General features: G+C 56.0%; 53 protein-coding genes and 2 pseudogenes (2 of these 55 running past the window's edge). 28 read left to right on the forward strand and 27 right to left on the reverse strand.

Translation table 11 applies throughout. The features are described from left to right. The 3 genes from lpxP to CAP48_RS03230 form a co-directional block, all read left to right on the forward strand. On the forward strand, positions 1-116 hold the 3' portion of the coding sequence (lpxP, locus tag CAP48_RS03220; RefSeq protein ID WP_100694546.1) for a kdo(2)-lipid IV(A) palmitoleoyltransferase. Its footprint begins 805 nt before the window's first position; only the last 116 of its 921 coding nucleotides appear in the window; its start codon lies off the left edge, out of view; it ends in the stop codon at positions 114-116. A 167-nt stretch (positions 117-283) separates the two neighbouring features. Continuing rightward, entirely contained in the window at positions 284-517 is a 234-nt protein-coding gene (locus tag CAP48_RS03225) for a zinc-binding dehydrogenase (protein WP_100694547.1), read from the forward strand. Positions 518-737: 220 nt separating this feature from the next. After that, positions 738-1,166, forward strand: a complete 429-nt coding sequence (locus CAP48_RS03230; RefSeq protein WP_100694548.1) for a secondary thiamine-phosphate synthase enzyme YjbQ — start codon at positions 738-740, stop codon at positions 1,164-1,166. 207 nt (positions 1,167-1,373) lie between these two features. Here the strand turns inward: CAP48_RS03230 and CAP48_RS03240 are convergent, their stop codons facing one another. Further along, positions 1,374-2,390: a Bug family tripartite tricarboxylate transporter substrate binding protein gene (locus CAP48_RS03240; RefSeq protein ID WP_369806316.1), complete on the reverse strand. Its 1,017-nt coding sequence runs from the start codon at positions 2,388-2,390 to the stop codon at positions 1,374-1,376. 20 nt (positions 2,391-2,410) lie between these two features. Beyond that, positions 2,411-3,502 (reverse strand): tartrate dehydrogenase, encoded by a 1,092-nt coding sequence (locus tag CAP48_RS03245; protein ID WP_100694550.1) that lies wholly within the window; start codon positions 3,500-3,502, stop codon positions 2,411-2,413. A gap of 155 nt (positions 3,503-3,657) precedes the next feature. Here CAP48_RS03245 and CAP48_RS03250 point away from each other — a divergent pair. The 3 genes and pseudogenes from CAP48_RS03250 (at position 3,658) to CAP48_RS03260 (ending at position 5,793) form a co-directional block, all read left to right on the forward strand. Then, positions 3,658-4,544: pseudogene (locus CAP48_RS03250) on the forward strand (LysR family transcriptional regulator). Positions 4,545-4,813: 269 nt separating this feature from the next. Continuing rightward, entirely contained in the window at positions 4,814-5,266 is a 453-nt protein-coding gene (locus tag CAP48_RS03255) for a DUF2214 family protein (protein WP_100694551.1), read from the forward strand. Between the two features lie 11 nt (positions 5,267-5,277). Next, positions 5,278-5,793, forward strand: a complete 516-nt coding sequence (locus tag CAP48_RS03260) for a gamma-glutamylcyclotransferase (protein WP_161495186.1) — start codon at positions 5,278-5,280, stop codon at positions 5,791-5,793. Here the strand turns inward: CAP48_RS03260 and CAP48_RS03265 are convergent. Beyond that, positions 5,783-6,385, reverse strand: coding sequence for a bifunctional 2-polyprenyl-6-hydroxyphenol methylase/3-demethylubiquinol 3-O-methyltransferase UbiG (locus CAP48_RS03265; RefSeq protein ID WP_100694553.1), 603 nt, complete (start codon positions 6,383-6,385; stop codon positions 5,783-5,785). The two genes, CAP48_RS03260 and CAP48_RS03265, sit on opposite strands and share 11 nt — an antisense overlap. A 194-nt stretch (positions 6,386-6,579) precedes the next feature. Between CAP48_RS03265 and CAP48_RS03270 the strand changes: the two genes are divergently transcribed. Continuing rightward, positions 6,580-7,545 (forward strand): ABC transporter ATP-binding protein, encoded by a 966-nt coding sequence (locus CAP48_RS03270; RefSeq protein ID WP_242444305.1) that lies wholly within the window; start codon positions 6,580-6,582, stop codon positions 7,543-7,545. Beyond that, entirely contained in the window at positions 7,542-8,303 is a 762-nt protein-coding gene (locus CAP48_RS03275) for an ABC transporter permease (RefSeq protein WP_100694554.1), read from the forward strand. Before CAP48_RS03270 ends, CAP48_RS03275 begins: the two co-directional genes overlap by 4 nt. 127 nt (positions 8,304-8,430) lie before the next feature. On the opposite strand, the gene CAP48_RS03280 is transcribed toward CAP48_RS03275, so the two are convergent. Further along, on the reverse strand, positions 8,431-9,393 hold the full coding sequence (locus CAP48_RS03280) for a UDP-2,3-diacylglucosamine diphosphatase (protein ID WP_369806320.1): 963 nt from the start codon (positions 9,391-9,393) through the stop codon (positions 8,431-8,433). A gap of 134 nt (positions 9,394-9,527) precedes the next feature. On the opposite strand from CAP48_RS03280, the gene CAP48_RS03285 reads away from it, so the two are divergent. Further along, positions 9,528-10,139, forward strand: a complete 612-nt coding sequence (locus CAP48_RS03285) for a LysE/ArgO family amino acid transporter (protein ID WP_100694555.1) — start codon at positions 9,528-9,530, stop codon at positions 10,137-10,139. Positions 10,140-10,241: 102 nt separating this feature from the next. On the opposite strand, the gene CAP48_RS03290 is transcribed toward CAP48_RS03285, so the two are convergent. The 4 genes from CAP48_RS03290 to CAP48_RS03305 all read right to left on the reverse strand — a co-directional run bounded on the left by CAP48_RS03290 (position 10,242) and on the right by CAP48_RS03305 (position 14,697). After that, positions 10,242-11,630 (reverse strand): glycine betaine/L-proline ABC transporter ATP-binding protein, encoded by a 1,389-nt coding sequence (locus CAP48_RS03290; protein ID WP_100694556.1) that lies wholly within the window; start codon positions 11,628-11,630, stop codon positions 10,242-10,244. Continuing rightward, positions 11,627-12,484, reverse strand: a complete 858-nt coding sequence (locus CAP48_RS03295) for a proline/glycine betaine ABC transporter permease (RefSeq protein ID WP_100694557.1) — start codon at positions 12,482-12,484, stop codon at positions 11,627-11,629. The genes CAP48_RS03290 and CAP48_RS03295 overlap by 4 nt, the downstream gene beginning before the upstream one ends. A gap of 110 nt (positions 12,485-12,594) precedes the next feature. Next, complete coding sequence (locus CAP48_RS03300; RefSeq protein ID WP_100694558.1) at positions 12,595-13,599, reverse strand: ABC transporter substrate-binding protein; 1,005 nt, start codon at positions 13,597-13,599, stop codon at positions 12,595-12,597. 93 nt (positions 13,600-13,692) lie between these two features. Continuing rightward, on the reverse strand, positions 13,693-14,697 hold the full coding sequence (locus CAP48_RS03305) for an ABC transporter substrate-binding protein (RefSeq protein WP_100694559.1): 1,005 nt from the start codon (positions 14,695-14,697) through the stop codon (positions 13,693-13,695). Between the two features lie 358 nt (positions 14,698-15,055). On the opposite strand from CAP48_RS03305, the gene CAP48_RS03310 reads away from it, so the two are divergent. The 4 genes from CAP48_RS03310 to CAP48_RS03325 all read left to right on the forward strand — a co-directional run bounded on the left by CAP48_RS03310 (position 15,056) and on the right by CAP48_RS03325 (position 19,160). Beyond that, positions 15,056-15,487: a cupin domain-containing protein gene (locus CAP48_RS03310; RefSeq protein WP_100694560.1), complete on the forward strand. Its 432-nt coding sequence runs from the start codon at positions 15,056-15,058 to the stop codon at positions 15,485-15,487. Positions 15,488-15,748: 261 nt separating this feature from the next. Then, positions 15,749-16,711: a tripartite tricarboxylate transporter substrate binding protein gene (locus CAP48_RS03315; protein ID WP_100694561.1), complete on the forward strand. Its 963-nt coding sequence runs from the start codon at positions 15,749-15,751 to the stop codon at positions 16,709-16,711. 2 nt (positions 16,712-16,713) lie between these two features. Continuing rightward, the gene (locus tag CAP48_RS03320) at positions 16,714-17,952 is read left to right on the forward strand and encodes a CaiB/BaiF CoA-transferase family protein (RefSeq protein WP_100694562.1); all 1,239 of its coding nucleotides are present in this window, start codon (positions 16,714-16,716) and stop codon (positions 17,950-17,952) included. Positions 17,953-17,993: 41 nt separating this feature from the next. Continuing rightward, positions 17,994-19,160 (forward strand): acyl-CoA dehydrogenase family protein, encoded by a 1,167-nt coding sequence (locus CAP48_RS03325; RefSeq protein ID WP_100694563.1) that lies wholly within the window; start codon positions 17,994-17,996, stop codon positions 19,158-19,160. Between the two features lie 73 nt (positions 19,161-19,233). Here the strand turns inward: CAP48_RS03325 and CAP48_RS03330 are convergent, their stop codons facing one another. Then, entirely contained in the window at positions 19,234-19,998 is a 765-nt protein-coding gene (locus tag CAP48_RS03330; protein ID WP_100694564.1) for an IclR family transcriptional regulator, read from the reverse strand. Between the two features lie 184 nt (positions 19,999-20,182). Here CAP48_RS03330 and CAP48_RS03335 point away from each other — a divergent pair, with 184 nt between their 5' ends. The 3 genes from CAP48_RS03335 (at position 20,183) to CAP48_RS03345 (ending at position 23,904) form a co-directional block, all read left to right on the forward strand. Beyond that, positions 20,183-22,681, forward strand: coding sequence for a penicillin acylase family protein (locus CAP48_RS03335; RefSeq protein ID WP_192871270.1), 2,499 nt, complete (start codon positions 20,183-20,185; stop codon positions 22,679-22,681). Positions 22,682-22,869: 188 nt separating this feature from the next. Then, the gene (locus CAP48_RS03340) at positions 22,870-23,634 is read left to right on the forward strand and encodes a metallophosphoesterase (protein WP_100694565.1); all 765 of its coding nucleotides are present in this window, start codon (positions 22,870-22,872) and stop codon (positions 23,632-23,634) included. Positions 23,635-23,691: 57 nt separating this feature from the next. After that, positions 23,692-23,904: a cation transporter gene (locus CAP48_RS03345; RefSeq protein ID WP_100694566.1), complete on the forward strand. Its 213-nt coding sequence runs from the start codon at positions 23,692-23,694 to the stop codon at positions 23,902-23,904. A 131-nt stretch (positions 23,905-24,035) separates the two neighbouring features. On the opposite strand, the gene CAP48_RS03350 is transcribed toward CAP48_RS03345, so the two are convergent. Further along, the gene (locus tag CAP48_RS03350) at positions 24,036-24,347 is read right to left on the reverse strand and encodes a glycine zipper 2TM domain-containing protein (RefSeq protein WP_100694567.1); all 312 of its coding nucleotides are present in this window, start codon (positions 24,345-24,347) and stop codon (positions 24,036-24,038) included. A gap of 248 nt (positions 24,348-24,595) precedes the next feature. Here CAP48_RS03350 and CAP48_RS03355 point away from each other — a divergent pair, with 248 nt between their 5' ends. Next, complete coding sequence (locus CAP48_RS03355) at positions 24,596-25,306, forward strand: glutathione S-transferase family protein (protein WP_100694568.1); 711 nt, start codon at positions 24,596-24,598, stop codon at positions 25,304-25,306. Between the two features lie 32 nt (positions 25,307-25,338). Here CAP48_RS03355 and CAP48_RS03360 read toward each other — a convergent pair whose 3' ends face one another. From CAP48_RS03360 to CAP48_RS03385, 6 genes are all read right to left on the reverse strand, one after another. Next, positions 25,339-25,827: a GNAT family N-acetyltransferase gene (locus CAP48_RS03360; protein WP_100694569.1), complete on the reverse strand. Its 489-nt coding sequence runs from the start codon at positions 25,825-25,827 to the stop codon at positions 25,339-25,341. A 20-nt stretch (positions 25,828-25,847) separates the two neighbouring features. Further along, positions 25,848-27,431, reverse strand: a complete 1,584-nt coding sequence (locus CAP48_RS03365; RefSeq protein ID WP_192871271.1) for a peptide ABC transporter substrate-binding protein — start codon at positions 27,429-27,431, stop codon at positions 25,848-25,850. 120 nt (positions 27,432-27,551) lie between these two features. Then, entirely contained in the window at positions 27,552-28,631 is a 1,080-nt protein-coding gene (locus CAP48_RS03370) for an ABC transporter ATP-binding protein (protein WP_100694571.1), read from the reverse strand. Next, positions 28,628-29,581: an ABC transporter permease gene (locus CAP48_RS03375; RefSeq protein WP_100694572.1), complete on the reverse strand. Its 954-nt coding sequence runs from the start codon at positions 29,579-29,581 to the stop codon at positions 28,628-28,630. The genes CAP48_RS03370 and CAP48_RS03375 overlap by 4 nt, the downstream gene beginning before the upstream one ends. Then, positions 29,578-30,510, reverse strand: coding sequence for an ABC transporter permease (locus CAP48_RS03380; RefSeq protein WP_100694573.1), 933 nt, complete (start codon positions 30,508-30,510; stop codon positions 29,578-29,580). The genes CAP48_RS03375 and CAP48_RS03380 overlap by 4 nt, the downstream gene beginning before the upstream one ends. Further along, the gene (locus tag CAP48_RS03385) at positions 30,507-31,523 is read right to left on the reverse strand and encodes an ABC transporter ATP-binding protein (protein ID WP_100694574.1); all 1,017 of its coding nucleotides are present in this window, start codon (positions 31,521-31,523) and stop codon (positions 30,507-30,509) included. The genes CAP48_RS03380 and CAP48_RS03385 overlap by 4 nt, the downstream gene beginning before the upstream one ends. Positions 31,524-31,673: 150 nt before the next feature. Here CAP48_RS03385 and CAP48_RS03390 point away from each other — a divergent pair, with 150 nt between their 5' ends. Next, entirely contained in the window at positions 31,674-32,453 is a 780-nt protein-coding gene (locus tag CAP48_RS03390; protein ID WP_161495187.1) for a TlpA disulfide reductase family protein, read from the forward strand. A 59-nt stretch (positions 32,454-32,512) separates the two neighbouring features. On the opposite strand, the gene CAP48_RS03395 is transcribed toward CAP48_RS03390, so the two are convergent. Continuing rightward, positions 32,513-33,769 (reverse strand): MdfA family multidrug efflux MFS transporter, encoded by a 1,257-nt coding sequence (locus CAP48_RS03395; RefSeq protein ID WP_100694576.1) that lies wholly within the window; start codon positions 33,767-33,769, stop codon positions 32,513-32,515. Positions 33,770-33,937: 168 nt separating this feature from the next. On the opposite strand from CAP48_RS03395, the gene CAP48_RS03400 reads away from it, so the two are divergent. Continuing rightward, a complete protein-coding gene (locus CAP48_RS03400) occupies positions 33,938-34,711 on the forward strand; it encodes a ferredoxin--NADP reductase (RefSeq protein WP_100694577.1) in 774 nt (257 codons plus the stop codon). Positions 34,712-34,769: 58 nt separating this feature from the next. Here the strand turns inward: CAP48_RS03400 and CAP48_RS03405 are convergent, their stop codons facing one another. Next, positions 34,770-36,617 carry a UvrD-helicase domain-containing protein gene (locus CAP48_RS03405; protein ID WP_100694578.1) on the reverse strand — a complete coding sequence of 616 codons (1,848 nt, stop codon included), beginning with the start codon at positions 36,615-36,617 and terminating at the stop codon, positions 34,770-34,772. A gap of 181 nt (positions 36,618-36,798) precedes the next feature. Between CAP48_RS03405 and CAP48_RS03410 the strand changes: the two genes are divergently transcribed. Both CAP48_RS03410 and CAP48_RS03415 read left to right on the forward strand, forming a co-directional pair. Further along, positions 36,799-38,973, forward strand: a complete 2,175-nt coding sequence (locus tag CAP48_RS03410) for a malate synthase G (protein WP_100694579.1) — start codon at positions 36,799-36,801, stop codon at positions 38,971-38,973. Between the two features lie 417 nt (positions 38,974-39,390). Continuing rightward, the gene (locus tag CAP48_RS03415) at positions 39,391-40,242 is read left to right on the forward strand and encodes a sulfurtransferase (RefSeq protein WP_100694727.1); all 852 of its coding nucleotides are present in this window, start codon (positions 39,391-39,393) and stop codon (positions 40,240-40,242) included. A 19-nt stretch (positions 40,243-40,261) separates the two neighbouring features. Here the strand turns inward: CAP48_RS03415 and CAP48_RS03420 are convergent, their stop codons facing one another. The 5 genes from CAP48_RS03420 to CAP48_RS03440 form a co-directional block, all read right to left on the reverse strand. Next, on the reverse strand, positions 40,262-40,684 hold the full coding sequence (locus CAP48_RS03420) for a VOC family protein (protein ID WP_100694580.1): 423 nt from the start codon (positions 40,682-40,684) through the stop codon (positions 40,262-40,264). Positions 40,685-40,851: 167 nt separating this feature from the next. After that, on the reverse strand, positions 40,852-41,613 hold the full coding sequence (locus tag CAP48_RS03425; RefSeq protein WP_100694581.1) for an SDR family NAD(P)-dependent oxidoreductase: 762 nt from the start codon (positions 41,611-41,613) through the stop codon (positions 40,852-40,854). A 17-nt stretch (positions 41,614-41,630) separates the two neighbouring features. Continuing rightward, on the reverse strand, positions 41,631-42,356 hold the full coding sequence (locus tag CAP48_RS03430) for an SDR family oxidoreductase (RefSeq protein ID WP_100694728.1): 726 nt from the start codon (positions 42,354-42,356) through the stop codon (positions 41,631-41,633). Positions 42,357-42,361: 5 nt separating this feature from the next. Then, entirely contained in the window at positions 42,362-43,357 is a 996-nt protein-coding gene (locus tag CAP48_RS03435; RefSeq protein WP_100694582.1) for a tripartite tricarboxylate transporter substrate binding protein, read from the reverse strand. Between the two features lie 222 nt (positions 43,358-43,579). Then, positions 43,580-44,488, reverse strand: a complete 909-nt coding sequence (locus CAP48_RS03440; protein WP_100694583.1) for a LysR family transcriptional regulator — start codon at positions 44,486-44,488, stop codon at positions 43,580-43,582. A gap of 112 nt (positions 44,489-44,600) precedes the next feature. Between CAP48_RS03440 and CAP48_RS03445 the strand changes: the two genes are divergently transcribed. From CAP48_RS03445 to CAP48_RS03460, 4 genes are all read left to right on the forward strand, one after another. Next, positions 44,601-45,425, forward strand: a complete 825-nt coding sequence (locus CAP48_RS03445; RefSeq protein ID WP_100694584.1) for a TauD/TfdA family dioxygenase — start codon at positions 44,601-44,603, stop codon at positions 45,423-45,425. Positions 45,426-45,642: 217 nt separating this feature from the next. Next, positions 45,643-46,086: a DUF2946 domain-containing protein gene (locus tag CAP48_RS03450; protein ID WP_100694585.1), complete on the forward strand. Its 444-nt coding sequence runs from the start codon at positions 45,643-45,645 to the stop codon at positions 46,084-46,086. Between the two features lie 86 nt (positions 46,087-46,172). Continuing rightward, on the forward strand, positions 46,173-47,816 hold the full coding sequence (locus CAP48_RS03455) for a PepSY domain-containing protein (protein WP_161495188.1): 1,644 nt from the start codon (positions 46,173-46,175) through the stop codon (positions 47,814-47,816). Between the two features lie 88 nt (positions 47,817-47,904). Further along, on the forward strand, positions 47,905-48,687 hold the full coding sequence (locus CAP48_RS03460) for a phosphodiester glycosidase family protein (RefSeq protein ID WP_161495189.1): 783 nt from the start codon (positions 47,905-47,907) through the stop codon (positions 48,685-48,687). A gap of 68 nt (positions 48,688-48,755) precedes the next feature. On the opposite strand, the gene CAP48_RS03465 is transcribed toward CAP48_RS03460, so the two are convergent. From CAP48_RS03465 to CAP48_RS20605, 4 genes and pseudogenes are all read right to left on the reverse strand, one after another. Further along, positions 48,756-49,673, reverse strand: coding sequence for a pseudouridine synthase (locus CAP48_RS03465; RefSeq protein ID WP_100694588.1), 918 nt, complete (start codon positions 49,671-49,673; stop codon positions 48,756-48,758). Between the two features lie 213 nt (positions 49,674-49,886). Beyond that, entirely contained in the window at positions 49,887-51,278 is a 1,392-nt protein-coding gene (gene pntB, locus CAP48_RS03470) for a Re/Si-specific NAD(P)(+) transhydrogenase subunit beta (protein WP_100694589.1), read from the reverse strand. A gap of 1 nt (position 51,279) precedes the next feature. Next, positions 51,280-52,824, reverse strand: coding sequence for a Re/Si-specific NAD(P)(+) transhydrogenase subunit alpha (locus tag CAP48_RS03475; RefSeq protein WP_100694590.1), 1,545 nt, complete (start codon positions 52,822-52,824; stop codon positions 51,280-51,282). 707 nt (positions 52,825-53,531) lie between these two features. Further along, positions 53,532-53,705 (reverse strand): annotated as a pseudogene (locus tag CAP48_RS20605) (helix-turn-helix domain-containing protein); the annotation flags it as partial. Between the two features lie 110 nt (positions 53,706-53,815). On the opposite strand from CAP48_RS20605, the gene CAP48_RS03485 reads away from it, so the two are divergent. From CAP48_RS03485 to CAP48_RS03495, 3 genes are all read left to right on the forward strand, one after another. After that, the gene (locus tag CAP48_RS03485) at positions 53,816-54,619 is read left to right on the forward strand and encodes an enoyl-CoA hydratase (RefSeq protein ID WP_100694592.1); all 804 of its coding nucleotides are present in this window, start codon (positions 53,816-53,818) and stop codon (positions 54,617-54,619) included. After that, complete coding sequence (locus CAP48_RS03490) at positions 54,616-56,805, forward strand: acetate--CoA ligase family protein (RefSeq protein ID WP_100694593.1); 2,190 nt, start codon at positions 54,616-54,618, stop codon at positions 56,803-56,805. The genes CAP48_RS03485 and CAP48_RS03490 overlap by 4 nt, the downstream gene beginning before the upstream one ends. A 140-nt stretch (positions 56,806-56,945) precedes the next feature. Then, positions 56,946-57,158, forward strand: partial view of a tripartite tricarboxylate transporter substrate binding protein gene (locus CAP48_RS03495; protein WP_100694594.1) — the beginning only. The gene runs 774 nt beyond the window's last position; only the first 213 of its 987 coding nucleotides appear in the window; it begins with the start codon at positions 56,946-56,948; its stop codon lies beyond the right edge, outside the window.

The raw sequence follows: 57,158 nt of genomic DNA on the forward strand, positions 1-57,158 counted from the left end.
CCGCCGCTTATATGAACAAAGTCGTGGAAAAAGAGATTATGCGCGCGCCGGACCAATACATGTGGCTGCACCGTCGCTTCAAAACCCGCCCGGTTGACGCTCCGTCTCTGTATTGACTGCCGGCATCGGTTCTGCTTAAGGGTCTGACAGTCAAAATGCGGTTGTGGCACGTTCATCAAGTTCAGCCGGGTGACACCATGCTTGTACACGCTGCCATCGGCGGCGGGCAGGGCAGTTTCTTTGCCACTGGCCAGTAAGCTGGGCGCTACCGTGATAGAAACGATTGGTTGCGAAAAAAGTCGAGCAGGCGCGCGCCTTAGGGTGCGCGCATACCATTTTGTCTCGCGAGGAAAATTTCATGGAGTGGGTGCGCCAGCTCACCAACGACAGGGGGGCCAATATTGTTTACGACTCGGTTGGCTCGGACACATGCCTGGCCGCGCGGGTCCGACGGGGCCATCTGGTTGCTGCTCAAGCCCTGATGGGACGTGAGAAATCTGCCAGCAGGGCGAGTTGATATGCGGCATTATTCGTAGGTCGGGACGCCACTGCCCTGCGTGTGTTCCCTGAGCAGTAATGACCCGGCGCATAAAGCGCGTTTGACATATACGGCTTAGATTGATGCGATAACTAATGTAGAATGGCATCAAAATGGATGTCGCAAGGGCCTTTGTTTCATTTCGCATTTGCAATCAAGGCATCCTTTTTTTGAATATTGCATCTATAAAGAATAGCGCATGTGGATCCAGAAAGAATTTCACTTGAAAGCGCGTCCCAGAGGGTTTCATCTGGTGACCGATGAGATTGTGCACCAGGTCCCGGGCTTATCCGGCCTGCGCGTGGGCATCATGCATGTGTTTCTCAAACATACTTCGGCATCGCTCACGATCAATGAAAATGCTGACTCCTCCGTGCGGGACGACTTTGAAAATTATTTCAATCGTTTGGTTCCGGAAGACGAACCTTATTACACGCATACCTATGAAGGCAGTGATGATCTGCCGGCGCATTTTAAAAACAGTATCCTCGGATGTGCACTGACCATTCCGATCACGGATGGTTCACTCAATCTTGGTACCTGGCAGGGCATTTACTTATGCGAGCATCGCAACCATGGCGGCCCTCGCACTATTGTCGTAACGGTGCAAGGCGAGGCGGGCGATTAATTTATTGAGGGCTAACGTGCGCCGGTTTGCTGTCTGAAGGCGCCGATTTTTGTGAGCGAATCGCAATGCCAATTGCAGTCGTAGTTGCAATTGCACACGCGATCACATCGGCATCGGCAATAACATAAAGGCTTGCGCGTGTTGTGCCCCGCAAAAAGGCTGCGTCATTTACATGCAGCCTTCTTGCTTGAGCCGACATAGCAGCGTTTAGTTCGCTTTTAGTTTCAAGTTATTGACCAGCTCTGCATAGTGCCCGGTATCATCGGCAATCCGCGTGCCCATTTGTGCAGGGGTATCGCCTATAGTTTCGGCGCCAATCTTGGCCATGTCTTTTTTGAAGTCATCCGACTGAATAATGTGCACCAGACTTTTGTTCAAGTACGACACCGTCTGTTCAGGCGTTTCTTTGGGAGCGAGGATGCCGAACCAGGTGCCGGCGTCAAACCCATTAAGGCCTGACTCATCAAGCGTGGGTACGTTGGGCAATGCCGGGGAACGGTTGCCAGTAGTCACGGCAAGCGCTGTGAGCTTTTTTTCGTTAATGTAGGGCAGCACTGTTGTGATTGTATCGAACGACATATCCACTTGGCCTCCCAGTAAATCTGTCGTCAGCGGGCCGCTGCCTTTGTAGGGAACGTGCAGCAATTTGATGTTTGACATCAGCTGTACGCGCTCACCAATCAAATGCTGGCCGGTGCCTACGCCGTTTGAGCCGAAACTCAGTTTTCCCGGCTCACGCTTGGCCAGCGCAATCAGGTCTGCTACTGATGTTGTGCCGACCTTATTGTTCACAACCAGTACATTAGGCACCATGGCAACCGTTGTGATAGGCGCAAAGTCTTTTTGAAAATCGTACCGCAGTGAAGAATAGAACGTTGTGGCAATGGTGTGATGAACTGCGCCCATCAGCAAGGTGTAGCCGTCCGGCTTGGCTCGGGCCACATATTCCGCACCAATGGTGGCACCGGCACCGGGTTTGTTTTCGATAATCACGGGCTGGCCGATTTTTTCGGCAAGTTTCTGGCCCAGTGCGCGCGCCAGCACATCTGTTGTGCCACCAGCAGGGAACGGGACTACGAGTTTGACCGGCTGCGTCGGATAGGTCTGGGCCGCGGCCGGGGTACGCATGGTCATCAGCGTCGTGCAGGTCAATAGGGTCAACGCCAGCAAGCCGGTTTTGCGCAGCGATGTGCAAGGTTGTTTGATTGTTTGTGTAAATAGCATGTCTTCCTCCACCGTCGGCTTTATGCCGCTTTCTGTGCTTTGCCAAGTCTGCGGATGTGACTGCAAACCGCATCAGTAACCTGCGCCGTTGTCGCTGTTCCACCCAGGTCGCCGGTATGCAGCGAGGTGTCGGCCGTCACTTTTTCTATGCTCTGCATCAGCAGGCCAGCGGCGCGATCTTCGCCGAGATGAGATAACAACATCACTGCGCACCAGAACGTGCCAATCGGATTGGCCAGACCTGTTCCCATGATGTCAAAAGCGGATCCGTGAATCGGTTCGAACATCGACGGGTAGCGGCGTTCCGGGTCTATGTTGCCGGTAGGCGCAATGCCCAGGCTGCCGGCAAGCGCCGCCGCCAGATCGCTTAATATGTCTGCATGCAGATTGGTGGCCACGATGGTGTCCAGTGTGGCAGGTTTGTTTACCATCCGGGCAGTAGCCGCGTCCACCAGTTCCTTATCCCAGACGACATCGGGATACTCTCTTGAAATTTCAATTGCAATTTCATCCCACATGACCATGGCGTGGCGTTGGGCATTGGATTTGGTGATCACCGTCAGTAGCTTGCGGGGGCGCGATTGCGCAAGTGCAAAGGCAAAGCGCATGATGCGCTCGACGCCGGCACGGGTCATGACGGACACATCGGTTGCGGCTTCCAGCGGATGGCCCTGATGGACCCGGCCGCCAACACCCGAATATTCGCCTTCACTGTTTTCGCGCACGATAACCCAATCCAGATCCTTGGACTCGCAGCGTTTCAAGGGAGCGTCAATGCCTGGCAGTATACGGGTAGGGCGCACGTTGGCGTATTGGTCAAGCCCCTGGCATATTTTCAGCCGCAGACCCCATAAGGTAATGTGGTCGGCAATATCGGGGTCGCCGGCCGATCCGAACAGGATCGCGTCCTTGTCATGAAGGTCGCCAAGCCCATCTTCAGGCATCATGACGCCGTGCTGCCGATAATAATCACCACCCCAGTCAAATGCCGTAAATTCAAATGAAAACTGCTCAAGGACGTCAGCCAGTACCTGTAGCACGGTCTGGCCTGCGGGAATAACTTCTTTACCGATACCATCACCGGGTATACATGCAATTTTGTACGATCTCATCTTTCCTTATCCTGATCTGAAGAAACTGCATTTATTCTAGAAATATTTGTCGATGCTAAAATGCGACAATATTCATAGGATTTATGCCTGAAAGTTGAAAATGAATGAAAAAGGACCCTCGCCATTCCGCTGATTTGTATTTTTTTGATGCGCTTATGACTGCTGGAAGCCTTTCTGCCGTTGCGCTACGCCTGGGCGTTACGCCTTCGGCAGCGAGCAAGCGGTTGATTCAACTGGAAAAACGCCTGGGTATAACGCTTGTCAATCGCAGCACGCGACGCATGAGTCCGACCGCAGAGGGCCTGGTATATCTGGATCATGCGAGAAACATCCTGGCACAGATCGAATCACTGGATCGGGACATGTTCCGGCTCAAGTCTGAACCTGAGGGGCTGATTCGTCTTAATGCGACGCTCGGGTTCGGCAGAAGCTATATCCAGCCGCTGGTCTCCAGATTCATAAAGAAATATCCGGCCATCACGATCCAGCTGTTTCTGACCCCCTTTCCCCCTGCCTTGAGCGATGATGCGTTCGATGTGTCTATTCAATTTGGTAAGCCGCTGCATCAAATGCTCAAGACACGCCTGCTTGCGCAAAACCGGCGTTTGCTGGTGGCTTCAGCGGCCTATCTGGCGCGTGCCGGAACGCCGGCGATGCCGCAAGACTTGCTTAAGCACAACTGTATTGTCATCAAGCAGGACGAGCAGCCTTATTCAGAATGGATACTGAGCAGTGGCAAAAGCACAGAAAAATTCCAGTGTCCGGTAATTTAATGACCAATGACGGGTATGTCGGCGTGCAATGGGCGCTGGACGGACATGGTGTCCTGATGAGAGCGCAATGGGACGTCGCCCGGTACATGCGCAGCGGCCGCCTGATACAGGTGCTTCCCAATTTCAATACGCCAAATGCCGATATTTACGCTGTGTACAGGGAACAACCCCATACCACGGCTCGAATGACGTTGCTGCTGAACTTTCTGTCGCGAAGTTTCGATAATCTGAATCCCGGGTCCAATATCACTGTCAGCGCAGACTGGTAGTCGCTACAGTCACTTCGGCGAGCTAATGGCCGCCCCAGCTCAGGCAAGCCTCATGCTGGAATAACGTTTTGCGTGCTGCGCTGCGGCGATATTAGCAGTTGAATGAGAGTGGTATTTTCTATTACAGTAATGACGTACACTGGCAGATGATGGCGCACAGGCGGGCGGCGGCTATCCTGTGCCAGACAAGATCAGCGCCTGTGGGCAGTCGTTTACAGGGCAGAACCTATAGCGGTTACTCGTTATGTCCATTTACAAGGGTTCGGACCATGACTCTTCTTTTTGCCTTTTTGCATCACGTCCTGGCTTTCGCGCTGGTTGCGGCATTAGCCATTGAGCTGGTGCTGATCAAGGATCGTATCAGTATTGAACGCGCTCGCCGCATTTTGCGCGCAGATGCCATTTATGGCGCCTCGGCCATGTTGCTCGTGATCGTCGGGTTCTTGCGCGTGATTTATTTCGAAAAGGGCGCGCCTTACTATTTCCACAGCATTCCCTTTATTGTCAAATTGCTGTTGTTTATTACAGTGGGCATACTCTCTGTTTATCCGACCATGACGTTTCTTTCGTGGCGCAAGAGCGTGAATCGCGGGCGTGAGCCGGTGCTGGATCCTGCGGTGATCAAGCGGATTCGCAAGCTGATTCACTATGAACTGACCTGTGTGGTGTTAATTGTTTTAGCCGCCGCCATGATGGCGCGCGGCGTGGGTTACTGGGGTTAATGGAAATGACGATGGCCGCGCAGGTGCCCCGGGCGATGCAATTGTTTGTGTATGGAACCCTGAAATCGGGCTGTTGCAATTATGAACGCCACTGCTCCATGGCCGTACACCGGGAAAAAGCGTGGCTATGGGGGCGGATCTATCACCTGGACCGCGATGAAGGTTATCCGATGGTGGAGATCAATCGCGAGGCCATTTTGGCGCGTGGCAGCGACAGGCCCGAAATCGATGCCTTGTTCGAGTGTGAGCCCGGGTCGGATGATAAGCCCGACGGCGACTGGGATTTGATCGAAGGCGAGTTGATGCAGTTTGATCGTCCAGAGCGCGATGTGCCGCGGATTGATCTGCTGGAGGCGTTTCGCCCCGATGGGGCAGGGCTGTATTCGCGCGTACTGACCACGGTGAGTACTGAGTCAGGCCGACAGGTGGCGTGGACATATATCAGGGAGCGTGAGCACGATGGCCGCCGCCTGCATCCGGATCATTCCGGGACAGTCTGCTGGCGCCCGCCAAACGTTATTTCCTGAAGACGGCGTAGCTCCAGGAGATATCGTTGCGACCCAGTGTGTCGTTTTTATAGCTTTTCTGATAAAGCAGTTGCAGCCCGCAGGCACTTCCAAGCGCGATAGTTTCTTCGTGGGGTATGTCGAACATGTGGCGCTCTGCCGGAACGGGGCCATGACGCAAAGACATCGACATAATGCCGTTACGCGCCAGTAGCCCCGCGCAATGCTGCATCGCAGGCAGCCGTTCCTGCTCCTGCAGATGCATCCACACCGCCGTCAGCAGGATCAGGTCGTAGCGCTTGCCACTGGCGCGTACCAGGGTGAGCTCCGGCAGGCTGTCTGCAATCCAGTTAATGGTGGCCTCGGCATGATGCAAACGCGCCTGTTCCCGCATGGCTGCGGTCGGTTCGACGGCATCGACCTGGTAGCCCAGCGCCGAGAGCGCGGCGGCGTCTCTGCCGGTGCCGGCGCCGATATCCAGTACGGTCGCCGGAGGGCCCGGGTAAAAGCCGCGAACTGGATTATGCACTTTTTCAAATGTGACGCTTTCGTAGTCAGTAGCAAACCGTTGTGCCTTTTCTGCATAGCCCTTGCTGCCTGCGATTTCGACCATGATCTTATGTCCATTCATCTATTGTGGGTTAAGACAAGTGTATCGGATTGAGAAATTAAAATAGGGGTTTTGTTTCATTTATTCATATTTTTACTCTGACCGTCTTTGACCGCAATCGCTTGTCTTCGGTCGGAATTCTTTATACTTGTGTTTCTCCACATATTCAATTGTGCATATTTCAAATAGGTTATTGCGTGAATAACTCTCACACTAGTAGTGATGGTGGCGATATCGTCGTATCCATCCAGGGGGTGGGTAAAACCTACAAAAGCGGTTTTATAGCCCTCAAAAACGTCAGTCTGGACATCCGTCGTGGCGAAATCCTGGCCTTGCTGGGTCCCAACGGCGCAGGCAAAACAACCCTGATCGGGATTGTGACTGGCCTGGTCAATGCGTCCGAAGGCAAGATCCTGGTCGATGGCGACGACGTGCAGCGCGATTATCGTCGAGTTCGCCCGAAAATTGGTCTGGTTCCGCAGGAGCTGTTTACCGATTCGTTCGAGACGGTATGGGATACCGTCTCGTTCAGCCGCGGCTTGTTTGGCAAGCCGGCCAACCCGGAACATATTGAACGGGTGCTCAGGGCCCTGTCTTTGTGGAACAAGAAGGATAATAAGATACTTAGCCTGTCGGGCGGCATGAAGCGTCGTGTACTCATTGCCAAGGCTTTGTCGCACGAGCCCTCGATTTTGTTTCTGGACGAACCGACAGCCGGCGTCGATGTAGAACTTCGCCACGATATGTGGAATCTGGTGCGTAAACTGCGTGAGCAGGGCGTGACCGTGATTCTGACCACGCACTACATTGAAGAAGCCGAAGATATGGCCGACCGGATTGCGGTTATCAATAACGGCGAGATTATTCTGGTTCAGGACAAGGAACAATTGATGGGGCAGTTGGGCAAAAAGGAATTACATCTGCAATTGACCCAGCCGCTGGATACATTGCCACCGGCTATGTCGGCGCATCCGTTGACCCTGTCGGCAGACGGTCGCACGCTGGTGTACACCTATAACAAGGAAGCCGAAGATAACACCGGTAAAAGCCTGTCCGAGATGTTGCGCCAGCTGGGAGAGGTTGGCATCGAACTGAAGGACCTGCAATCGAGAGAGAGCTCACTGGAAGATATTTTCGTGAGTCTGGTAAGGAAAGATTCATGAATCTATATGGCGTAAAAGCAATTTACAAGTTCGAGATGGCGCGCGCGTTTCGCACGCTCATGCAAAGTATCGCATCGCCGGTGTTGTCTACGGCACTGTATTTCATTGTGTTTGGCGCGGCTATCGGTTCGCGCATGGGCGAAATTGACGGGGTATCTTACGGCGCATTTATTGTGCCAGGGCTGCTAATGATGGCCCTGCTGGGCCAAAGCGTCTCGAACGCCTCCTTTGGCATCTATATGCCCAAGTGGTCAGGCACCATCTATGAAATCATGTCGGCCCCGGTTTCCTATTTCGAGGTGATTCTGGGCTATGTCGGGGCGGCGGCAACCAAGACGCTGATTCTGTCAGTGCTGATCCTGATCACGGCCCGCTTCTTTGTGGAGTACCATATTCAGCATCCATTCTGGATGGTGCTGTTTCTGATTCTGACAGCGATCACATTCAGCATGTTCGGCTTCATTATCGGACTGTGGGCGGACGGCTTCGAGAAGCTGCAGATTATCCCGCTCATGGTGATTACGCCGCTGACCTTCCTGGGCGGCGCCTTCTATTCTATTAATATGCTGCCGGGCATCTGGTCAAAAGTGGCGCTGTTTAACCCTGTGGTGTATTTGATCAGCGGTTTTCGCTGGAGCTTTTATGGCATAGCCGATGTTGATCATTACGTCAGCCTGTTCACCATCCTGTTCATTCTGCTGTTGTGTGCGCTGGTGGTGTCTTGGATGTTCCGCACCGGTTATAAGCTGCGACCCTGATGGGTCAGGCCCCGCACGGATACTGCATTGACCCGGCGCGACGTCGCCCCGGTGACGGGATCGTGCGCATCTGCGGCGGGCATGCGAGCGCTTCGGAACCATTTGAGCTGGCTGATAATGGCCGTTTTCAGGCCTGAATGACGCTGCGCACGTCTTCCTTGTCGGCATCTTCCTCTTGAACCGGCAGATTGCTTTCCTGTTCGGTGGCTGACCGCGCGACCGGATCGGCTGCCGGCGTGTCCACGCGTGGCGCAGCCACGACAGCATCGCGCAGGCGGCTGCGTCTGGGCTTCCTTTCGCGTTCCACTGCCGGGGGCGTCCAGGTCACGATATGCAGTGATCCGTCGTCATGTTCGACGAGTGCGGTCATGCTTTCTACCCAGTCGCCATCGTTGCAATACAAAATGCCGTCCACTTCGCGGATTTCGGCCTTGTGGATGTGGCCACAGACCACGCCATCATAATTGTTTTTGCGCGCTTCCTGCATGACTGCGTCTTCGAACGCCGAGATGTAGCTGACCGCGTTCTTGACTTTCTGCTTCAGGTATTGCGACAGCGACCAGTATCCGAGCCCCATGCGTGCCCGCGCGCCATTGAGCCACATATTGAAGGTGAGTGCGACCGCATAGAGGTGGTCGCCCACATAGGCCAGCCACGGCGCAAATTGCACGACACCATCGAAGCGGTCACCATGCAGTATCCACAGGCGCTTGCCATCGGCGGTCACGTGCTCGGTTTCCTCGACCACTTCAATGCCGCCGAAGTTCTGCTGCACATAATGTCGGGCAAATGAGTCATGATTGCCGGGAACGAATACGACCCGGGTGCCTTGTCGACATTTGCGCAGTATTTTCTGGATAACATCGTTGTGCGACTGCGGCCAGAACCACTTGCCTTTGAGCTGCCAGCCGTCGATAATGTCACCGACCAGATACAGGGTATCGGATTCCGTGTGCTTCAGAAAATCCAGCAACGCGGTTGCCTGGCATCCCTTGGTGCCCAGATGGACATCGGAGATCCAGATTGTGCGGTAGCGAGTAGTAGGATGTTCAGACAAAGTAATGTCAGGCCATAAGTACAGGTCGGGAATGACTCTTATTACAACAACCAGTTGTGACGCATGTATGACAGTACCCAGTATATTATTCGTCACCTTTTTGTCATCATAGCGACTGATTCCTTTTTAACACATCGGCGGTCGTATTCCAATTGAGTTATTGCTGTATGAGTGCGTACCTGGCCGGGCTGTTTCTTAGTGGTTCCCTAATTCTTGCGATCGGATCGCAAAATGCGTTTGTCCTGAAACAAGGGTTGCGCAAAAGCCACGTCTTCTGGGTCTGTCTGGTGTGCAGTCTGTCTGATGCAGCCCTGATACTGACCGGGGTGTTGGGGTTCTCTGTGGTGGCGCGCCATGCGGCCGATATTGTGCCTATCATCAAATACGCCGGCGCGCTTTTTCTGTTTGTGTACGGTCTGCTCCATTTTCATGCCGCGTTAACCAAAAACGCCGCCATGAAGGACAGCAAGATTGACGCGCCGTCTCTGAAGCGAACGCTACTGGTGTGCCTGGCGCTCACCTGGTTGAATCCGCATGTTTACCTGGATACGCTATTGCTTATTGGATCGGTGTCAACGCGATTCCCCGGGCAGCACTGGCTCTTTGCGGCTGGCGGAATCACTGCCTCGCTTGCCTTTTTCTTTTCTCTTGGATATGGCGCGCGCCTGCTGCTGCCATTATTTAAAAAGCCTGCTGCCTGGAAAATTCTGGATGTGATAGTGGGTATCACCATGTGGACGATTGCCTGGCAGCTTGTCTGGGGTAAGTCCCTGGGATGAGCGGGCCTTTGAGTAAAACTGGCTCAGCGTGACCCCGCGCTCAGTGATTCAATCGCTTGCGGGGTCAGTGACTCAATAGGCCACGGGTCAGAAAGCTGTGGTTCAGCGAGTATGGCCAGGTGCTTTTTCCGGTTTGTTTTTCAATGACTCGTCCAGTTCGATGGCACCTTCCGGCGGCTCCGGTTCATCGTCCGGCACGGCTGTATGGGAGCCGACAGTGCCTTGCGAGGCCGCTTTATCGTTAGGTGTCGCTGTGTCAGTCTTAGTGGCATCTGCCGGGTTTTGGTCATCGTCACCGTTGTTGCCGTTGCCCCCTTCGATGGCGGGGCTGACGAGCTCGACCACCCTGGCGCGGGACATGACGCCAACGAACTCGTCGTTTTCATCTGTCACCACCACCGGCGCCGTAGACTGCAGCATATGGGTGAGCACTTCATCCAGATTGGTGTCGGCCGATACGGTGCGGGCTTCTTCCACTTTCGAGGAAATGTCACGCAAGCCGTCACGGGCCGCGTCTTCGGCCGCAGACAGGCGCAGCAGGCCGGCAAAGGCCTTGCCGTCCAGGACAGGCGCAAATTTGTAGTCGTACTGTTTCATGCGTTCGATGGCGTGGACTGGGCGCGCGCGCATGGTCAGCGTCAGCCGGGGCGCGTTGACGGCATGACTGGCATTCAGGGCCTTGCCGCGGTTCACGTCTTGCAGGAAGGCAGCGACGTATTCATTATCAGGCGACAGCAGAATGTCTTCGGGCGTGCCTTCCTGAATCAACTGGCCGTCCTTGAGAATGGCAATACGGTTACCCAGGCGCAGCGCTTCGTCCAGGTCGTGGGTAATGAACACAATAGTTTTGTTCAGTCTGGCCTGCAGTTCAAGTAACTGGTTTTGCATTTCACGGCGAATCAGCGGATCCAGGGCCGAAAATGCCTCGTCCATCAGCAGAATATCGGCGTCGGTAGCCAGTGCGCGCGCCAAACCGACGCGCTGCTGCATGCCTCCCGACAGTTGGTGAGGATATTGATTCTCAAAGCCGGCCAGACCCACTTGATCGAGCCAGTATCGGCCCTTGTCGTGGGCCTGGGCTTTGCTTATCCCCTGGATCGACAGGCCGTAGGCAGCATTGTCCAGCACGGTTTTATGCGGCAGCAGGCCAAAGCGCTGAAATACCATGCTCATGGTATTTTGCCGGAACTTTTCTAGCTCCTTGCGGCCCAGTGTGACGACATCGGTGTCGTTCACCAGTATGTGGCCTGCGGTGGGTTCGATCAGACGGTTGAAGTGTCGGATCAGCGTTGATTTGCCTGAACCCGACAGTCCCATGATGACATGGATGCTACCTTCCTCGATACTCAGGCTGATGTCTTTCAGGCCCAGTGTGTGGCCGCTTTTGGCAAGCAGTTCTTCCTTGGTAATGCCCTGCTTGACTGCGTCAATCCATTTTTCCGGCTCTTTGCCGAAGATTTTGTAGATATTTTTGACTTCAATTTTACTCATCGTGCACCGCCTGTATTTTTTCGTTTTCCATAAGACTGGGTGATGCGGTCAAAAAGTACCGCGAGGATGACGATACCCAGTCCTGCCAGCAGACCGCGGCCCACTTCAAGGCGGTTGATGCCAAGCAGTACTTCATAGCCCAGGCCGCGCGCACCGATCATGGAGGCGATAACGACCATGGAAAGGGCCATCATTGTGGTCTGGTTGATGCCGGCCATGATGTTCGGCAGCGCCAGTGGCAACTGGACGCCAAACAGTTGTTGGGATGAGGATGCGCCAAATGCTCGCGATGCTTCAAGCACTTCGCGGTCGACCAGTCGGATGCCCAGGTCGGTCAGCCGGATCAGAGGCGGGACCGCATAAATCACAGTTGCAATAATTGCCGGGATTTTGCCAAGGCCGAAAAGCATGACAACGGGAATAAGGTAAACAAAGCTGGGCAGGGTCTGCATTACGTCCAGAATGGGCAGCATGACCGATCGCACCGGATCGGACTTGGCCGTAATCACTCCCAGCGGGATCCCGATAATGATGGATATGGCAGTTGCCATAATCATTAGCGAAAGGGTTTGCATGCCTGCATCCCAGAGTCCGAGCACACCCAGCATGGCCAGCAGCGCGCCCATCAGCAGCGAGAAAACCACGCGACGGCTGGCCGCGAAGGCGATCAGGACGGCAACAATAAGTACGCTCCACCAGGGAGCGCCACGCAGGACTTTTTCGAGCCAGACCAGCGCATGCAGGAAAGGCTCTGACATGGCATTGAGGGCATCGGCGTAATTGGTGACCAGATGGTCCACGAACCCGTCGATGCTTTTGCGCACATCGCGCGCAGAGATAATTTCAGGAAACATAATTGTATTTGTTCATCAAAAAATAGAGAAAGGCAGGGCCGGGCCACGGCCGCAGGATACGGCTGCGCCCTGCAGGCTGCATGGCAGCCCGGCATTGACAGGTGCGAGCGTCAGAGTGAGGCTTTGACACGCTCGGCCACCTCGGCGGGGACCCATTTGGACCAGACGGCCTGTTGGTTATTCAGAAACCATAGCGCGACGTCGCTTGTGTCGTCGCCACTCTCTTCCATATGGGCCAGGGTTTTGTTCACGACATCAACCGGGAAGGACACCTTGCTGAAAAACGCAGTCAGCTGGGGCGCGTCCTGCATGAATTTCGCATTGAGGGCCGTAAAAACCGGATTGTCTGGATAAGCCGTAGCTTGCGGATCGGCGCAGTCTTCGCGCGTCAGGCATTGCTGCTTTTCTTCGTCGTAGGCCGGCATTTCCAGCTTGACCAGGTCCAGCATGCTAACTAGCGGAGTGGGTTCCCAATAATAAAAAACGATATCTTTCTTTCGTTTATAGGACGACATCAGCGTCGCTTTCTGGGCGGCGCCGGTTCCGGGTGCATAGACCTCGAATTGCTCGTCCAGCTTCAGGCCCTTGGCCAGGTTGGTGGCAACCAGCTGGCAGTTCCAGCCGGCAGGGCAGCCGTAGATCCGACCCTTGTCGGGAGTCTCGGGATCGGCGAATGCATCCTTGTGCTTGATCAGGTCGGCGGCCGACTTGAGGTCGGGAAATTTTTCAGCGGTATATTTAGGGATGTACCACGCTTCCCGGCCGATGTACAGTTCACCAACTCGCTTGACCTTGCCGCTTTTCTCGGCCCGGGCCCAGGCGTCGCTGATGCTGTTGAGCCAGATCTCTGTATTGACCTGCAGATCGCCGCGTTCAAGGGCGGCCAAAGCGGTCAGCGTTTCGGTAGGCACGACCTCGGTCTGGCAGCCATAGCCTTTTTCCAGAATATATCGTTCGACGTCGGCAAGAATCAGGTTCGATTCCCAGTTCATGCCGCCGAACCGGACCGTCTCTTGAACTTCGCAGGCAGGAACATCTGCCGCGGCAGCAGGGCGGGCAAGCCCGAACGTGGCCGAAGCAATGAATACAGCAGATAGAACTTTAGTCTTTATCATGGCAGTGTGCCTCTTATGGCTAAAAGTTAAGCTAAACGCCAGGGATTGACATCGGCCCGTTCGGAAACGGGCGTTCAAATGACGGACAAGTAATTAGAGCGATTCCTTCACTTTGGCTGCGACTTCGGGGGAAACCCATTTTTCCCAGACTTCGCCCTGGTTTTTCAGGAACCAATCGGCAACATCGCGCGAATCATCGCCTGTTTCTTCCATATGGGCAAGTGTTTTGTCCATGACGGGCAGGGGTACCGATACGTTGGAGAAGAACTCGGTCAGTTTCGGGGCCTTTTCGCTAAACTCTGTGTTCAGCGCGGTAAAGACCGGGTTGTCGGGGTAAGCGCTAGGTTGCGGATCGGCACAATCGGGATCGGTCAGGCATGCCTGTTTTTCCTTGTCATAGGCAGGCAGCTCCAGCTTGACCAGATCAAGCGAACCGACCAGCGGCGTTGGATACCAGTAATAGAAAACGATATTTTGCTTACGCTTGTACGCTGAAGTGAGGGCTGCTTTCTGGGCCGCACCCGTACCAGGTGAATACAGGGTGAAGTCCTTGTCCAGTTTCAGCGCCTTGTAAAGATTGGTGCTGACCACTTCGCAACCCCAGCCTGCCGGGCAACCGTAGAAACGCCCCTTGCTTGGGTCTTCGGGGTCGGCAAATTCTTCCTTGTACTTGGGCAGGTCGGCAGCAGACTTCAGGTCTGGGAATTTTTCGGCGACGTATTTCGGAATGAACCAGGCTTCACCGCCTGTGTACAGGTCGGCCACTCTTTTGACTTTGCCTGTTTTTTCCGCTTTGGCCCACGGCTCGCCTACGCTGTTGAGCCATATTTCGGTGTTGATATCCAGGTCGCCCCGTTCGAGCGCTGCTAGCGCGGGCAGGGTTTCGGTTGGGAGCGTCTCTGTTTTGCAGCCATAGCCTTTTTCAAGGATGGTGCGCTGAACGTCCACCAGAACGAGATTGGATTCCCAGTTCATGCCGCCGAAATTGACGGTGCGATCCACTTCACATTGGGCGTCCGCAGCGTGGGCTGTAGCAGATAGTCCCAGGCCGAACACGGCAAGAAGCGTCGTGCAAAGAATTTTGTGTTTTAAGAACATGGCCGTAGCCTCCTTAAGTCTTACAGGGTTATAAAAATAACTGTGTATGCCAAAGAGTATGCGGAAAACGACGTAGCGCCGTCGATACAGACAAAAATTGAGGGGCGGCATAGCGCCCGATTGACAGGTAAAACACGTTTGCGCCAACAGCGCAAAAGAGGTACACAATTGAAACGATGAATTAGCAAAACCCATGCATTGTAACAAATCGGGGACACCCGGGCAAACCAGCGTCGTTCGGGAAAATCCCTAGCAGTCATTTTTATTCATATATGAGAAAATAGATTCATATACGAAAATAATCAGGCGCCATGGAACCAGCGACAAACGGCTGCCAAGCGCCCGCAGGAGCCAGTTAATGACAGACATCGCCGGGCGCGCCGCCGCGCCACACACCAATCCCACGCCCAGCCAGCCGACCTGGATCGTCAGGGAAGCCGATGTGCCGGGTTACAGCCCCGCCAACCACCATGGTACCGTCAACCGGCGCCTGATCGGTCCCGCGACGGTGGGCGCACGCCACCTGGAAGTGCTGGTGGGTACGATCGAACAGAACCGGGGCGCCTTGCCGCATGCGCATCCTGGCATTGAGCAGGTGGTTTATATGCTGTCGGGCACCGCAGATGTGGAAATGGATGGCGAAAAGGGCAAGCTGCAAGCCGGCGATTGCTGCTTTTTTCCTGCCGACAAAAAACATATTTTCACTGTCACCAGCCTCGAACCGGCGCGCATCCTGGTGATCTATTCGCCGCCCTATGAAGAAAACCCGGCAAGGGTGATCCGGGACTAATTGCAGGACAACGTCGGTTCAGCGGCACCGGTTTAGCAACGCTATATAGAGCAACACTTATTCAACAGGACCGATGAAGTCACACAGACCAGGCAGCACCCATTCAGGATTCCTATTCATGAGTACCTGTTCAGTAGCACTTATTCATGAGTAACTATTCAGTATATTCAGTACCACCTATTCAGTAGCACCTAGAAACCCAGCGGGCCGGATTCCGGGCGCCGCTGCTCAAAGAAGCACTGCCCCTTTACTGGAGACATTATGAATATTCAATTGCTACGTTCTTTGCTGGGCGCCGCCGCCCTGATTGTCGCGGGCACAGCCGCTGCGGCATGGCCGCAAAAGCCCATAACCATGGTTGTGCCTTTTCCTGCCGGTTCGGGTACCGATTCCGTCGGACGCATTTTCGCCCGTGAATTGACCAGCCGCATGGGCCAGCAGGTGATTGTCGAGAACAAGCCCGGCGGCAACGGTACGATTGCTGCGCAACAGGTTGCGCGCGCCAAGCCTGACGGCTATACCATTCTGATTTCGACCAATACGCCGCTGTCGGCCGCGCCCTGGCTGCAGAAAAGCGTGCCTTATGACGTGATCAAGGACTTCACACCGATCGCGCGCGGCGGCAACCTGCCCTTTATCCTGGTCGCCAATATGAAACAGCCCTTCAATTCGGTCCAGGAGCTGGTGAGCCAGGCCAAGGCCAATCCGGGGAAACTGACTTATGCCTCGGGCAACAGTACCGGGATTGTGGCCGGCGCAACCCTCTCCCATGCCGCCGGTATCGAAACGCTGCATGTGCCCTATAAGGGCACCCCTCAAGCACTGACCGATCTGATCGGCGGACAGGTAGACTACATGTTTACCGACCTGACCTCTGGCATGCCCTTTGTACAGTCGAAAAAAATTAAGGCCCTGGCCGTGTCCACCGCCAAACCCAGCACGCTGCTGCCCGATCTGCCCTCCATGGAAGCGGCTGGTATCGACAACTTCGACATTAATTCCTGGAACGGTTTCCTGGGCCCGGCCGATATGTCTGATGAGGCCGTGGCTACATTGAATAAAACAATTAACGAGATTGTGAGTGATGCGAAAGTCAAACAGGAGCTGGCCGGCCTGGGGTTTGATGCGTTCAGCGGCACCCAGCAGGAATTTGCGGCGTTTGTTCGCGAACAGTATGAGCTCTGGGGCAAACTTATCAAAGATGCAGGAATCAAGGTTCAATAAGAATGACAGACAGTAATCGAAGCGGCCCGCTGGCCGGGGTAAGGGTCCTGGACCTGACATCGATCATTCTGGGGCCGTTTGCCACTCAGATGATGGCGGACCTAGGGGCAGATGTGATTAAGGTGGAGGCGCCGACCGGCGATACGATACGACAGGTCGGGCCCATGCGCAATGCGGGGATGGGCGCTATTTATCTGCATCTGAACCGCAATAAGCGGTCAGTTGTGCTCGACCTGAAAACAGAGGAAGGCCGGGAAGCATGTCTGCATCTGGTGCGTGAGGTGGATGTGCTGCTCTATAACGTCAGGCCGCAATCCATGGCGCGCATGGGCCTGTCTTACGAGGCGGTCAGCGCGGTCAATCCGAAAATTGTCTATGTGGGCGCCTACGGCTTTGGCAATGACGGCCCCTATGCCGGCAAGCCGGCTTATGATGACTTGATACAGGGCATGACCGGGGTGGCGCGACTGTATGAACGCAATAGCGGACATGAGCCGCGTTACGCGCCACTGACGCTGGCCGATCGCACCATCGGGCTGCAGGCGGCTATCGCCTGCCTGGCAGGCGTCATACACAGCCGGGCAACCGGCCAGGGCCAGTCTATAGAAGTACCCATGTTTGAAGGGATGGCGCAAATGATACTGGGCGATCATCTGGGCCAGCGCACCTTCGATGAGAATGCACCGACAGGCACTATGGGATATTCGCGGCTGCTTGCGGAACATCGCAAACCCTACCAGACGCTGGATGGATATATCAGTGTCCTGATATACAACGACCGGCACTGGCAGCAGTTTCTGGCCGCCATCGATCGCGCCGATCTGATCGCAGACTCCATCTTTTCCACCCACTCGCGACGCGCAGACAATATTGACGAGGTGTACCAGTTTGTGGACAAGCTATTGAAGACGCGAAGCACGACCGATTGGCTGGATCTGTTCAATGCCAACGACATTCCCTGTGCACCGCTGTATGCCATCGAGGATCTTCCCGATGATCCGCATTTGAAGGCGACGGGGCATTTGGTCCGGACCGATCATCCGAGCGAAGGCCAAATTCATACTACTGCGCCACTGGGCCGGTATTCGGCGACACCGCTAAGCGTTTACCGACATGCGCCCGCGCTCGGCGAGCATACCGAAGAACTGCTCCGTGGCCTGCCGATGGACAGTAAGAAAAAACAGGTCGTACTGGATGCGGCAAAGCGTGGCGCAGGCAAACGCAAACGCGCTGCCGATTGACTGCCATCTTATAAACAACACATCCACCCGACGGAGTCAATATGGATTTCTCGCTTTCCCAAGATCAGCAAATGCTTGTTGCTGCCATTGAACAATTATGCAGCGGCTTTGACGACGAATACTGGCTTACCTGCGACCGAACCGGCGACTACCCGGAGGCGTTTTATCAGCGTCTGGCCCAGGCCGGGTGGCTGGGCGTTGCCATGCCGCAAGAGTATGGCGGCGCCGGGCTGGGAATCGCCGAAGCCGCGCTGATGATGAAAGCGATTTCGCGCTCAGGTGCGGGCTTTACGGGCGCCTCGGCGGTTCATATGAATATTTTCGGCCTCAATCCTGTCGTACGCTTCGGCTCGGAGAAACTCAAGCAGCGTGCGCTGCCACCGCTGATTGCAGGCCGGGATAAGGCCTGCTTTGCCGTGACCGAGCCCGATGCGGGCCTGGACACTACCCAGCTGACTACGCGTGCGCAAAAGCATGGTGACCACTATCGGGTATACGGGCGAAAAATCTGGATTTCCACTGCACAGGTCGCCAACAAAATGCTGCTTCTGGCCCGCACAACGCCGAAGGACCAGGTGTCCCGGGCCACTGACGGCTTGAGCCTGTTCTATACCAATCTGGATCGCAGCCAGGTTGAAGTACGCGAAATTGAAAAGCTCGGGCGCAAGGCCGTCGATTCCAATATGCTGTTTTTTGATGGATTGGAAATTGCCGAATGCGATCGCGTGGGGCAAGAGGGCAAGGGTTTCGAATATATCTTGCACGGCCTCAATCCCGAGCGCATCCTGATTGCGGCAGAGGCCGTTGGCCTGGGCCAGGTGGCGCTTGACAAAGCGGTTCAGTATGCGAAGGAGCGTACGGTATTTAATCGCCCGATAGGCCAGAACCAGGGTGTCCAGCATCCGTTGGCACAGTGTTGGATGCAACTGGAGGCGGCCGACCTGATGGTGTCTCGCGCAGCGGCGGCCTATGACGCCAATGAGCCGGCGGGCGCCTACGCCAATACGGCCAAATACCTGGCGGCAGAAGCGGCGTTTACCTCATGCCAGACGGCGATCCAGACTCTGGGCGGAATGGGCTATGCCAAGGAATACCACGTTGAACGCTACTTGCGTGAAAGTTTTATCCCTCGAATTGCGCCAGTCAGCCCACAGCTGATTATGTGTTTTATTGCAGAAAAAGTGCTGGGCCTGCCCAAATCCTACTGACGGTGATGCAGGTCGCCTGGTGTTATGGCATATGCCTGGTGTTGAGTCAAACGCTCGGTGTTGAAGTTAACGATTAATGCTGTTCAATGAAGGTACACATGACACGCAGCTTTTGCGCGTGGTCCTGCAGATTGGCTTCTATCCGGTACAACGGTCCGGCAATGGAGATCGCAAAACTGCCGCCTGAAACCGTCACTGGCCAGGCGATGGCGCCGACATCGACCATGGATTCGCCCAGATTCGTGAACCGGCCGTTTTCACGCCCCACCTTGATATTTGCCAGAAATTTTTCGCGGGTGGTAATGGTTCGATCGTTGCGCCGGGTAAAGCTCATTTTGTCCAGCAATGCCGTTTGCGCCGGCTCGTCCAGTGCAGAAAAAAGCGCCTTGCCCAGCGAGTTGGCATGAATTTCCTTCTGCTCTCCTGCCACGGCCACGTAATGAATCGGATTCTCGGAAGCAAGCACATCCAGGTACACCACGGTGTTCAAAGAGGTGAGTTTGCCCAGTACAACGGTCTCGCCTGTGATTGCACACAGTTCCCGCAAGCTGGGATATAGCCGCTCAAGGACCGGATCGGCTTTGGTGATGCGTTGCGCCATGGCCAGCAAGCGGCCCGTCGGGTAATAGCCCTGGCGGCGCGATGTTTCATACAGATAACCCAGGCTCAATAGCGTGCGCACCAGCGCCAGGCAACTGGAAGCCGGGGCATTGAGTTCGCGGGCCAGTTCCGAGAGCGCCAGCGGTTTTTGTTCGCGGGAGAAAATCTCGATAATTTCGATAACCCTGAGCGCGGTTTTGACGCGATGGTTTTCGGTGCCGGGGGCAGGGATGTTCATGTATTGGGCAAAAAGCAGTGACAGGGCTACAGTTTAACCGATGCCATAATTTCTTACACTGTTTTGTTTGATTGCTGCGGGGACTCATGCCATTCTCTGGACAAACAAGACGGAAGGTGTCAGTCCGCAATTTAGTTAATGTTTAAAATAATTAATTAACACAATTGAAATACAAGGAGAAGATATGAAACGCGCATTCATGGCCGTTGCCGTCGCCGCCGTTTTTACCGGCACGTCGTTCATTCCAGCCAGCGCCCGCACGGCCGACGCGACCGCCGATAGCTTTTCGGTAAGCGGCCTGGAGAAGTCCGGTTCGATTTCGATCGACAAATGGGGGATCCCGCATATTTACGCGCAAACGCTTTACGATGCATTCTTCCTGCAGGGATTCAATGCGGCGCGTGATCGGCTGTTTCAGATTGATTTGTGGCGCAAGCGCGGCCTGGGTGAAATGGCCAAGCATTTCGGTCCCGATTATGTCGAGGGCGACCGGATGGCGCGCGCCGTACTGTTTCGCGGCGATATGTATCGCGAATGGCTGGCTTACGGATCGGATTCGAAGCGCGTGGCCCAGGCTTTTACCGCCGGTATCAATGAATACGTAAAAATGACGAAGGCCAATCCCGAACTGCTGCCCGAAGAGTTCAAGAAACTGGGGTACGAGCCGTCAATGTGGCAACCCGAGGATGTGGTGAGGATACGCCACCATGGCCTGACCCTGAACGCCAAAAACGAGCTGGACCGTGCTGAAGTTTTTTGCAAGGTCAAGGATGATCCGGTCAAAGCAGACTGGCTGCGGCGCGAGTTGAGTCCGACGATTGATCCGAAATTGGTCGACGGTCTGGACCCTTGCGCGATTCCGGTCAAGGAAATCAAAGATGCGTACGATCTGGCTACCGCCACCCCAAAACTGACCAAGTTGCCGCCGGGCGTGGATCCGGGCGAGCCATCTGAGACGCAGCCGGCTGACAATACCGGGAAAACATCGGCGGCTGCAACCAAGGGCCGATTGCCGGTCGCGGCGCTGTATGAGGTGATACCGAATGACAGCGATACAGAAAGAACCCTGGGATCGAACAATTGGGTCATCGGCGGCGAGCGGACAACGACCGGCAGGCCGATACTGGCAAATGACCCGCACCGCTCCCATGGTGCGCCCAGCTTGCGCTATATCAGTCACTTGAATGCCCCGGGACTGTCGGTCATTGGCGCCGGCGAGCCGTTTTTGCCCGGCATTTCGATCGGACATAATGACCAGATTGGTTTTGGCCTGACCCGTTTCTATATGGACCAAGAGGACATGTACCAGTACGAAATCAATCCGGAGAACAAGAATGAGTACAAATACCAGGGGCGCTGGGAGCCCATGGAAACCGTAGAGGAAGAAATTGAAGTCAAGGGCGGGCCTGCGCAGAAAGTGACTTTGCACTTTACCCGTCACGGCCCCGTGTTGTATCAGGATGACGACAGTCATACAGCCTGGGCCTTGCGCGCCGCGTGGCTGGACTCTGGCATGGCGCCGTACTTTGGTTCCATGGATTACATGCGGGCGACCAATTGGGATGAGTTCAAAGCCGCCATGAATCGTTGGGGCGCGCCAGGGGAAAACCAGGTCTTTGCCGATACCGACGGCAATATTGCGTGGATGCCGGGCGGACTGACGGTACAACGTGACTGGGACGGCCTGACCCCGGTTCCCGGAGACGGTCGCTATGAATGGAGCGGTTATCTGGATATGGATCAGTTGCCAAGCCTGCATAACCCGGAAGAAGGCTATATCGTGACTGCCAATGAAAACAATATCCCGCCCGAACATCCAGCATTCAAAAAGGGTGTCGGTTACGAATGGAGCAGCGACTTTCGTGCCAAACGGCTAAAGCGCATCATCGGCGCCAGTGAAAAATCGTCGATTGCCGATTCCGAAGCCTGGCAGAACGACAAAATATCGTTGCCTGCACAGCGGACCGTGACCGTGCTGCAACACGTGAGCACGGATGACGACACCCTTAAGCCTGTCGTTGCCATGCTGCAAAAATGGGATGGCCAGGTGACGGCCGACAGTCCGGAGGCGGCCGTCTTCGAAGTCTGGTTCAGCCGTTATTTACGCAAGGCTGTGGTTGATCGTGCGTTTGATCCGGAAATTGCGAAAATGATCGGCCTGGCCGATCCTGAGCGGGTACTGAACGTTATCGAGAAACCGGAAGGCTGGTTTACTGAAGCTGAACGCAACCAGATCATGCTCGATTCGCTTGGACAGGCCGTTGCCGAGGTCAAGGAAAAACTGGGCGATGATCCGAAAGCATGGAAGTGGGGCTCGCTGCACCAGGCGGTATTCCTGCATCCGATGAATGCACTGCTGTCAGATGAAGAGAAAAAAACCTTCAATGTGAATGCCGGCCCCATCGGGGGATCTGGATATACACCCATGGCAACCAGCTATGGCGAAAAAAGCTATAACCTGACTGCGGGCGCCTCGTTTCGCATGGTGCTCGATGTCGGGCAATGGGATGACTCGCGGGTTATCAACACGCCCGGACAATCGGGCGACCCGCGTCAGCCCGGTTATCGTGACCTGGCGCCTGTCTGGGCCAAGGGTGAGTACATTCCATTGACCTTTACCAAGGAAAAGGTCAAGGAAAATACCGTGAAAGTGCTTAAGTTCGAACCGCAAGCGCAGCAATAAAGCCGTTTAGACCCGAATGCGGCCGCGTCAGCCCAGGCACACGATAAGAACTTAAGGCGGCGGCCGCTGTCCAATCTGCATCTTGCGCAGGACATTTGCGCGTAAAATGAAGCCATCCTGTCTTTGCCCGGAAGCATTGCCTGGCAGAGACAGGGATTTGCTTACGAGTCAGATTCCCAGGTGCGGTCATGAATGCGAAAGCGCGCATTTTCTTTTTTGGCGATACGCATGGCGGTTTTGAGCACTGTCGGGACGTTGTCATGGCGGGAAAGCCTGATGCGGTCATTTTCCTTGGCGACATACAGGCTCATGAGCCGCTGCACGATATTCTTGGCGACATCTGCCGGATGACGGATGTCTGGTGGATCCCAGGCAACCACGATACCGACAGCCCTGCCATCTATCATAATTTATTCAATTCCGAACTGGCCGACCGTAACCTGCATGGCAGGGTGGTGGACATCCATGGGGTGCGCGTCGCCGGCCTGGGTGGTGTGTTTCGCGGCACCATCTGGAATCCGTCCAGACCGTACTGGCGGTTTTATTGTCCTCAGGACTATGAAACGCATAGCTTGCTCAAGGCGGGCCGCAATGGACAGGGCGACCGCCTGCGCCATCGCAGCTCCATCTTCCCCAGCGATTATGAAGCCCTGATGCAGGAGAGGGCCGATATTTTGGTGTTGCATGAAGCGCCTTCCTGCAATCGCTACGGATTTGCCGTTTTGGACCGCCTGGCCGTACGCCTGGGTGCCGCCCGGGTGTTTCATGGGCATCACCATGATTGTTATGATTATTCGGCGCACTTTGCGCGCATGGGGTTTGCCGCGCATGCGGTTGGTTTGCGCGGCGTGCTCGACAGCAATGGCGTGGTCATTCGCGCCGGGGACCTGGATGGCAGCGGTGAAGATCGGGTCGCTGCGCTGCCTGCTTCGCAGGCCAAACCGGTACGATAAGCAGGGCAGTCATCGAAGTGAAACTGTCTTCGATATTATTAACAGGAGGAGAGCATCATGAGTACAAATGTGATCAAGGCCAAGGTCGAGGGCATGACATGCGACAAATGTGCGGCCCATGTGACGCAGGCGCTGGAGTCGGTGCCTGGGGTGGTATCGGCACAGGTCAGCCTGAACGGGGCGTCGGCCGACGTTATTGCCAATGACAGCGTAACTGCGCAGCAACTGGCGGAAACGGTAAAGAGTGCCGGCTACGTGCTGAAGGTCTGAGTGCTGCATGCCGGGCGCCGGGGCTGCAAGGCGCCAGCGCGCACAAAACAGCCGCTACGTTGCTTTTTTTGGCGTGTAGCGGCTTCGTTATGTCATTTGACTGCCGGTTAAAGTATAAGGCCGGCACTCAATTAGCGCCAGCGACGGCGATCATGGCGATGATGGCCACGATCACGACGGCGGTCATCACGATAGTGACGACGGCCACGGTCATAGCGGTTATCACTGTCCTTAAACACCTGGTTGCCGACCAGGCCGCCTAGCGCCGCACCACCCAATGTGGCCAGCGGGCTGCCATCAGATAGGGCATAGCCGGCGCCGCCACCCAGCGCTGCGCCCCCGACCGTACCCATGTCCCGGTTAGGGTGACGGGTAGAGCAACCGGCCAGTACGGCACCCATAAGTGCCACAAGACAGACTTTTTTTATCATTTGCGAGGTCATAGTAAACTCTCCTATGGAATAACTATGGAGCTATCATAATCGCTTTGTTTGTGCCGATGGCAAGTAAATGTATCCAAAAATAGCTGGCAGGCATATTTGGAAATGAACTGAAAGGTTAGAAGTGGGCACTTGGCTTACAATGCAACAAGATGGCCGAAATCACGTGCCCGATAACCGCCGGTTCGGGAAATTATCAAAATTGAAATAGCCCTATAAACAGCTTGTCGCTGTATGCCAAAGGATAGACTATGATCAGGCTTTACGAATTATGCGCCAGCGATCCCGACTTGGTATTTTCGCCTTATTGCTGGCGTATTCGGCTGGCGCTTGCGCACAAGCGACTGGCATTTGACAGCGTGTCTGTCGGCTTCATGGATAAAGACAAAATTGCATTTTCTGGCTCCAGGCTGGTGCCGGTCCTGACCGATGGCGATACGGTCGTGAGCGAAAGCCTGGATATTCTCGAGTACCTGGATAGCACCTATGGGCAAGCGCCACTGGGGCTCGATAGCGAATCTGGCCGGGCGCGGGTGCGGTTCATTTCCGAGCTGATTCTGCGTCATATTACTCCGCAGATTTTCAAGCCTGCGTTAATGGCGATTTATGAAGCGCAACCAGACTGTGCAAAGGGCTATTTCCGTGAAAGCCGGGAACAGCGCTTTGGCTGTACGCTGGAGCAATTACATGGGACGGCTTCGGCGGCCGACGCATCACGCGCACTGGCGGCACTCGAAGCACAATTGAAAAACATACCGTATCTTGACGGTACGCAGCCCGGCGCCACAGATTTTGTCGTGGTTTCGCACCTGATTTTCACCTGGGTATTCGGTTTTCAATACTGGAAAGACGACTCGGCAGTGGGTCAGTGGTTCAACCGATTGCTGGATGCGTATGTCGCGGTGATGGGGCCTGTCAAACGCCAGATCCATCCTGCGGCGAGCCGCTATGCGCCCGCCTGAATCGTTGTTGCCGGATGGCGGCAGACAGCGGGTCAGCTGTTGTCTATCGGACATTGCATCAGCACCGCGGGGCCGTTTTGTGCGCCCAGTGTATAGGGCTCAAAGCCCTGGCCGTTACACAGCGCTTTGCCGGGCGCATTGGCGTCAAGCACTTCAAGGGTGATTTTGCAGCAACCCAGGTTACGGGCCAATTGTTTGACGCGCCCCAGCAATTGCTTGCCCACGCCGTGGCCGCGATACGCTGGTACGACGGCAAAATCATGGATATTCAGCAGCGGCTTGCAGGCGAACGTGGAAAAACCCTCAAAGCACAGGGCAAGACCTATCGGTTCCTGTTTGTCGAAGGCCAGTATCGTGTAGATGTTGCTGCGTTTCTTGAGTGAGGCAATCAGGTTCTTCTGGGTGAAGGCCGATAGCGGCTCGTCGCCGCCCATCGGATCGGATGCATAAGCATTAAGTACGGTCAGCACGGCGCTGGCATGCTCGGGGTTGTCAAGATCCGCCGTAACAACGTCATACATGATATGCCCTCGTTGGTTTTTTATTGGATATCGGCTGTTTTCAGGTCAATATAGCCAACCGGATGCCGCAAGATGCCTGTGACCCCGGTTTTCTGCATGAAGCCCTGATTGTAGAAGAACAAGGGGAAAAGCGGCATGTCAGCAAACAACACTTGCTGGGATTTTTGCAACAATTTCCATCTTCTGGCGGCATCGGCTTCATTTCTTGCCTCCTTGATCAGGGCATCATACTCGGGGCTGGACCAGCCAGTGCGATTCATGCTTGAATCGCTGACGAAACTCTCCAGCGCATTGTATGGATCGGCATAGTCATAGGTAAAAGAACTGCGTGAAAACTGCAACTTGCCGCCGCGCTGCTGAGTATAGAACACCTTGCTTTCAATTCCCTGCAAGCGCACGTCGATGCCCAGGTTCTCCTTGAACATGGCTTGCAGCGCCTGGGCGATTTTGCGATCGTCGGGGTTGTTGATATGGCTTAATGTCACGGGTGGCAAGCTTGTATATTGCTCAGCTTGCATGCCCTTTTCCAGCAATGCCTTGGCTTGTTCCGCGTCGGTCTTGACCAGGCCGTTGCTGGTCTGGTGAAAGTCTTTGCCATCCGGGCCGGTGAATCCGGGACTGACGAAGGCATCGGCAGCCTGGCGGCCCTGCTTGACGACGTAATCGACAATATCCTGACGATTGACGGCCAGCGCGAATGCCCGCCGAATGTCGGCATTCTGAAACGGCGGCATTTTGGTATTGAAACGATAGAAGTACACGCCGGCTTGCGGTACCGTCATGAACTGCTCGTTGTCCTTGACTTTTTCGTACAGGGCTGCCGGCAGCGGTGACGGCGTCGCATCCAGCTCACCGGTGCGGAACATCTGGTAACTGGTGTTCAGGTCGTTGATCATGACCCAGTCCACGGCATCCAGTTTAACGGCATCCTTGTCCCAATAATTTGGATTCTTTTCAAAACGCATGCTGCTGGCATGGTCCCATTGCTTGAGCACGAACGGTCCGTTACTGACATAACTGTCGGCTTCTGTATGCCATTTCGGATTGGCCTGCGCAATCTTCTGATTGACGGGCGCAAAACCCGGATTGGTCAGAATGTTCAGAAACGACAGGCTGGGTGCATTCAACGTTACCTGCAACGTGTGCTCATCCAGGGCCCGGATGCCCAGCGCGTCTGCGCCAGCCTTGCCTGCATTGAAGTCTTGTGCGCCCACAATGTCGTACAGTAAAAAGGCAGCCGGCGATGCGGTCGCCGGCGTCAACAACTGGGTCCAGCCGTAGACGAAATCGCCGGCGGTCACAGGCGAGCCGTCTGACCATTTCGCATTCTGTCGCAGATGAAATGTGTAGGTTTTTCCGTCTTCTGACACATCCCATTTCTCTGCGGTGGCCGGGGCGGCTGTGTGGTTGGCGTCCAGGCGCGTCAGCCCTTCCATCAGGTTATTGAGTGGTTCCCAGGAAATCAGGTTCAGGCCCAGGGCGGGGTTGAGTGACGAGGGCTCTTCCACATTATTGAGACGCAAGACTTTTTCGGCGTAGGACGGGGTTGGCACGGCAGTGCTCAACGCGGCGGCGATTAGTGCCGCAGACAGAACTTTTTTCATGGCATTTTCCAAACAAGCGATTCCTCAAGCGAACCGGATGTATGGAAACATACCCGAAAATGGCGGCGTCGTGGGCGCAAACGCGCTTGTGGAAACAACCGAGTCAGCGCTCGCGCGTGGTCATCGCTGCTTTACGGGCGCCCGGGCGTCATGCAGCCAGCAGTGCACCCAGGCCTGACCGGGCAGAGTGGTTTGTGGCGGCGCGACCTGGCAACAGACCCGCATGGCATGCCCGCAGCGCGCCGCGAAAGCGCAGCCCGCAGGCGGGGCAAACAGGTCGGGTGGTTGGCCGGCAATGGCCTTCAGGCTGGCGGCGGGCATATCCAGGCGCGGGACCGAAGCCAGCAGCGCCCGCGTATAAGGGTGCGCCGGCCGGGCAAACAGCGCATGAACGTTTGCCGTTTCCACACATTGGCCCGCATACATGACCGTGACCCGGTCGGCAATGCCTGCAACGACGCCCAGGTCATGCGTGATCAGGATGATGGCAACGCCTGTGCGCTTCTGGATATCCCTGAACAACGTCAGGATCTGGGCTTGAATCGTGACATCCAGCGCTGTGGTAGGTTCATCGGCGATCAACAAGTCCGGTTCACACATCAAGGCAATGGCGATCACAATACGCTGGCGCATGCCACCGGAAAATTCGTGGGGGAACTGTCTGAGCCGTTCATGCGGGCTGGATATGCCCACCAGTTCAAGCATCTGGATGGCGCGGTCCTGCGCCTGTTTTGCCGTGTATTTCAGATGTCGTCGCACGCCTTCGGTCAGCTGTTCACCGATGGTCAGCGTGGGATTGAGCGCCGTCATCGGATCCTGGAAGATCAGGGCAATGCGCCTGCCCTGAATCTCACGCCATTGCGTCGGTTTCAGCGTCGTCAGCTCGCGCCCGTCAAATGTGATGGAACCCTCGGTAATCTGTGCCGTCCTGGCTGGCAACAAACCCATGATAGCCTGGCTGGTAACGGATTTGCCGCTGCCCGATTCGCCGACAATGGCCAGGGTTTCGCCGCGCGCAACATGCAGGCAAACCTGGCGCAGCGCATGAACATGCCCGCCATAGGTGCGAAAGCGTACCGACAGGTCGCGCACCGTCAGCAGCGGCTGAGAATCGTCGGGCTCAGGCCGGACCGATGTATCGACTGCTGTTCGGACGGCTGTATTGGTTGTGGTATTGGCAAGATCGGCGTGTCGGTTCATTTGCTTTTCCCCAGTCGCGGATCCAGTGCATCCTGCAGACCGTCACCCAGCACGTTGAAGGCGAACATGGTCAGGGAAATAAAAAGGGCTGGGAAAAATAGCTGCCACCAGTCACCCGACAGAATAACGCCTAGCGCATCGTTGGCCATGACGCCCCAACTGGCGTAGGGCGCCTGCACGCCCAGCCCCAGAAAGCTCAGAAACGCTTCGGCGAAAATGGCAGTGGGCACGGTCAGGGTCATCTGGACCAGGATCGGTCCCATTGCGTTGGGCAACAGATGACGACGGATGATATGGCCAGTGCTCGCGCCGAAAGAGCGGGCAGCCGTCACGTATTCCTGATTTTTTAACTGCAAGACCTGGCCGCGCACCAGCCTGGCCATGCTGATCCAGCCGGTGATGGTAAGTGCAATGATAATCGTGAGCAGACTGGGGCCCATGACGACCATCAACAGGATTACCACCAGCAGATAGGGCAGACCATAAAGCACTTCCAGTATGCGCATCATCACAATATCGGTTTTGCCACCCTTGTAACCGCTATAGCCGCCATAGGTAACCCCGATCAGAAAGTCGATCAGCGCCGCCGTAAAGCCCACGAACAGGGAAATGCGCGCGCCATACCAGGTCCGCACGAAAACATCGCGGCCCAGGTCATCGGTCCCGAACCAATGTTGCGACGAGGGGGGCATGTTCTGGCTTTTGAGATCCTGGGCGGTGACTGACCAGGCTGACAGCATGGGAGCCAATACCGCCAAAATCAGCAGCACGATCAGAAATACCAGACCGGCGAGCGCGGCCGGGTTGTTGCGCAGGCGCAGCCACGCATTGAGCCAGTAGGATACGGAGGGCCGCAGTACAGACGCTTGCTCCTGGCGATTGGCGGGAGCCGGTTCGAACATGTCGTCGGTAATTACCGGTAGCGGGTTCGTGCTTGTCTTGCCGTTCATGCCTGCCCCTTGCGGTGTAGCGCAATGCGTGGATCAAGCAGGCCGTAGGCGATGTCCACCAGAAACAGCATGAAGACCAGGATAGCGCTGTAGAAAACCGTGGTGCCCATGATGACCGGATAGTCGCGGGTACTGATGGAGTCGACGAAGTACCTGCCCATGCCAGGGATGGCAAAAATCTTTTCTATCACGAAGGTGCCGGTCAGAATGGAGGCGGCCAGCGTGCCCAGCAGTGTGACGACTGGCAACAGGGCATTGCGCAGCCCATGCCTGAGCACGATACGCCAGGGAGACAGCCCTTTAGCGCGTGCCATTGTCATGTAATCCTGCGTCAGTACATCCAGCATGCTTGAGCGGGTAATACGTGCCAGAATGGCCATCGGCGTTACCGCCAGCGCGATAACGGGCAGCACTTTGTGCCAGGGGGTGCGCCAGGTGGCAGCCGGAAACCATCCCAGCCCCACCGAGAGCTCCTGTATGAGTAAGGTCGCCAGCACGAAGTTGGGGATGGAAATACCAATCACGGCGATGGCCATCACCGTACGATCGACCAGCCGGTTATGACGCAGTGCTGCCACGGTGCCGGCAATAATGCCCGACAGGGTCGCGACCACCAATGCAATCAGGCCCAGTTCAAATGAGACAGGGAAACCGCGAGCCAACAGGGTGTTCACGGAAGTGTCCGGGTTGGAAATGGACGGTCCGTAGTCAAACGTCACGATGGCCTTCAGGTAATGCAGATATTGCACAGGTAGCGGCTGGTCCAGTTTGTAGAAGGTCCGCAAATTGTCCTGCACCGCCGCGCTGGTCTGGCGTTCCTGATCAAACGGCGTACCGGGAATCAGGTGCATCAGTACAAAGGTGAGCGTGGCGATAACAAAAATGGTGCCCAGCATCAGCAGGAACCGCCGCAGAATATACGTTTTCACGATTGTGATCCTTCTGCATCAAGCGCATGGCACGCGGCAAAGTGGCCGCTTGCATATTCGCGCCAGACCGGTCTCTCGTTCTGACAGACGGCCATGGCCCTGGGACAGCGGGACTTGAAGGCACAGCCGACGGTGGGCGCCAACGGGCTGGGCAGCTCGCCATGAAGAATCTGGCCGGTCCGATGCCGCTGCTTTTCCGGGTCGGGCACCGGGATGGCCGACAATAACGCCTGCGTATAGGGATGCAGCGGGTTGTGATAGAGATCCTGGCTGCATGCCAGCTCGGCCATATAGCCCATATACATGACGCCGACGCGATCCGAGACGTATTGCACCATGGAAAGGTCATGGGAAATAAACAGAAACGTGAGTTTGCGCTCTTGTTGCAGTCGTTGCAGCAATTGCACGATTTGCGCCTGTATGGAAACATCCAGAGCAGAGATAGGCTCATCGGCCACAATAAATGCCGGTTCAAGCGCAAGAGCCCGGGCAATGCCGATGCGCTGGCGCTGGCCGCCCGAAAATTCGTGCGGATAACGCCGGGCAAACGACGGGTTCAACCCAACCTCTTCAAGCAGCATGCCGATGCGCTGCGCTTTTTCCTTCGGATTACGATACAGGCCGTGGATCTCCAGCGGCTCGGCAATCAGGTCAAATACGGTGGCGCGGGGATTCAGGCTGGCATACGGGTCCTGGAATATCATCTGCATGTCGCGAAGCGCGTGCCGCCGCGCACGGCCTTTGAGCTGATGGATGTTCTGCCCGCGAAAGGTCACCTGGCCCGCTGTCGGTTCAGAAAGCGCCAGCACGCTGCGTCCGGTTGTGGATTTACCGCAGCCGGATTCGCCCACCAGCCCCAGTGTCTCGCCCTCGTAAATATCAAAGGACACGCCGTTGACCGCATAGACTCGTTGCTGCCTGCCCAGATCGAAATGTTTTTTCAGATGGCGCACCGAAACCAGCACCGGACGGTCGGTGTCAGCACAGGCAGGGTTGGTGGCGGCAGTAGTCATTCGCGAATAAAAGATTGCCGGCACAAGCCGGCATGGTATTGGTAACAGTGTCGATATTATATGCAAAGCGCAAGCGCGCATATTGCAGTTAGCCCTGATGCTATGATGTCAGCGGTGATTTTTGTCGGTTTCAACAATGGTTTCTCTGCAATGGCAATAGGCCCTTTTTTCTTTGCGCCCATGGTTCTCGCGGTTATCGCTGGCGTGATTGTGCTGCTGGCCGGGTGTGCCGTGCTTACGCGACGGGTCAGCCCGCAATTTGATCGCTGGCCCTGGCTCGTTATGCTGATTGTGATTGCCAGTGCCAGGCTCGGCTTCGTCATTCGTCACTGGGACAGCTTTCTGGCCGAGCCTTGGCGTATTTTCTATGTCTGGCAGGGCGGGTTTGATATTGGCTGGGCGATTGCCGCGGCCGTTGCTTCGCTCGTGCTGTTGCAGGGTTGGCGCTTGCGTGCCTTTGGCGCCGCACTACTTGCCGGTGCCGGTGCATTGATGGTCGCGCTGGCGTTGCTGGTGCCTGGTCCGCTGGCCCAGCCGTTGCCGGCCATAGCGCTGTCTGGTCTTGATGGCCGGCTGCATGATCTGAAAGCGCTTGGCGGCCAGAAGGTGGTCATCAATTTATGGGCCACGTGGTGCGGCCCCTGTCGCCGCGAAATGCCCATGCTGGAGCAGGCAGCCCGACAGAATCCCGAGGTGCGATTCCTGTTCGTGAACCAGGGCGAATCGGCCGCCACCATTGAAAAATATTTGCAAGAGGAAAATCTGCAGATGGGCGAATGGATTCGCCTGGATCCGGACTCAAGCATGTCGGCACAGTTTCGTGCCCGCGGTTTGCCCACGACGCTTTTCTTTAACGATAATGCCTTGCGCCGCACCCAGGTGGGGGAAATCAGTCGCGAAGTGCTCAGCGAAAAACTGGACGGGCTATAAGGGCGTGTGTGGTTTGATCGCGGTGTGCCGGGGGCCGAATCACAGCCCCGGACACGCCATCATACCGCAGCAGCGGTGGGCCCCGGCGTTACCACGCGCATAGTCTTGCGCATGAGCGGGGGCGTTAACGCCGCAAATAGCAGCATCAGCAGCCCGTTCATAATGCACAGGGCGGCCAGTCCCCAATACACATAAACAAGCTTGAATAGTTCAATACCCACCGCCTGCATCAGCATCATGATCAGGCTCATGACGGCGGCCACCACGCCTTTGGGCTGCTCGGAAGCCATCAGCGTGAAGCGATACAGGACAGCAAAGCTGATTCCCTGGGCAAAGGCCGACAGAGCCAGTCCTCCCACCAGTCCCAGGTACTCAAAGGCCGGGAAAATCCCTGCCAGAATTAGCAGGGCGCCCCCGGCGACCATAAGCGGTATGGAAAAGAACACCGATTGCCCTACCGGAAACCGCGGCGCGTATTTGGCCAGCGCCAGATTGCCGACAATCAGGCTAACGAAAATGGGTAACTGGGACAGCCCATAGCCCATGTTTGTCATGCCCATATCCTTGATCAGAAAAACGGGCGACAAACCGATCCATACCAGCATGGGCAGCACGATGAGTGGAAAATATAGCGTCAGTTGCATGAACAGGCTGTTTTTGAGCACCCGTTTGTATTGCCGCCAAATCTGCGGCGCCGGCTGCTTGGGAAGCGCCAGATCGACCGTTTCGGGCATGTGCAGGAAAAGTCCGATGAGCGAGACGCAGGCGATAGTCGCGATGATGACAAATCCCCAATGCCAGGAGACGACGCTGATCAGCGCCGCGCCGGCCAGCGGCCCCAGTAACGGCGCCACCATGGAAATATTAGCCATCAGTGCCATGACGCGGATCGCCGTGAGTTCTTCAAACGCTTCCTGTATGCTGACATATCCGACGGCCGCGATAAAGCACAGGCCCATGCCTTGCAGGAAACGCAGGAGCATAAACCATTCGATGGTCGGCGCCAGCAGAATCAGAAGATTGGTAACGATGAAATACAGTACGCCTGCCAGCATGACCAGGCGTCGCCCGTAGCGATCTGATAATGGGCCGATCAGCCATGTCAGACAGGCCCCGCCCAGAATATACAGCGACATGGAAGAGGCCACCCAGGCGTCATCGACCCCATATTCGGCGGTAATGGTGAGCATGGCGGGCTGGACCATGTCATTGCCAATATAGGCGGACAGTTCATACAGCACCATGGCCAGGGGGAACAGCAACATGGACAGGCTGATAAACCGCTTATCTGAGGGCTTGCGCAAAGAGGGAGGCATGGGGAAACAACCAGGAAGATGTGCCAAATTATACCAAGGCGGCAGTGTAGCCGTGATTTAACCACTAAAATAAAAGGTTCTTTGATTAGCGACAAGTATTGTGGCTAGTACAATCGCAATAATTGTCCATTCTGTGTTTTTTTTATCCCCCTGAAGGTACGTTTTACAATGGCCGCATTTCTGGAAGGCAAAGTCCTCAGCATCCACCACTGGACAGACCGATTGTTCAGTTTTACCACTACCCGTGACCAGGCATTGCGTTTTTCCAACGGGCATTTCACCATGATCGGTCTGCCCGTCAACGGCAAGCCGCTGCTGCGCGCATACAGTATTGCCAGTGCAAACTATGAAGATCACCTGGAGTTTCTGAGCATCAAGGTACCAGATGGTCCTTTGACCTCGCGTTTGCAGCACATCAAGGAGGGCGACAGCATAATTGTTGGCCGAAAACCCACGGGAACGCTGCTGGTCGATTACCTGCTTCCCGGCAAGCGTCTGTATATGCTGGCCACGGGAACCGGTCTGGCGCCTTTCATGAGTCTGATCCGCGATCCGGAAACCTACGAGCGCTTTGACGAGGTGATTCTGGTGCACGGTGTTCGATATGCCAATGAACTGTGCTATCACGATTACATTACGAACGAATTGCCCAAACATGAGTTTCTGGGCGAAATGGTCTCGGAACAGCTGAAGTACTATCCAACGGTCACGCGTGAGTCTTTCCGCAACGAGGGCCGGATTACCGCATTGCTGGAGTCCGGAAAACTGTTTTCCGACCTGGGCGTGCCCGCGCTGAATCCTGAAACCGACCGCGCCATGATTTGCGGCAGTCCGGAAATGCTGCGTGACCTGAAAACGGCGCTGGAGCGTCGCGGTTTCAGTGAGGGCAACACTTCGCGCCCCGGCGCGTTTGTGATTGAACGGGCGTTTGCTGAGCAGTAACCCCGTCTGCCAGGCATAGTGCGCCGCGCTGACCGGTTTGGGCAAGGCGCGGGCGGGATTATTCGTCCATGCCGGCTGGTCGAAACAGTGTCAATGACTGGCGTGCCCGGGTGCAGGCCACGTAATAGCGGTTGCGCTCTACATCGGGGGCGTCGGTCTGATTGCGAAACGTTGTGTTTGCGCTGTCGTACACCAGGACGTGATCATACTCATGGCCTTTGGCTTCGGTAACGGTAAGCAGGGGAATGCCGCTGCGCGTACTGCAACGGGCCGCCACGGCGGTCAGTACCGTCGGCCAGTCACCGATAGCCACCGGATGCAGCTGCAGATACATCAATAGCCCGTCCCAGCCCTGAATGAGCGATTCGTCCAGCAGTCGTGGCGAAACCGCCTGATTTCTGAACAAATCGGCTTGTCTTGCAAAGTCCTTCAGTGAATCCGCGGCGCTCGCTTGCGGCAAGACAGGGCTGGTCAGCCAACGCTGCAGGGCATGCTTCAGGCTGGAGCCAAATACCGGTTCCTTCGCGCCAACCCAGTTGTCCATGTACATGCGCAGATCGCTGGGCGCCAGTTTGCCCTGAGCTAATTCGCGTATTGTATCGGGCGCCAGGCAGCCTGGCAGCGAAAAAAACTGCCGCAGCGCGAGCGGCAGTGAGCGCAACGGGACCGGCGCTTGTGGACAACGCAAGGCGAACAGGATTGTTGCGATGCCGATTGCCGGCGTGCTTCCCAACGGCCAGGCCAATTTGACCGACGGTGCGTGACATAGCAGGGAAAACGCCGCACGGATTCGGTCCGGGCCATGCCGGCAAACGATGCTTTGCTTGCCAAGTGGTGCAAGCGCGGCTGCATCTTCCCAATTGCCGCTGCAATGCATAACCGGCGTATCCGAGGCTGCTGCCGAAGCGATGGTTCGCCGCGTCAGTTCGCCAGCCAGCGTTGCCAGTTCCGGGCCGAATCGGTAGCTGGTCAGGCTGCTTACCCGCCGGGCGGAAAAATCCTGGACAAAGGCGTCAAAAACCAGCTGCGTATTGGCGCCGCGCCAGGCAAATATCGTCTGGTATCGATCGCCCACTGCCATCAGCTTGCTGGCATCACGTCCAATGCGCGACAGCAGCAGCCACTGCAATGGGGTGGTATCGTGAAATTCGTCGATCAGCATAAACCGGTAGGCGGCTGCGCTGCCGGGCAACACCGCGCCATTGTCCAGGGCCTCCAGCAGATCGTAAGTCGCTTCAGATACCAGTCGAAAGCCATACATGCCGGTGCTGCGCTCCGGTTTATGCGCCGGATCCAGCAGCGAGTCGTCCGGCTCTGCCGCTTCGGGCTTCCAGTGCGCGCGCAGGGCATCGTAACGGCGAAAGACGGCGCGAACCAGGGCCGGCGGATGGTGCAGGCCATCGCCGAAAGCGGCCTGTTCGTCGTCCGGGGATTCGGCCTGCCAGGCCAGACAGGCCCGATAGTAATCCAGGTCGGACATCAGTTTTTCCATGGCGTCCACCGAAAGCGCGGGCGCCTCTAGCATCGCGGCATCGTCCTCTTCAGAGACGCTTTGCAGGGTCTCGCAGACGTCGCTTACCAGCTCGGGCAGCAGATCGTTCACAATGGCATGTCGATCCAGCACATAGCGTTCATCACCAAGGCGCCGCAATAAAAAATGGGCCAGGCCGTCGATGGTGAAAATATGCAGATTCGCGTTGGAACCGGGTTCCAGGTGACGCGCCCGCATATAGTGTTGCAGGACATCACGGCCAGCACGGCTGAAGGTGACCAGCAGCGTGCGCCCCTGCGTCACGCATTGCTCCGCCTCCCGCGCAATCAGCGTGGTTTTGCCGCTGCCGGCCACCCCTTCGACCAGCAAAGCGCGATCAGGGTATTTGTCAAAGAGAAGGGGAACGCTTACCATGTTGAGAATAAATAAAAAATCAACTGCATTAATGTATACCTAAAGTAAATTCTCAAATGACTGCCTGCTGTCTTGAGGGGACCTGCGGGAGTCGTCATAATAGCAATTATCAGGGGAAAGAGCGGGCAAATACCAGAACCGCGTCACCCGACATCAACAAATCATCTATCTAGGAGCCAATATGACCGACCGTACCCAGGTTCACAGCCTTCAGATCGCCACCGTGCTGAAAAATTTCGTTGACCAGGAAGCCCTGCCAGGCACGGGCGTAGACGCTGACGCGTTCTGGAAGGGCCTGGATGCGCTGATTAACGATCTGGCGCCGGAAAACAAGGCGCTGCTGGCAGAACGCGATCGCATTCAGGCCAAACTGGATGAATGGTACCGCCAGCATCCCGGCAACATTGCCGATATGTCGGCGTATAAAGCCTTCCTGAAGGAAATCGGCTATCTGAAAGACGCACCCGATACGGTGCAAGTCAACACCAGCAACGTTGATTATGAAATTACCAACCAGGCCGGGCCGCAACTGGTGGTGCCCATCACCAACGCCCGTTATGCCCTGAACGCGGCCAATGCGCGCTGGGGCAGCCTGTATGACGCCCTTTACGGCACTGATGCGCTAAGCGAAGATGACGGCGCCACACGCGCAGGCGACTACAACCCCAAGCGCGGCGAAAAAGTCATCGCCTTCGCCCGCGATTTTCTTGACCAGACTATCCCGCTGCAAACCGGCTCGCACAAGGATGCAACGGCCTATACTGCAGAAAACGGCGCGCTGTCTGTGACCCTCGCCGATGGCAGCAAGACCACGCTGGCGGATGCGGACCTGTATCTGGGACACCGGGGCGATGCGGCGGCACCCGAGGCGCTGATTTTCCGCCAGAACGGCTTGCATTTTGAAGTGCAGATCGACAAATCCAATCCCATTGGCAAACAGGACAAGGCGGGCGTCAAGGACGTCCTGCTTGAAGCCGCGCTCTCTACCATCATGGATTGCGAAGACTCAATTGCAGCCGTAGACGCCGAAGACAAAGTGCTGGTATATCGCAACTGGCTCGGCCTTATGAACGGCACGCTGGCCGAAGAAGTGACTAAAGGCGGCAAAACCTTTACCCGCAAGCTCAATCCCGATCGCCATTACACCGGCAAGGACGGCAAGCCGGCATCGCTGTCCGGTCGCTCGCTCATGTTCATTCGCAACGTGGGTCACCTGATGACCAATCCTGCCATTCTGGACAAGGACGGCAATGAAACGCCGGAAGGCATCCTGGACGCGGTATTTACCACACTGGTAGCCATGCACGATCTGAAACGTGAAGGCGGCAATTCGCGCAAGGGCTCGATCTACATTGTCAAACCCAAAATGCACGGTCCCGATGAAGTGACTTTTGCCAGCAAGTTGTTCGGTCGTACCGAGCAACTGCTGGGTCTGGCGCCCAATACCATCAAAATGGGTGTCATGGATGAAGAGCGCCGCACCAGCGCCAATCTGAAGGCGTGTATTGCCGCTGCGGCCGATCGCGTCGCGTTTATCAACACCGGCTTTCTGGACCGTACCGGCGACGAAATGCACACCTCCATGGAAGCTGGCCCCATGATTCGCAAAGGCGATATGAAAAAATCGGCCTGGATTGATGCCTACGAAAAACGCAATGTGTTGTTTGGCCTGGCTTGCGGGTTGCAGGGCAAATCGCAAATCGGCAAGGGTATGTGGGCCATGCCCGACCTGATGGCCGATATGCTCGCGCAAAAAGGCGCGCAACTGAAAGCTGGCGCCAATACCGCGTGGGTACCTTCTCCCACTGCGGCGACCCTGCACGCGCTGCACTACCATCAGACCGATGTGGTGCAGGTGCAGAACAGCCTGAAAAATGACACCGACGAGCGTCTTGATGCATTGCTGACCATCCCTGTTGCCGAAAACACCAACTGGTCCGATGCCGAGAAGCAGCAGGAGCTGGACAACAATGCGCAGGGTATCCTCGGTTACGTGGTGCGCTGGGTCAGCCAGGGCGTGGGCTGCTCCAAAGTGCCCGATATCCATAACGTTGGCCTGATGGAAGACCGCGCCACGCTGCGCATTTCCAGCCAGCACATGGCCAACTGGCTGCGGCATGGCATCGTGACCGAAGAGCAGGTGATGGAAACCATGAAGCGCATGGCCGGTGTCGTGGACAAACAGAACGAAGGCGATGCGCTGTATCGTCCGATGGTGGGCAGTTTTGATACCTCTCCCGCCTTCCTCGCCGCTTGCGACCTGGTGTTCAAGGGTGTGGAACAGCCCAACGGCTATACCGAACCCCTGTTGCATGAGTGGCGCCAGAAAGCCAAAGCGCAGTACGGCATCAAGTAATGCCTGAACCGCTGTCACGACTGCTTTTCTGCGGGTCGTTGGCATGATAGACAAAACGGTCATCCATTCAGGGTGGCCGTTTTTTTTATTCGGAAGTGGTGACAGCACTGAACACGTTATGAGCGTTATGGGTTACAGGTTCCGTATCTTCGCTTTATCTTGATTTTGCCAGGCCATATCGGGCGATCGACGAAGTCCGCTATGGTCGATGACCGAGTCCTCCATGTTATCGTCATGCGCTCTCGGGGTGCACCGTGCATGCCGGCATGGCGTGTTATGCTTGAGTCGGGCGATTGGCGTGCAACAGCGATTCATGTGCCGGCACGCTCGATGACGCCTGAATGCAAACCGTATGGAAAGCAAGGCATTCCATACGGTTTGCATATCACTGCCCTCTCACAATCTGAAGAAAGAACGATGAAAGCAAATCCTCTTATTAGTGCACAGGAACTGTCAAACCTGTTGGACACCGCCAGCAACCTGGTCGTGTGTGATTGTCGTTTTGAATTGACCAATCCGTCACAGGGCTTGCAGCTTTATAACGACGGCCATATTCCCGGCGCCAGGCATGTGGATCTGGACCAGGTTCTGAGCATCAAGGGCGCGCCCGATGAGGGGCGCCATCCCCTGCCTGCCCGCGAGCATTTTGTGCGGGCCATGTCCGCCATCGGCATCAGCAACGACACCCATGTGGTGTGCTATGACGCCAATGATTCCATGTTCGCGGCCCGCCTGTGGTGGATGTTGCGCTGGATCGGTCATGCCAATGTGTCTGTGCTCGATGGCGGTTTTAATGTGTGGCAGCAGGGCGGGTATCCGGTGACGACCGAGCCGCCCCAGCCCGCAAAGGAAGGCATGCTGGCCTTGCGCGACTCATTGACCAAAACGGTGGACTATGAGGACGTACTGGCCAATATCAATTCAGCCGAAAGGATGGTGATCGATGCACGCAGCCCCGACCGGTTCCGGGGTGAAAATGAAACGCTGGATCCAGTCGGCGGGCACATTCCTGGCGCAGCCAACCGTTTTTTCAAGGATAACCTGCAAGCTGACGGCACGTTCAAAGATGCAGAGACCTTGCGTCGCGAATTGACGACTAGCCTGCAGGGACAGAATCCCGAGCGCGTGATCAGTCAGTGCGGGTCGGGAGTGACGGCCTGCCATAATCTGCTGGCCATGGAAGTGGCAGGCTTATCGGGTGCTGCACTCTATCCCGGGTCATGGAGCCAGTGGTCCAATACCAAGGGCGCGCCGGTCGGCCGGGAATAACTTGCAGGGGGCATGCCGCCTAGCCCAATGTGGCAAGCTCCGGGTTCCAGACCACTTCCCACAGATGACCGTCAGGATCCGCAAAATAGCCGGCATAGCCACCATAAAACGTGTCCTGTGCCGGTTTGATAATGGCTGCGCCGGTCGCTTGCGCTTGCTGCATAACGCGGTCCACTTCTTGTTTACTGTCCACATTATGCCCGATGCTAAGCTCAAGCGAAGAGCGCGGCGTGGTAGCCAGCCCGGTGTCTGCTGCCAGGCTCTTTCGTGGCCACAGGGCCAGTTTGAGACCCTCCTGTAAATTGAAGAATGCCACGGCGCCGTTCTCGAATTCTGTCCCGATTATGCCTTTGGTGGTCAGACCCAGCCCATCGCGATAGAAAGCCAGGGATTTTTCCAGATCGTCCACGCCCAGCGTCAGGACAGTGATATGGGGCTTCATGCGGTGCTCTCCTTAAAGACATTGCGGTCATGTCAACACGGACCGCGTACTATGACAAGTGACATTATCCTTCATGGTGGCATTGTCTGTCACTGCCGGAGGAAATAAACCATGTTGTTCAGCTTGCTGGCTCTTCAACAAGGAATCGTGCCGAGACACGCTTAATTTCACGGCATGAAACTGCCGCCGTTCACATCCAGAATCGCGCCCACTGAGTATCCCGCATGTTCACCGGTGAAATATGCCACCGCTTCGGCGACCTCTGCCGGCGCACCCATCCTGGCGGCCGGAATGGAGCTGGCCAAGCCACTGTTTGTTGTTGCGTCGACTGCCGCCGTCATGGCCGATTCGATACGCCCTGGAGCTACGCTGTTGACGGTAATCCCATATTGCGCGACCTCGGCCGCCAGGACGCGCGCAAACCCCACCGTGCCGGCCTTGCTGGTCTGGTAGTGGGCGCCGGGAACCGCAGTCCGGGTACGCGCTGCCTGGCTGGCTATCATTACGATGCGCCCCCAGCCACGGTGACACATGCTTTGCAGACAAGTGCGCGTAACCAGGAACATTCCCGTCAGGTTAACTGCCATTACCTTGTCCCACTCTTCCAGTGACATATCCATCACAGTACTTTTCTGTCCATTCACCTTGGGCGAAATACCTGCATTATTGATGAGAATGGCTAAATCTTCCCACCAATCTCCTAATTGTTCAGGCAGGGTGCTGACTGCTTGTGCATCGGTAATATCGATCTGAATGGCGCGTGCGTCGATCGCGCGTTCACGCAGCGTCTGCGCTGCGGCGTGGACAGAGGCTGCAATATCAGCCAGAACGATTCGATGCCCGTCCTGCGCGAGGCGCTCGCCAATCGCCAAACCGATCTTGCCCGATCCTCCGGTTATCAGCGCAACGGCCGATGTGTTATGAGCCATTGTTTTCCTGTCGTCGGTCATATCGGTGCTGCGCCAATGGAAAGTCCGCCGCAGACATACAAGACCTGACCCGTCATGAATCGCGCGTCGTTTGACAGCAGGAACGAGATCGGTCCCGCAATGTCTTCCGGTTCTCCAAGCCGACGCAAGGGAATTCGGTTGTGCAACGCGAGCTTTTCTTCTTCGGTCATGGGATTGTTATTATGATAAAGTTCCGTGCCAATGGGGCCCGGTGCTATGGCGTTGACGGTAATGCCGTGCCTGCCCAGCTCCAGTGCCCATGTGCGGGTATAACCGATTAACCCGCTTTTGGCTGCCGAGTACGCTGACCTTCGTGGCATGCCCAGCGCCGCCCGGCTTGAAATATTGACCACCGCACCCCGTTGTGAACGTATCATTGAAGGCAGGCACGCCTGAACACATTGCAACGGCGCACGCACATTGACCGCGAGAATGCGATCGAGTTCTTCAACGGATGTGTCTTCAACAGTACTGCTCGTGGTCAGTCCCGCATTGTTCACAATACTGTCGACTGCATGCTCGGTACAGATCCGGGCCAGTGTTTCGGCGGTAGCGCGTGCATCCGACAGATCTGCGCAGTAAAAACTGCCGGGAAAAGTCCCGTCAGGCGCCCGGCGTGCCAGGCCGATAACCGCATGACCGTCACGATAAGCGCGTTCGGCCAGCGCCAGTCCGATACCCCTGCTGGCTCCCGTAATAAGCACCGTTCTTTTATTTTGCATGGCCATCATTCTTTAGCCATAATACCCGAGGTTTTGACGACCCGCGCCCATTTCTCGACATCAGACTTGACCACATCCGAGAAGGCTTTTGGCGTATTCGGGCTAGGTGGCATACCCACGCCACGGTTGATCAGTGTCTCCTGCGTTTCTTTATCGGCGAGCGACTGATTCACTGCCTGATTCATTTTGTCAATGATGGGTTCGGCAGTTCCGGTTGGTGCAAAAAGCCCGAACCAGGTCTGAACAGCAAAGCCGGGCACGCCCGATTCATTCAACGTGGGAATGTCAGGCGTTGACGGCCATTTGTTTTCCGTCGTAACGCCAAGCGCAAGCAACTTGCCGGCATCCACGTTGGGCTTGACCGTTGGCATGTTATCGAAAATAGAATCGACCTGTCCGCCCAGTAGCGCGGTCATGGCCGGTCCGCTGCCATTGAAGGGGACATGCAGGATATCAGTATCGGTTTCGATTTGGAAAAGTTCACACGACATATGGATTGTAGAGCCCGTGCCGGATGAGCCACAGGTCAGCTTTCCCGGGTTTGCTTTGGCATAGTCGATATATTCCTTGACCGATTTAATGCCGAGTTTTGGATTGACGACCAGAAGATTGGGCACGATACCGAATAGCGATACCGCCGCAAAATCAGACGTAATGTCATAGCCGGCATCTTTATAGAAAGTGTGATTGATGGTGTTGGCAGCGCTGCCAACATAAAATGTATAGCCATTCGGTTTTTCACGTTTGGCCGCGACCGCGCCGATATTGCTGTTGGCGCCTGGCCGGTTCAGGACAACAATCGTCTGTCCCAGTTTCTCGGCGGTTTTTTTTGCAACAATGCGGGCCACAATGTCTGTGGTGCCGCCTGCCGCATAGCCGACAATCCAGTTGATGGGACGGTCTGGCCATTGTGCGTCATGGCCTGCTTGCGCATGGGCCGAAGAAATAACGCCGGCGGTCAATATGGCGGTGGTGCCTAGTGTCAATATTTTGTCGTTCATTTGAGTGTCTCCGAAGCCTCTTGTTTGTCATCATTCTTGATTTGATAGGCGTGCGATTAAAGATCATGCTGCCAGGCAGCGCGGACGCCGGTTGCTGATATCAGCAAAGGTATCATAGGAATTACCGGTGGTTTATACAATTTCAAGGGCCGATTATTAATCGTTTTGCTATAAATATAATTTTGTCCCTGCGCAGGATGCCAGGTGCATCAAAAAGAAAATTCAGCCCGCTGACCAATCGTCTTGCTTGAAATACGCGACGCAGAAATCGACAAAAGCCTGGGAGAACAGATTACTTGAATGTTGTTTGCGCGCGATGCCTACAGATAATTGCGGACTGGCCTGCGCCAGGGGAAGATATTTCACACCATATAGCGACAGATTGCGCTGGGACCTTGGTACCGGGCAAAAACCCTGTCCGGCTGCGACAAGGGCAAGCGCAGCATGCATGGTGGTTACCTGCAAGAAATCACTTGTTCTGACCTTGTGCTTGATGAACAAGTCACGAAACAGCGCGCGCGTACTGCCGCTGGCATGGTGACTGGGAAAACCTATCATCGGCTGACTATGCAGTTCGGTGACTGATATCTCTTTTCTGGCCCGGGTTTTCCAGCTCTCGGGAATTGCAATCCAGTAAGGTTCAGAGAACAGTCGCGTCACGACGATATCGGGTTCGTGCACCGGCTCCCTGACGAAGGCCAGGTCGACATTTTCATTGTTCAGAACGGCAATTTGGTTTTGAGTCGCATGTTCGACCAGCTTGAATCTGACATCTTTGCGGGTGCCGGACCACTGTGCCAGCAATCGCGGCAAGAATGTATAGGCGTGTGCATGCAATATGCCGAGGCGCAGCGTATTCATGTTCTGTAACCGGGCGTCGCGAATGACCTCTGCGCACTGATCAATATCAGCAAGAATGCGTCGGGCGTGAGGAAGAAGACTGATACCGTCATCGGTCAGCGAGACGCTTCGGGTCGTGCGACAAAAGAGAGTGCAACCCAGTTCCTGCTCCAGCGCACGAATATGCTCGCTTAAAGGCGGCTGGCTGATACCCAGTCGTTCTGCGGCGCGACTAAAGTGCTGTTCTTCGGCGACCGCGACGAAATAGCGCAATTTCTTTAGATCGATCATTTATCGCCTTTTCATATCAATAGATGGACAAAACGGTATTGGACTGCCCCAATAACGAACAATTATACTCCTCTCTATTGCTCATGCCAGAGCTCAATTGGAGGACCATTTTATGGAAATCAGGAAACTTACCGGGACTGTCGGCGCGGAAATTTTTGGTATTGATGTATCCAAACCGCTGTCGTCGGCTGTTCTTACCGACGTACGGCAGGCTCTGCTGGACCATTGTGTGATCTTTTTTCGCGACCAGCAATTGTCGATGCAGGAGCATATTGCCTTTGTGCAGCAATTCGGTGAGATTAGCACAAGCCCCGTCTACAAGACGCTTGAATCCCATCCGCAGATCATGCCGGTGATCAAGGAGGCAACGGATACCGGGATTATTGGAGATACGTGGCATACCGATGAAACATATCAGGAAACGCCGCCTCTGGGTTCGGTGCTGTATGCCCGACAAGTACCACCATTCGGGGGGGACACGCTCTGGTGCAATCTTTACCGAGCGTACGAGACGTTGTCGGACAGCATGAAAACGTGGCTTGACGATATGTGGGCCATCCATACCAATGAGTATCTGACCGGTAATATTGCCGCGCGCAATGAGGGGCGCTCTACCAAGCTGCTGGAAACGGTAGGAGTTAATCACGTTTCCCAGCCCGTGATTCGCACTCATGAAGAGACTCAAAGAAAACTGCTGTTTATCAATCGCCCATTCACGCACGCTTTCGAAGGCATGACGCGCGAGGAAAGCCTGCCGCTGCTCAACTATCTATATGATCACAGTACAAAACCCGAAAACACCTGCCGCTTCAGATGGCAGAAGGGATCCATCGCCTTCTGGGATAACCGCTGTACGATGCATTATGCCATTAATGATTATCCTGGGCAGCGACGGGAAATGCATCGTATTACCATCAAGGGCGTCAAGCCACGGTAAAAGCAAGCCCGTGTCAAAGCGCCAGGTGTACTGTGGTGCCCCTTGAATGCGGGGCAGCCTGATGTGCGACAATGATAGCGGGATGGATCGGTTTGTATATCAGTAGGCGTGGCGGCCGCGCACGCTAGCGTTGCTGTGCCTGTCGTGTTTTCGGGTAAACTGCAGGTATGCGGCAATTTCAGCCGTTACTCGCGACGAACAAACACCGATCACAGTAATGAAACGAACGACAGGCATTCGCATGACCGTATGGCTAGGCATCTTTGCAATATGCCTGGCCGCTTTCATGCCTGGCGTCAATGCCCTGAAAAACCACTATCAAGGCAGCGGGCATGATATTTTCACGGCCGATATCTGTTCGGGCGCGCAGACGCTGCCGGCGACTGGCGCCGATTACACTTCACATGACGAAATGCCGGTATTGCAGGCCGGTTTGGTCGACGGGCATTCACAGGCGCCGGCGGGTCATCATGCCGATCACGCGGCTGAGTGTCTTTATTGCGGCTTTTTCACCCATAACCTTCCTTTGCTGTACACGGCGCAACTGCCGGCCATGGCCTACGGATTCGTCAGCCGGATCGCGCCGCAACACCCGCGCACTTCTTATTATGCGCGACCAGCCTTTGTCCCTCTGTCCCGGGCGCCTCCCGCCCTTTCCTGAAAATGCGCTTTCCGTGCCGATGTGAGGCGGCGGCCTTGATGGCCGCGTCTTCTGTCGGTGCATCCGATCTGTTTTTCAGGAATTTGATGATGTCTCGTTCGCAACCCGCCACGGCCCAGAAGGCCGATACCGCGACTGCGGCTGCCGCCCTGTCGGTCGCGCGCTATGCCATGCTATGGCGCTGGCATTTTTATGCCGCCCTGTTCGTTATGCCACTATTGATCGTGCTCGGTATCACCGGCACCATTTATCTGTACAAGCCGCAAGTCGAGGCGGCCACCTACAAATCGCAACTTTATGTCGCGCCACAGGCATCGCCGCGACTGCCGCAGCAGATACTCTATGAAATCGCCCAGGACAGCACGCCGGGCGGCGCACCCATTCTGACGGCAGAAATACACAATGCGCCCGACCGTAGTGCGCAGTTTACGTATTCAGATCCTGTGCATGGCAAATCCAGCATTTTTCTGAATCCTTATTCCGGCCAAGTACTGGCCCAAATGCCTACGCTCAAAGCGAATGCGACGTACTGGATCGGCCTGGCGCGGCAGATTCATCGCGGTCTGCTGTTGGGAAAAACCGGTGAAATTGTGATGGAACTGGCTGCCTGCTGGACGCTGATCATGATAGGCACGGGCGTGGCACTTTGGTGGCCGCGCCGCAAAAAAGGCGCCAGGCTGGCAGTGCTGCCGGACGTAAAGAAAAAAGGTCGGTTATTCTGGCGGGAAATCCATGCCACGCTGGGCATTGTCCTGGCTGCAGGTGCCGTTTTTTTTGTGATGTCGGGCCTGCCGTGGACCAGCACCTGGGGCGCGCAATTTAAGCAACTGGTGGCGCAAGTCAATCTCGGATACCCGCCAGATCCGCCGGGAAGTACGTCGTCGCAACATGAAGGTCATGAAGGACATGGGACAGTAGATGCGCCAGCGCGCGTGCAGGACTTGCCGCTAGAGCATACGGCATGGGGCGCGGGATTGCTCGCAATTCCGCAATCGGCATCGCCTGTTACACACGCGGACACAGCCGCTGACACCCCAGCGGAACCGCCGACACAAGCCGGCAGCCAGGCGCATAGCGAGGGTCATGAGGCTCCCGCAGATCAGCATATTCCTGACATGCACGCCGCGCAGAGGGCGGCTGATGCCAACGGCATGGCCATGTTGGCAGATCATGGACGCCATGACGCAGCTGCCGAGCCGATATCGCTGGACCAAGTGATGGCGCTGGCTCACGCCAGCGACATTCCCGATGAGTATTCGATCGCGCTTCCTGCGGGGCGCTCCGGTGTCTATTCCGTATCCTATTACCCGGGCGACCCCACCGGAGAAAAAGTGATGAACGTGGACCAGTACAACGGTAACGTGATCAATGGCGTCGCCTATGATCAATATGGCCTGATCGCACGAATCATCTCGTTTGGCGTCTCTCTGCACATGGGCACCTATTTCGGCTGGGTAAATCAATTGCTTTGCGCCATGATTGCCCTGGGGCTGTGCGCCATGGCGGTGACCGGTTTTGTCATGTGGTGGAAACGCCGTCCTGCCGGTGGGCTGGGCGCACCCCGTATTCCAGATGTCTTGCCGAACATGCGCGGATGGATGATTGGCCTCGCGCTCTTTGGCATCGTATTTCCGATGACTGGGTTGAGCATGCTGGCGGTATGGTTGCTGGACCGTTGGTATCTGGCCAGGCGCCGCCGCCTGCATGGGCTGGATGCAAATACGATATGATGCCGGCATGACAGCGATATCGAACACCGATGATATGCGTTGGTATACTTTGTCCCTCGACAAACAACCCCACGGATGTTTTTGCTGTATGAAAACCCTGCTCGCTGCATTGACGGGATGGTGCCTGGGTGCACTCGTGCCTGCGATGGCACAAACCACTGAACAGGTTTCGCCATGCATTGCGCATACGACCAAGAATAATGCGCATGTGCATATCGTCAAGGTGGATCTGTCCTGTCCCTCGATCCAGCTGGTAGGAACCGCTGTCGGTACCGCGCCGACGACAGTCAAAAATTTTGCCTATCGCAACCGCCTTAATGTGGCAATCAACGCCTCGTTCTTTGATCCTCAGTACCGTCCACAGGGTCTGGTGATCAGCGACGGGCAGCGCTGGAGCAATACCCGCGATACGCGTCAGCATGCGTTTTTAGCCTGTACTGCCGAAAATCGCTGCCTGATTGACGCGCCCAACCATACCGCCAAGGTGAATGCCGAGTGGCATACGGTCATAGCAGGCTGGCAGAATCTACGGAGTGGCACCTATATTTGCGCACGGGGCGCCTCTGCCAGTTGCTACAGCAATGCGCGTGCCGCGCATCCGCGCACCTCTGTGGGGCTCAGCCCAGATCGACGCTGGCTATACATCATTGTCGTGGAGGGCAGGTTGACTGGTTTCGAAGGCTTTACCCTGAACCAGCTTGCCCGCCTGTACCGCTCGCTTGGTGTGCGTGATGCGATCAATCTGGATGGCGGCAGCAGTACGACACTTGTGATAAACAACACGCGCATGAATGTGCTGCCATCCCGTCAGCTGTTTCTGGAGCGCAGTGTTGCCAATCAGTTTGGCGTTCGCGATACATCGGCACGTTGACCACAACTCGTACCAACATTCCAAATGCTTTCTGCCTGCGACATGGCGCCTGCCAGCTCGCCCGGATGTCAGTCGCGAATTTGCGCTGCCATTTGTAACTGGCGCCGGCTCTCGAAATAGCGTTCAACACCGGTGACCGGATCGGTAAACTGCATGCTGCGCGCCAGCAGCTGTAGCGGATCTGTGAAGGTTTCGTCGGTACGTAGCGGCTTGAGCTTGGGATAGTATTCATCATTGCAAATGGGTATGCCCAGGGCGTTCATATGCACGCGCAGTTGATGTTTTTTTCCGGTTACCGGTTCCAGCCGGTAATGACCGTGAGTGTCGTTGTGAGCCAGCAGATCAATGTGGGTGCAACTGTTGGGGGGGCCGTCGATTTCATGCATGACAAAAACCTGGCCGCTGCGACGAATCAGGCTTTCCCGCGACAGCGGAAAGGTCAGGCCTGCGCGCCAGGGCGCGACCGCTTCGTAGATTTTGTGTACGGATCGCGTCTGAAATAATGTCTGATAGACGCCGCGCTGATTCCTGTCTGCACAAAAGACCAGCACGCCTGCCGTGTCGCGATCCAGCCGATGAATAGGGTTGATATGCGGGTTGCCCAATTGATCACGCAGCCGCACCAGCGCGGTCTGATGCAAATGGCGACCGCCCGGGATGCTGGCCATGAAGTGAGGCTTGTCGATGGCGATCAGCAGTTCGTCCTGATACAGAATATCAATATCGAACGGGACAACCGTTTCAACGGGCACCTCCCGGTAATACCAGAGCCAGGCATCAGGAGTGAACGGGCTGTCCAGCATAAACGCTTTACCCTGCGCATCAACCATATCTCCTTTGCGCAGTCGCTTCCGGATCATATCCGGATCCATATGCGGAAACTTGTTCAGCAGGAAACTCAGCAGATCCGGCCATGTTTCGCGGGGCAGATAGATACGGCTGGGAGCGACACCGTCTTTGACAGGAAGCGGAGGATGCACAGACATACAGCGGGCAAATTAGTAAAGGAAAAAGAAACGGAAAGAATAAAGCGGCCGGAAGAACACAAGAAAGCGCACGGTATGACAGTTGGAATGTCTAGCCGGCAGCACATTTGCAATATCCATCGTGTGCTGCCTGCTCGCTGAGGGAAGGCTGATGTTCTTGTCGCAATAGCGAAGACCGGCCCATTGGCAAACGGGCCAGTCTTTGCGATCTCGTTACTTCAGGGCGGCCAGAATGGCTTCGACAGTTGCCTTGGCATCGCCGAAACACATGCTGGAGTTATCGCGGAAAAACAGCGGGTTCTGCACGCCGGCATAGCCGGTGTTCATTGAGCGCTTGAATACCACCACGTCGCGCGCTTTCCACACTTCCAGTACGGGCATGCCGGCAATCGGGCTGGCCGGATCTTCGCTGGCAGCCGGATTGACTGTATCGTTGGCGCCAATGACCAGCACGACATCGGTATCGGAAAAGTCGTCATTGATCTCGTCCATTTCCAGCACGATATCGTAGGGCACCTTGGCTTCGGCCAGCAGAACGTTCATATGGCCCGGAAGGCGTCCCGCGACGGGATGGATGCCAAAGCGCACATCAGTACCCTGTTTGCGCAGCAAGGACGTGATTTCCGCGACTGGATACTGCGCCTGCGCGACCGCCATGCCGTAGCCGGGGGCGATCACGACCGAGCTGGCGCCCTTGAGCATCTCAGCCACATCTTCAGGCTTGATTTCACGGTATTCGCCGGTCTCTTCTTCGCTACTGCCACTGCTGCTGCCATCAGTACCGAACCCGCCGGCAATGACCGATACAAACGAACGGTTCATGGCTTTACACATGATGTAGGACAGGATCGCGCCAGATGAGCCGACCAGTGCACCCGTGACGATCAGCAGGTCATTGGCCAGCATAAAGCCCGCTGCCGCTGCAGCCCAGCCCGAGTATGAGTTGAGCATGGAAACCACAACTGGCATATCGGCGCCGCCAATAGAGGCGACCAGATGCCAGCCAAAGGCCAGCGCAATGATTGTCATGATGATCAATGCCGTGGTGGAGCCGCCGTTGGAGACGAATATCCACAACAGGATAAAAGACACAACCAGCGCAGCAGCATTCAGTTTGTGCTTGTGTGGCAAGGACAGCGGCTTGGAGCTAAAGCTGCCGCGCAACTTGCCGAACGCAACAATGGAACCGGTGAAGGTCACTGCGCCAATGAAGACGCCCAGGAACACTTCGGTCAGGTGAATATTGAGCAGCGCGCCTTCTGGCATGGCATGCTGTTGTACCTCGATATAGCTGTTATAGCCGACCAGCACGGCGGCCAGCCCCACGAAACTGTGTAAGACAGCAACCAGTTCAGGCATCTGGGTCATTTCCACCTTGCGCGACAGATGCAGGCCAATGGCCCCGCCGATCAGCATGGCGATGATCACCCAGATCACCGAGGCAGAGTTGGGACCCAAGATGGTTGCGATCAGGGCGATGGCCATCCCGGCCATGCCGAAACCGTTGCCGTAGCGGGCGGTTTCCTGGCGGGACAAGCCTGCCAGACTGGCAATGAAAAACAATGCCGCAATAATGTACGCGGCAGTAACAAATCCTGCACCCATCTTATTCTCCTTTGCCTTTCATGAACATTTTCAGCATGCGCCGTGTAACGAGGAAACCGCCGGCGATGTTGATGCTGGCAATCAGGACGGCGATAAAGGCCAGGATGTTGACCAGCCCCGAACCGTGGCCGATCTGCACTACTGCGCCGATCACGATAATGCCCGAAATGGCATTGGTGACCGACATTAGCGGAGTATGCAGCGCGTGCGTCACATTCCAGACCACGTAGTAGCCTACGACGCATGCCAGCACAAACACGGTGAAGTGCGACAGAAATTCTGCAGGGGCGTTGGCGCCGACCCAGGCAAAAGTCACACATACCAGCGCGAGAATACCGAATTTGAACGCTGCCGATTTTGGCGGCTTGACCGGTTTGGGCTCTGGTTTTTGCGCGGCCGGCTTGCTGCTTGCCGCAGAGACCTGTATGGGCGGCGGCGGATAGGTTACGCTGCCGTTATGCACAACCGTCATATTGCGAAACACGGTATCTTCCTGGTCCAGCTGGATCTGTCCGTCTTTTTCCTTGCTCATGAGCTTGCTCAGATTCACAAGGTTGGTGGCGTACAGCTGGGACGACTGGGCAGGCAGGCGACCGGGCAGGTCTGTGTAGCCGATGACTTTGACGCCGGATGCGGTCGTGATAACCTGACCGGGCTCGGTATATTCGCAGTTGCCGCCAGCTGCGGCAGCCATATCCACAATGACCGAACCGGGCCGCATGGAATCGACCATTTCACGCGTGATCAGCTTGGGAGCCGGTTTGCCGGGAATCAGGGCGGTGGTGATGATGATATCCACCTCTTTTGCCTGTTCGGCAAACAGAGCCATTTCGGCCTTGATGAATTCTTCTGACATGGTTTTGGCATAGCCGTCGGAAGACGAGCCATTTTCATCGCCAAAATCCAGTTTGAGGAACTGGCCGCCCATCGACTCGATTTGTTCTGCCACTTCCAGGCGGGTATCGAACGCGCGTACGATGGCACCCAGCGATCCTGCCGTTCCAATAGCCGCCAGGCCGGCGACACCCGCGCCGATGACCAGCACTTTGGCTGGCGGCACTTTGCCGGCAGCGGTGATCTGGCCGGTAAAAAAACGCCCGAAATGATGCGCCGCTTCAATAACGGCTCGATAGCCGCCGATATTGGCCATGGAGGACAAGGCATCCAGGGACTGGGCGCGGGAAATTCGCGGGACCATATCCATTGCCAGGACCGTAATGCCGTGTTCCGACAGTTTCTGCACGAGTTCGGGATTTTGAGCCGGCCAGATAAAGCTGACCAGCGTGGCGCCCGTTTTCATGCGGGTAATTTCAGTATCTTCCGGCGCATTAACCTTATACACAAGATCAGATTGCCACACCTGATCGGCAGGGGCGATGCTGGCGCCTGCCTTTTCGTAGGCGGCATCGTCAAAACTTGCTGCTGCGCCTGCGCCCGATTCGATCACAACTGTGAACCCCAGCTTGAGCAGCTGTTCTACCGAGGAGGGCGTGGCAGCAACACGCGTCTCCCCGGCAAGTTGTTCTTTTACTATCCCTATCTGCATGCAGATCTCCTTTGTATCTCCCCTTTTTTTGGGGCGTCGGTAACCGAAAGGTTACATCATACGGCGGCTGACATGTTTTGCAAGGCGATTTAGCCGATCGGCTGTATTTGATTTCTGCCCGGATATCCATGAACCTGCCATGCAGAACACTCGTCCATAAGCAATCGACCCATCTGCGCACGCCGTTGGCCGGTCAGCCTGGGGCTGATCGCGCCAAAGCTGAAAGCCACTTGCGTAATGGCCGAGACGGAAAACGCGAAACCGACGCCCGCGATTCCCGGGGTTATCGTGCTTTCTATGGACGCGTAGCCATTGCGCCGGGTCAGGTGGCATTTTTCCAGCAGCTTCGGTAGCGACATGGCCGCTTTTCGATACGTGTCCTGATGCCGTTTGTAAATCACTTCGATTTCGGCATCAGTATGCGTGGCGAGCAGGGCCAGGCCGCCAGCGCCGATTCCCAGAAGCCGTTTCTCGCCGACGCCGATAGTGAATATGCGTACCGGAAACGCGCCATGCTCCCGCAGCAGGCACAGCACATAATCTCCCTGTTCAATGACCAGAAAGACAGTGTCTTCCGACAGGCGTGACAGTTTCATGGCCAGCGGGCGCAATTCCTCGATGACCGGCAGGTGGTGCATGGTTGAAAACCCCATTTGCATGGCGTCGATGCCCAGTTGGAATCGCTTGCCGCCCGTCTCGCGGCGTGCAAAGTTTTCTTCGAGCAGGCAGTTAAGCAGCCGGTGTGCCGTCGAGCGCTCCAGGCCGCTCATGGCGGTCAGCTCGCTCAGCGTCAGTCCCTGTTCATTGTGCTGCGCGATCAGCCGCAGCAACGAGAGCGCACGGCGGATGCTCTGGGCACCCGCTTGCTGTTTGATGTCCATAATGTGGGAATTTATTAAGAAAGATTTTGTATTGTAGGAGTAGATGATGCGTTAATGCAATCAAAAGCGACATTCGACAATTGCCCGCGACGGGTATACAGGAAGGGACAATGAACTATCAGCATATTCAGATAACAGACCAGGACGTCATACGCACAGTGACACTGGCGCGTGCCGGGGCGCGCAACGCGCAGAGCCAGGCGCTGCTGGACGAACTGGATCAGGCCATGCGCGAGGCGGCGGCAGACGATGCCGTCAGGGTTGTGATCATTGGCGGCGAGGGCGACCATTTTTCTGCCGGGCATGATTTGAAGGAAGCGCAGGCCAGTCGCGCCGACTTCAGCGTGGAACAGCGCTGGGCCTACGAGTCGCTGCGATACTTTGATTACTGCATGAGGATTTGGGATTTTCCAAAGCCGGTGATTGCGCGGGTGCAGGGGGCGTGCGTGTCTGGCGGCTTCATGATAGCGAATATGTGCGACCTTGTGGTGTGCTCGGACGATGCCTTTTTCTCCGATCCCGTGTGTCATACGCTGGCGGCGGCTGCCACGGAAGTGTTAATTCATCCCTGGGTAATGGGATTGCGTCGTGCAAAGGAAATGTTGTTTACCGGCGAACGCGTCAATGCCGAGCAGGCCTTGCAAATGGGAATGGTCAACCGCGTGGTGTCGCGCGCGCAATTGAATGACGAAACCATGGCGCTGGCGCAACGAGTTGCAGCGGCTCCGCCGTTTGCACTCACGCTGGTCAAAAAATCCTTGAATCGCACGCTGGATGCCCAGGGTTTACGTACTGCGCTGTCTGCGCACTTTGACCTTCATCAACTTTCACATATGAGCGACGAGTTCGCCCAGGTCAAGAAAAAAGGCCTGGCTCAGGCGATCCAGCGCAACAAGAGTGGTGGCAGCGCATGAGTCTTGAACCGCTATTGAATCCGCGCTCTATTGCCATGATCGGGGCCAGCGATAATGCCGGGCGCATTGGCGGCATGCCGCTGGAGCTGTTGTCGCGTTTCGGCTATGCCGGAGACGTCTATCCGGTGAATCCGAAATACACCGAGGTCTTCGGCTATCGCTGCTATGCGCAGGTCGAAGATTTGCCTGCGGTGCCCGACCTGGCTGTACTGGCCATAGGCGCCCGCGATGTGACGGCCATGTTGCGACGTTGCCATGCCGTTGGCATTCGCGCAGCCGTGGTATATGCAGCCGGCTTTGCTGAGGAGGGCGAAGCAGGAGCGCAGTTGCAGCAAGAACTGGAACAGTTTTGCGCCCAAAGCGGCATGCAGGTGGCCGGGCCCAATTGCATGGGGTTGGCTAATCTGAATACACGCGCCTTTACGGCGTTTGCCGCTATTTTTAAAACAGCCAGCATGCAAAGCGGCCAGGGATGTGTCAGCGTGCTCACGCAAAGCGGCAACGTGTGTTCTGCGCTATACGGCCTGGTGCGTGCCCATGATCTGCCGGTTTCGCATTTCATCAATACCGGCAACGAGGCGACAGTGGATTTTGCCCGGTATCTTGAGTACCTGGCCGAGGATCCGCAAACTGAGATTGTGCTGGGCTATGTTGAACAAATTCGCGATGGCCGGCGTTTCATTGAGGCCTGCCGACGCTTTCAGGCGCAGGGCAAAGTGCTGGTCGTACTCAAGGCCGGTGTGACGGAAAAGGGGGCGGTGGCCGTGCAGTCGCATACTTCTGCATTGGCGGGCGATCAACAGATATACGATGCAGCCTTTCGCGACTTGAATGTGATTGCTGCAGACGACTTTGCGCAAATGGCCAATATTGCCATGCTGGCGGGGCTTGCCCACCGGACCGCGGGTGAGCGCATTGGGGTGGTAACCATGTCCGGTGCGCTGGGCGCCATCCTGACGGACCGCTTCATACAGGCCGGCTTGCAATTGCCCGATCTTCCGGATGATGTACAGGCCCAATTGCGCCAGGGCGTCCCCAGTTACGGAATGGTCAGCAATCCGGTCGATGTGACCGGCAATATTGTCAACGATCCGCAATTTATCACACAGGTATTACAGGCGCTGGCGGTCACGCCGGCTCTGGATGTCGTTGTGATCAACGCGCCCGGTTATATGCTGGATCGCATGGCGCAGCCTCTGATTGATGTGGTACGCGAGTATCCGCGCCTTTTTGTTGCGATCGACACCGGCAACGCGAATAGTCGCCAGCGCTTGCGCGAGGCAGGCGTCGCCGTGTTCGACGATTTGGGACATGCAGTCAGGGCATTGGGGCCGTTTCTGACCTGGCAGGCGCGTCGCGCCCAAGGCACCGGATTCGCCGAGGATGCCAGCCAGGACAGGGCCGGTCTCGACCCGAAGCCGCACAGCTTGCAAAATGAACCCCGCGTTGCAGGCGATGATGTTTGCATTACCGTGCCAGGCCTGCCCTGCCATGAAGGCGATGCCCGCCGCTACCTGGCAGGCTTCGGATTGCCTGATCGAAAAGTGCATATCGCACGCTCATCGCAAGACGCCGCGGCGCTGGCCGAAAGGCTGGGCGTGCCGCTGGCGATGAAAGTGGTCAGTGCCGATCTGGCGCATAAGACCGAAGCCGGCGGCGTGCTGCTTGATATCGTCGGTGGCCAATCCGCAGCACGGGCCTATGATCGCATTCTGGACAATTGCCGCAGCTATCAGCCGCAGGCGTCGATTGCAGGTGTGATGGTCAGCCCAATGCAGCAGGGCGTGGCCGAATTACTGGTAGGCGCCACCCGTGACCCGGTATTCGGCCCGGTGCTCACTGTCGCGCTGGGCGGAATCATGACTGAAATATATCGCGATACCGCCCATGCCTTGCTGCCGATTACCCATAGCCAGGCGTTGCAACTGTTGCGCAGCCTGAAAGCTTTTGCGCTGCTGGACGGATTTCGCGGCCGCCCGCGCGCAGACGTGGATGCTACTGCGCAGGCCATGGTCGCTGTGGGTCAGGCGTTTTTGGCAGGCCAGCCCATACTGGAGCAGATCGAAATCAACCCCTTGCTGGTGCGCGAAGCCGGGCAGGGCGTGGCCATGCTCGATGCCCTGTTGATTGGCGGGACCCCGGCTCCAGTGCCGATACCGGTACAGCCATCAGGAGTCCAGGCATGACCGCTCTACTGTGCTTTGGTCTGCGTGAATCAGCGATTGCAGCGATGGGCAAGGCAGGGAGCCGGTAAATCACCCGATTGCAGGTTGGGCAATAATCGGCGATTTGACGTCAATTCAATACAATACAACGGAGACAGACAATGCAAAAAAAAGACGGCTTACTGAAGTGGATGGGACTGGCCCTGCTAATGGGCGGTGCAATCGGTATCGTGCCGGCAGCAGCGCAGGCCGCGTACCCGGAAAAGCCAATCACGATTGTGGTTCCCTTTGCAGCGGGTGGCGCTGCCGACACATTGGGCCGAGTGCTGGCCGACAAGATCGGACAAAAGGTCGGGCAGCCGGTGATTGTGGAA

Source organism: Advenella sp. S44 (genome assembly GCF_002810445.1).
In the GTDB taxonomy this organism is placed as follows: domain Bacteria; phylum Pseudomonadota; class Gammaproteobacteria; order Burkholderiales; family Burkholderiaceae_B; genus Advenella.

Excerpts from the sequence above, each read along its gene's own strand:
- CAP48_RS03230 (WP_100694548.1), top strand. The coding sequence starts at position 738 with ATGTGGATCCAGAAAGAATTTCACTTGAAAGCGCGTCCCAGAGGGTTT.
- CAP48_RS03240 (WP_369806316.1), bottom strand. The coding sequence starts at position 2,390 with ATGCTATTTACACAAACAATCAAACAACCTTGCACATCGCTGCGCAAA.
- CAP48_RS03245 (WP_100694550.1), bottom strand. The coding sequence starts at position 3,502 with ATGAGATCGTACAAAATTGCATGTATACCCGGTGATGGTATCGGTAAA.
- CAP48_RS03255 (WP_100694551.1), top strand. The coding sequence starts at position 4,814 with ATGACTCTTCTTTTTGCCTTTTTGCATCACGTCCTGGCTTTCGCGCTG.
- CAP48_RS03260 (WP_161495186.1), top strand. The coding sequence starts at position 5,278 with ATGGCCGCGCAGGTGCCCCGGGCGATGCAATTGTTTGTGTATGGAACC.
- CAP48_RS03265 (WP_100694553.1), bottom strand. The coding sequence starts at position 6,385 with ATGGTCGAAATCGCAGGCAGCAAGGGCTATGCAGAAAAGGCACAACGG.
- CAP48_RS03275 (WP_100694554.1), top strand. The coding sequence starts at position 7,542 with ATGAATCTATATGGCGTAAAAGCAATTTACAAGTTCGAGATGGCGCGC.
- CAP48_RS03285 (WP_100694555.1), top strand. The coding sequence starts at position 9,528 with ATGAGTGCGTACCTGGCCGGGCTGTTTCTTAGTGGTTCCCTAATTCTT.
- CAP48_RS03290 (WP_100694556.1), bottom strand. The coding sequence starts at position 11,630 with ATGAGTAAAATTGAAGTCAAAAATATCTACAAAATCTTCGGCAAAGAG.
- CAP48_RS03295 (WP_100694557.1), bottom strand. The coding sequence starts at position 12,484 with ATGTTTCCTGAAATTATCTCTGCGCGCGATGTGCGCAAAAGCATCGAC.
- CAP48_RS03300 (WP_100694558.1), bottom strand. The coding sequence starts at position 13,599 with ATGATAAAGACTAAAGTTCTATCTGCTGTATTCATTGCTTCGGCCACG.
- CAP48_RS03305 (WP_100694559.1), bottom strand. The coding sequence starts at position 14,697 with ATGTTCTTAAAACACAAAATTCTTTGCACGACGCTTCTTGCCGTGTTC.
- CAP48_RS03310 (WP_100694560.1), top strand. The coding sequence starts at position 15,056 with ATGACAGACATCGCCGGGCGCGCCGCCGCGCCACACACCAATCCCACG.
- CAP48_RS03315 (WP_100694561.1), top strand. The coding sequence starts at position 15,749 with ATGAATATTCAATTGCTACGTTCTTTGCTGGGCGCCGCCGCCCTGATT.
- CAP48_RS03320 (WP_100694562.1), top strand. The coding sequence starts at position 16,714 with ATGACAGACAGTAATCGAAGCGGCCCGCTGGCCGGGGTAAGGGTCCTG.
- CAP48_RS03325 (WP_100694563.1), top strand. The coding sequence starts at position 17,994 with ATGGATTTCTCGCTTTCCCAAGATCAGCAAATGCTTGTTGCTGCCATT.
- CAP48_RS03330 (WP_100694564.1), bottom strand. The coding sequence starts at position 19,998 with ATGAACATCCCTGCCCCCGGCACCGAAAACCATCGCGTCAAAACCGCG.
- CAP48_RS03335 (WP_192871270.1), top strand. The coding sequence starts at position 20,183 with ATGAAACGCGCATTCATGGCCGTTGCCGTCGCCGCCGTTTTTACCGGC.
- CAP48_RS03340 (WP_100694565.1), top strand. The coding sequence starts at position 22,870 with ATGAATGCGAAAGCGCGCATTTTCTTTTTTGGCGATACGCATGGCGGT.
- CAP48_RS03345 (WP_100694566.1), top strand. The coding sequence starts at position 23,692 with ATGAGTACAAATGTGATCAAGGCCAAGGTCGAGGGCATGACATGCGAC.
- CAP48_RS03350 (WP_100694567.1), bottom strand. The coding sequence starts at position 24,347 with ATGACCTCGCAAATGATAAAAAAAGTCTGTCTTGTGGCACTTATGGGT.
- CAP48_RS03355 (WP_100694568.1), top strand. The coding sequence starts at position 24,596 with ATGATCAGGCTTTACGAATTATGCGCCAGCGATCCCGACTTGGTATTT.
- CAP48_RS03360 (WP_100694569.1), bottom strand. The coding sequence starts at position 25,827 with ATGTATGACGTTGTTACGGCGGATCTTGACAACCCCGAGCATGCCAGC.
- CAP48_RS03365 (WP_192871271.1), bottom strand. The coding sequence starts at position 27,431 with ATGAAAAAAGTTCTGTCTGCGGCACTAATCGCCGCCGCGTTGAGCACT.
- CAP48_RS03370 (WP_100694571.1), bottom strand. The coding sequence starts at position 28,631 with ATGAACCGACACGCCGATCTTGCCAATACCACAACCAATACAGCCGTC.
- CAP48_RS03375 (WP_100694572.1), bottom strand. The coding sequence starts at position 29,581 with ATGAACGGCAAGACAAGCACGAACCCGCTACCGGTAATTACCGACGAC.
- CAP48_RS03385 (WP_100694574.1), bottom strand. The coding sequence starts at position 31,523 with ATGACTACTGCCGCCACCAACCCTGCCTGTGCTGACACCGACCGTCCG.
- CAP48_RS03390 (WP_161495187.1), top strand. The coding sequence starts at position 31,674 with ATGGCAATAGGCCCTTTTTTCTTTGCGCCCATGGTTCTCGCGGTTATC.
- CAP48_RS03395 (WP_100694576.1), bottom strand. The coding sequence starts at position 33,769 with ATGCCTCCCTCTTTGCGCAAGCCCTCAGATAAGCGGTTTATCAGCCTG.
- CAP48_RS03400 (WP_100694577.1), top strand. The coding sequence starts at position 33,938 with ATGGCCGCATTTCTGGAAGGCAAAGTCCTCAGCATCCACCACTGGACA.
- CAP48_RS03405 (WP_100694578.1), bottom strand. The coding sequence starts at position 36,617 with ATGGTAAGCGTTCCCCTTCTCTTTGACAAATACCCTGATCGCGCTTTG.
- CAP48_RS03410 (WP_100694579.1), top strand. The coding sequence starts at position 36,799 with ATGACCGACCGTACCCAGGTTCACAGCCTTCAGATCGCCACCGTGCTG.
- CAP48_RS03415 (WP_100694727.1), top strand. The coding sequence starts at position 39,391 with ATGAAAGCAAATCCTCTTATTAGTGCACAGGAACTGTCAAACCTGTTG.
- CAP48_RS03420 (WP_100694580.1), bottom strand. The coding sequence starts at position 40,684 with ATGAAGCCCCATATCACTGTCCTGACGCTGGGCGTGGACGATCTGGAA.
- CAP48_RS03425 (WP_100694581.1), bottom strand. The coding sequence starts at position 41,613 with ATGGCTCATAACACATCGGCCGTTGCGCTGATAACCGGAGGATCGGGC.
- CAP48_RS03430 (WP_100694728.1), bottom strand. The coding sequence starts at position 42,356 with ATGCAAAATAAAAGAACGGTGCTTATTACGGGAGCCAGCAGGGGTATC.
- CAP48_RS03435 (WP_100694582.1), bottom strand. The coding sequence starts at position 43,357 with ATGAACGACAAAATATTGACACTAGGCACCACCGCCATATTGACCGCC.
- CAP48_RS03440 (WP_100694583.1), bottom strand. The coding sequence starts at position 44,488 with ATGATCGATCTAAAGAAATTGCGCTATTTCGTCGCGGTCGCCGAAGAA.
- CAP48_RS03445 (WP_100694584.1), top strand. The coding sequence starts at position 44,601 with ATGGAAATCAGGAAACTTACCGGGACTGTCGGCGCGGAAATTTTTGGT.
- CAP48_RS03450 (WP_100694585.1), top strand. The coding sequence starts at position 45,643 with ATGAAACGAACGACAGGCATTCGCATGACCGTATGGCTAGGCATCTTT.
- CAP48_RS03455 (WP_161495188.1), top strand. The coding sequence starts at position 46,173 with ATGATGTCTCGTTCGCAACCCGCCACGGCCCAGAAGGCCGATACCGCG.
- CAP48_RS03460 (WP_161495189.1), top strand. The coding sequence starts at position 47,905 with ATGAAAACCCTGCTCGCTGCATTGACGGGATGGTGCCTGGGTGCACTC.
- CAP48_RS03465 (WP_100694588.1), bottom strand. The coding sequence starts at position 49,673 with ATGTCTGTGCATCCTCCGCTTCCTGTCAAAGACGGTGTCGCTCCCAGC.
- pntB (WP_100694589.1), bottom strand. The coding sequence starts at position 51,278 with ATGGGTGCAGGATTTGTTACTGCCGCGTACATTATTGCGGCATTGTTT.
- CAP48_RS03475 (WP_100694590.1), bottom strand. The coding sequence starts at position 52,824 with ATGCAGATAGGGATAGTAAAAGAACAACTTGCCGGGGAGACGCGTGTT.
- CAP48_RS03485 (WP_100694592.1), top strand. The coding sequence starts at position 53,816 with ATGAACTATCAGCATATTCAGATAACAGACCAGGACGTCATACGCACA.
- CAP48_RS03490 (WP_100694593.1), top strand. The coding sequence starts at position 54,616 with ATGAGTCTTGAACCGCTATTGAATCCGCGCTCTATTGCCATGATCGGG.